This window comes from Enterobacter sp. BNK-22, from assembly GCF_048684805.1.
In the GTDB taxonomy this organism is placed as follows: domain Bacteria; phylum Pseudomonadota; class Gammaproteobacteria; order Enterobacterales; family Enterobacteriaceae; genus Enterobacter; species Enterobacter quasiroggenkampii.
This window is the reverse complement of record NZ_JBLQTT010000001.1, coordinates 4117384-4173493: the sequence shown is the minus strand read 5'-3', so window position 1 is coordinate 4173493 and position 56110 is coordinate 4117384. Positions and strand designations below refer to the sequence as shown.

The 56110-nt window shown below is 56.1% G+C and carries 53 protein-coding genes, 1 other RNA gene and 4 pseudogenes (2 of these 58 running past the window's edge); 28 read left to right on the top strand and 30 right to left on the bottom strand.

Annotated features, from left to right (window positions below; all coding sequences use genetic code 11):
• From ACMGGE_RS19760 to ACMGGE_RS19735, 6 genes are all read left to right on the top strand, one after another.
• Positions 1-182, top strand: the 3' portion of a protein-coding gene (locus tag ACMGGE_RS19760) for a DUF883 family protein (protein ID WP_008503141.1). It extends 124 nt beyond the left edge of the window; the window shows 182 of its 306 coding nt (coding positions 125-306); the start codon falls outside the window, past its left edge; it ends in the stop codon at positions 180-182.
• 1 nt (position 183) lies between these two features.
• Entirely contained in the window at positions 184-582 is a 399-nt protein-coding gene (locus tag ACMGGE_RS19755; RefSeq protein WP_014885329.1) for a phage holin family protein, read from the top strand.
• Positions 579-875, top strand: coding sequence for a YqjK-like family protein (locus tag ACMGGE_RS19750; protein WP_008503139.1), 297 nt, complete (start codon positions 579-581; stop codon positions 873-875). The genes ACMGGE_RS19755 and ACMGGE_RS19750 overlap by 4 nt, the downstream gene beginning before the upstream one ends.
• Before the next feature lie 252 nt (positions 876-1127).
• Positions 1128-1520, top strand: a complete 393-nt coding sequence (locus tag ACMGGE_RS19745) for a DoxX family protein (protein ID WP_023309292.1) — start codon at positions 1128-1130, stop codon at positions 1518-1520.
• Between the two features lie 71 nt (positions 1521-1591).
• Positions 1592-2578, top strand: a complete 987-nt coding sequence (locus ACMGGE_RS19740) for a glutathione S-transferase family protein (RefSeq protein ID WP_045910067.1) — start codon at positions 1592-1594, stop codon at positions 2576-2578.
• Positions 2579-2684: 106 nt separating this feature from the next.
• Positions 2685-3050, top strand: coding sequence for a DUF805 domain-containing protein (locus ACMGGE_RS19735; protein ID WP_023615581.1), 366 nt, complete (start codon positions 2685-2687; stop codon positions 3048-3050).
• 39 nt (positions 3051-3089) lie between these two features.
• Here ACMGGE_RS19735 and yhaJ read toward each other — a convergent pair whose 3' ends face one another.
• Positions 3090-3992 (bottom strand): DNA-binding transcriptional regulator YhaJ, encoded by a 903-nt coding sequence (yhaJ, locus tag ACMGGE_RS19730; protein ID WP_008503135.1) that lies wholly within the window; start codon positions 3990-3992, stop codon positions 3090-3092.
• Positions 3993-4096: 104 nt separating this feature from the next.
• On the opposite strand from yhaJ, the gene ACMGGE_RS19725 reads away from it, so the two are divergent.
• Positions 4097-4798 carry a pirin family protein gene (locus ACMGGE_RS19725; protein WP_023309295.1) on the top strand — a complete coding sequence of 234 codons (702 nt, stop codon included), beginning with the start codon at positions 4097-4099 and terminating at the stop codon, positions 4796-4798.
• 80 nt (positions 4799-4878) lie between these two features.
• Here ACMGGE_RS19725 and ACMGGE_RS19720 read toward each other — a convergent pair whose 3' ends face one another.
• The 13 genes and pseudogenes from ACMGGE_RS19720 to garL form a co-directional block, all read right to left on the bottom strand.
• Complete coding sequence (locus ACMGGE_RS19720; RefSeq protein ID WP_420294068.1) at positions 4879-6183, bottom strand: serine dehydratase subunit alpha family protein; 1305 nt, start codon at positions 6181-6183, stop codon at positions 4879-4881.
• A gap of 20 nt (positions 6184-6203) precedes the next feature.
• Positions 6204-7534: pseudogene (locus ACMGGE_RS19715) on the bottom strand (hypothetical protein).
• 261 nt (positions 7535-7795) lie between these two features.
• Entirely contained in the window at positions 7796-8206 is a 411-nt protein-coding gene (locus ACMGGE_RS19710) for a Spy/CpxP family protein refolding chaperone (RefSeq protein WP_023615576.1), read from the bottom strand.
• 151 nt (positions 8207-8357) lie between these two features.
• Positions 8358-10651: pseudogene (pflB, locus tag ACMGGE_RS19705) on the bottom strand (formate C-acetyltransferase).
• A gap of 15 nt (positions 10652-10666) precedes the next feature.
• A complete protein-coding gene (tdcD, locus tag ACMGGE_RS19700; RefSeq protein ID WP_420294196.1) occupies positions 10667-11875 on the bottom strand; it encodes a propionate kinase in 1209 nt (402 codons plus the stop codon).
• Positions 11876-11905: 30 nt separating this feature from the next.
• Positions 11906-13237: a threonine/serine transporter TdcC gene (gene tdcC / locus ACMGGE_RS19695; protein ID WP_420294067.1), complete on the bottom strand. Its 1332-nt coding sequence runs from the start codon at positions 13235-13237 to the stop codon at positions 11906-11908.
• Positions 13238-13246: 9 nt separating this feature from the next.
• The gene (gene tdcB / locus ACMGGE_RS19690; protein WP_420294066.1) at positions 13247-14236 is read right to left on the bottom strand and encodes a bifunctional threonine ammonia-lyase/L-serine ammonia-lyase TdcB; all 990 of its coding nucleotides are present in this window, start codon (positions 14234-14236) and stop codon (positions 13247-13249) included.
• Between the two features lie 193 nt (positions 14237-14429).
• Positions 14430-15256: pseudogene (gene tdcA, locus ACMGGE_RS19685) on the bottom strand (transcriptional regulator TdcA); the annotation flags it as partial.
• A gap of 755 nt (positions 15257-16011) precedes the next feature.
• Positions 16012-16869: a colanic acid biosynthesis glycosyltransferase WcaA gene (gene wcaA / locus ACMGGE_RS19680; RefSeq protein ID WP_223540597.1), complete on the bottom strand. Its 858-nt coding sequence runs from the start codon at positions 16867-16869 to the stop codon at positions 16012-16014.
• Positions 16870-16923: 54 nt separating this feature from the next.
• Positions 16924-17175, bottom strand: a pseudogene (locus ACMGGE_RS19675) (pentapeptide repeat-containing protein); the annotation flags it as partial.
• A 424-nt stretch (positions 17176-17599) separates the two neighbouring features.
• An RNA gene (gene rnpB / locus ACMGGE_RS19670) (RNase P RNA component class A) lies at positions 17600-17976 on the bottom strand.
• Between the two features lie 59 nt (positions 17977-18035).
• Positions 18036-18926: a 2-hydroxy-3-oxopropionate reductase gene (gene garR, locus ACMGGE_RS19665; protein ID WP_045415285.1), complete on the bottom strand. Its 891-nt coding sequence runs from the start codon at positions 18924-18926 to the stop codon at positions 18036-18038.
• A 21-nt stretch (positions 18927-18947) separates the two neighbouring features.
• The gene (gene garL / locus ACMGGE_RS19660) at positions 18948-19718 is read right to left on the bottom strand and encodes a 2-dehydro-3-deoxyglucarate aldolase (RefSeq protein WP_048992584.1); all 771 of its coding nucleotides are present in this window, start codon (positions 19716-19718) and stop codon (positions 18948-18950) included.
• Positions 19719-20092: 374 nt separating this feature from the next.
• Here garL and garD point away from each other — a divergent pair, with 374 nt between their 5' ends.
• Positions 20093-21664: a galactarate dehydratase gene (garD, locus tag ACMGGE_RS19655; RefSeq protein WP_420294065.1), complete on the top strand. Its 1572-nt coding sequence runs from the start codon at positions 20093-20095 to the stop codon at positions 21662-21664.
• 45 nt (positions 21665-21709) lie between these two features.
• Here garD and ACMGGE_RS19650 read toward each other — a convergent pair whose 3' ends face one another.
• Positions 21710-22513 carry a DeoR family transcriptional regulator gene (locus ACMGGE_RS19650; protein WP_045415290.1) on the bottom strand — a complete coding sequence of 268 codons (804 nt, stop codon included), beginning with the start codon at positions 22511-22513 and terminating at the stop codon, positions 21710-21712.
• A 239-nt stretch (positions 22514-22752) separates the two neighbouring features.
• On the opposite strand from ACMGGE_RS19650, the gene kbaZ reads away from it, so the two are divergent.
• The 11 genes from kbaZ (at position 22753) to ACMGGE_RS19595 (ending at position 34846) form a co-directional block, all read left to right on the top strand.
• Entirely contained in the window at positions 22753-24060 is a 1308-nt protein-coding gene (gene kbaZ, locus ACMGGE_RS19645) for a tagatose-bisphosphate aldolase subunit KbaZ (protein WP_420294064.1), read from the top strand.
• Positions 24061-24078: 18 nt separating this feature from the next.
• Positions 24079-24552 carry a PTS N-acetylgalactosamine transporter subunit IIB gene (agaV, locus tag ACMGGE_RS19640; RefSeq protein ID WP_028014524.1) on the top strand — a complete coding sequence of 158 codons (474 nt, stop codon included), beginning with the start codon at positions 24079-24081 and terminating at the stop codon, positions 24550-24552.
• A 10-nt stretch (positions 24553-24562) separates the two neighbouring features.
• Complete coding sequence (gene agaW / locus ACMGGE_RS19635; RefSeq protein WP_024906387.1) at positions 24563-25342, top strand: PTS N-acetylgalactosamine transporter subunit IIC; 780 nt, start codon at positions 24563-24565, stop codon at positions 25340-25342.
• On the top strand, positions 25332-26210 hold the full coding sequence (agaE, locus tag ACMGGE_RS19630) for a PTS N-acetylgalactosamine transporter subunit IID (protein ID WP_029739649.1): 879 nt from the start codon (positions 25332-25334) through the stop codon (positions 26208-26210). Before agaW ends, agaE begins: the two co-directional genes overlap by 11 nt.
• 16 nt (positions 26211-26226) lie before the next feature.
• A complete protein-coding gene (agaF, locus tag ACMGGE_RS19625) occupies positions 26227-26661 on the top strand; it encodes a PTS galactosamine/N-acetylgalactosamine transporter subunit IIA (protein WP_045355421.1) in 435 nt (144 codons plus the stop codon).
• Positions 26658-27791, top strand: a complete 1134-nt coding sequence (gene nagA, locus ACMGGE_RS19620) for an N-acetylglucosamine-6-phosphate deacetylase (RefSeq protein ID WP_407820746.1) — start codon at positions 26658-26660, stop codon at positions 27789-27791. The genes agaF and nagA overlap by 4 nt, the downstream gene beginning before the upstream one ends.
• Positions 27792-28037: 246 nt before the next feature.
• Complete coding sequence (locus tag ACMGGE_RS19615; RefSeq protein ID WP_111967412.1) at positions 28038-29183, top strand: SIS domain-containing protein; 1146 nt, start codon at positions 28038-28040, stop codon at positions 29181-29183.
• Positions 29184-29195: 12 nt separating this feature from the next.
• Complete coding sequence (gene kbaY / locus ACMGGE_RS19610) at positions 29196-30068, top strand: tagatose-bisphosphate aldolase subunit KbaY (RefSeq protein WP_048225073.1); 873 nt, start codon at positions 29196-29198, stop codon at positions 30066-30068.
• Between the two features lie 115 nt (positions 30069-30183).
• Positions 30184-31755 carry a maltose/glucose-specific PTS transporter subunit IIBC gene (gene malX, locus ACMGGE_RS19605; RefSeq protein WP_045415298.1) on the top strand — a complete coding sequence of 524 codons (1572 nt, stop codon included), beginning with the start codon at positions 30184-30186 and terminating at the stop codon, positions 31753-31755.
• Positions 31756-31767: 12 nt separating this feature from the next.
• Positions 31768-32940: a MalY/PatB family protein gene (locus tag ACMGGE_RS19600; RefSeq protein ID WP_048225074.1), complete on the top strand. Its 1173-nt coding sequence runs from the start codon at positions 31768-31770 to the stop codon at positions 32938-32940.
• A 16-nt stretch (positions 32941-32956) separates the two neighbouring features.
• Positions 32957-34846 (top strand): enterotoxin, encoded by a 1890-nt coding sequence (locus ACMGGE_RS19595; RefSeq protein WP_420294063.1) that lies wholly within the window; start codon positions 32957-32959, stop codon positions 34844-34846.
• Positions 34847-34915: 69 nt separating this feature from the next.
• Here the strand turns inward: ACMGGE_RS19595 and rsmI are convergent, their stop codons facing one another.
• Entirely contained in the window at positions 34916-35779 is an 864-nt protein-coding gene (gene rsmI, locus ACMGGE_RS19590) for a 16S rRNA (cytidine(1402)-2'-O)-methyltransferase (RefSeq protein WP_217480351.1), read from the bottom strand.
• A gap of 62 nt (positions 35780-35841) precedes the next feature.
• On the opposite strand from rsmI, the gene ACMGGE_RS19585 reads away from it, so the two are divergent.
• The 4 genes from ACMGGE_RS19585 to dolP are packed head-to-tail and all read left to right on the top strand — an operon-like array spanning position 35842 to position 39566.
• Positions 35842-38016, top strand: coding sequence for a penicillin-binding protein activator (locus ACMGGE_RS19585; protein WP_420294062.1), 2175 nt, complete (start codon positions 35842-35844; stop codon positions 38014-38016).
• Entirely contained in the window at positions 37974-38369 is a 396-nt protein-coding gene (locus ACMGGE_RS19580; protein ID WP_045910089.1) for a YraN family protein, read from the top strand. The genes ACMGGE_RS19585 and ACMGGE_RS19580 overlap by 43 nt, the downstream gene beginning before the upstream one ends.
• Before the next feature lie 21 nt (positions 38370-38390).
• A complete protein-coding gene (gene diaA, locus ACMGGE_RS19575; protein WP_003861754.1) occupies positions 38391-38981 on the top strand; it encodes a DnaA initiator-associating protein DiaA in 591 nt (196 codons plus the stop codon).
• Positions 38982-38990: 9 nt separating this feature from the next.
• Complete coding sequence (gene dolP / locus ACMGGE_RS19570; protein ID WP_024906379.1) at positions 38991-39566, top strand: division/outer membrane stress-associated lipid-binding lipoprotein; 576 nt, start codon at positions 38991-38993, stop codon at positions 39564-39566.
• A 65-nt stretch (positions 39567-39631) separates the two neighbouring features.
• Here the strand turns inward: dolP and ACMGGE_RS19565 are convergent, their stop codons facing one another.
• Complete coding sequence (locus tag ACMGGE_RS19565; RefSeq protein WP_420294061.1) at positions 39632-40669, bottom strand: permease; 1038 nt, start codon at positions 40667-40669, stop codon at positions 39632-39634.
• Positions 40670-40708: 39 nt separating this feature from the next.
• Positions 40709-41353, bottom strand: a complete 645-nt coding sequence (locus tag ACMGGE_RS19560) for an NAD(P)H-binding protein (RefSeq protein WP_045910091.1) — start codon at positions 41351-41353, stop codon at positions 40709-40711.
• Between the two features lie 128 nt (positions 41354-41481).
• On the opposite strand from ACMGGE_RS19560, the gene ACMGGE_RS19555 reads away from it, so the two are divergent.
• On the top strand, positions 41482-42000 hold the full coding sequence (locus ACMGGE_RS19555; protein WP_023333577.1) for a type 1 glutamine amidotransferase domain-containing protein: 519 nt from the start codon (positions 41482-41484) through the stop codon (positions 41998-42000).
• Here the strand turns inward: ACMGGE_RS19555 and ACMGGE_RS19550 are convergent.
• On the bottom strand, positions 41980-42414 hold the full coding sequence (locus ACMGGE_RS19550; protein WP_008501485.1) for a YhbP family protein: 435 nt from the start codon (positions 42412-42414) through the stop codon (positions 41980-41982). The two genes, ACMGGE_RS19555 and ACMGGE_RS19550, sit on opposite strands and share 21 nt — an antisense overlap.
• A gap of 14 nt (positions 42415-42428) precedes the next feature.
• Between ACMGGE_RS19550 and ACMGGE_RS19545 the strand changes: the two genes are divergently transcribed.
• Positions 42429-42758 carry a GIY-YIG nuclease family protein gene (locus ACMGGE_RS19545; protein WP_008501484.1) on the top strand — a complete coding sequence of 110 codons (330 nt, stop codon included), beginning with the start codon at positions 42429-42431 and terminating at the stop codon, positions 42756-42758.
• Here the strand turns inward: ACMGGE_RS19545 and ACMGGE_RS19540 are convergent.
• Together ACMGGE_RS19540 and ubiT are read right to left on the bottom strand one after the other, a co-directional pair.
• Entirely contained in the window at positions 42745-43248 is a 504-nt protein-coding gene (locus ACMGGE_RS19540) for a GNAT family N-acetyltransferase (RefSeq protein ID WP_045910092.1), read from the bottom strand. The two genes, ACMGGE_RS19545 and ACMGGE_RS19540, sit on opposite strands and share 14 nt — an antisense overlap.
• Entirely contained in the window at positions 43242-43766 is a 525-nt protein-coding gene (gene ubiT / locus ACMGGE_RS19535; RefSeq protein WP_045910093.1) for a ubiquinone anaerobic biosynthesis accessory factor UbiT, read from the bottom strand. Before ubiT ends, ACMGGE_RS19540 begins: the two co-directional genes overlap by 7 nt.
• Before the next feature lie 211 nt (positions 43767-43977).
• On the opposite strand from ubiT, the gene ubiU reads away from it, so the two are divergent.
• The 3 genes from ubiU to ACMGGE_RS19520 all read left to right on the top strand — a co-directional run bounded on the left by ubiU (position 43978) and on the right by ACMGGE_RS19520 (position 46945).
• Positions 43978-44973 carry a ubiquinone anaerobic biosynthesis protein UbiU gene (ubiU, locus tag ACMGGE_RS19530; RefSeq protein ID WP_021242249.1) on the top strand — a complete coding sequence of 332 codons (996 nt, stop codon included), beginning with the start codon at positions 43978-43980 and terminating at the stop codon, positions 44971-44973.
• 7 nt (positions 44974-44980) lie between these two features.
• A complete protein-coding gene (locus ACMGGE_RS19525) occupies positions 44981-45859 on the top strand; it encodes a U32 family peptidase (protein ID WP_420294060.1) in 879 nt (292 codons plus the stop codon).
• 78 nt (positions 45860-45937) lie between these two features.
• Complete coding sequence (locus tag ACMGGE_RS19520) at positions 45938-46945, top strand: luciferase-like monooxygenase (RefSeq protein ID WP_420294059.1); 1008 nt, start codon at positions 45938-45940, stop codon at positions 46943-46945.
• 84 nt (positions 46946-47029) lie between these two features.
• Here the strand turns inward: ACMGGE_RS19520 and mtr are convergent, their stop codons facing one another.
• The 9 genes from mtr to infB all read right to left on the bottom strand — a co-directional run.
• Positions 47030-48274 carry a tryptophan permease gene (gene mtr, locus ACMGGE_RS19515; protein WP_008501478.1) on the bottom strand — a complete coding sequence of 415 codons (1245 nt, stop codon included), beginning with the start codon at positions 48272-48274 and terminating at the stop codon, positions 47030-47032.
• A 142-nt stretch (positions 48275-48416) separates the two neighbouring features.
• Entirely contained in the window at positions 48417-50312 is a 1896-nt protein-coding gene (locus ACMGGE_RS19510) for a DEAD/DEAH family ATP-dependent RNA helicase (RefSeq protein ID WP_048028855.1), read from the bottom strand.
• A complete protein-coding gene (yrbN, locus tag ACMGGE_RS19505; RefSeq protein ID WP_100122156.1) occupies positions 50305-50385 on the bottom strand; it encodes a protein YrbN in 81 nt (26 codons plus the stop codon). The genes ACMGGE_RS19510 and yrbN overlap by 8 nt, the downstream gene beginning before the upstream one ends.
• 107 nt (positions 50386-50492) lie before the next feature.
• Complete coding sequence (nlpI, locus tag ACMGGE_RS19500) at positions 50493-51377, bottom strand: lipoprotein NlpI (RefSeq protein ID WP_008501476.1); 885 nt, start codon at positions 51375-51377, stop codon at positions 50493-50495.
• 108 nt (positions 51378-51485) lie between these two features.
• Positions 51486-53624 carry a polyribonucleotide nucleotidyltransferase gene (gene pnp / locus ACMGGE_RS19495; RefSeq protein ID WP_045910096.1) on the bottom strand — a complete coding sequence of 713 codons (2139 nt, stop codon included), beginning with the start codon at positions 53622-53624 and terminating at the stop codon, positions 51486-51488.
• 242 nt (positions 53625-53866) lie between these two features.
• On the bottom strand, positions 53867-54136 hold the full coding sequence (gene rpsO / locus ACMGGE_RS19490) for a 30S ribosomal protein S15 (RefSeq protein ID WP_003861789.1): 270 nt from the start codon (positions 54134-54136) through the stop codon (positions 53867-53869).
• A 154-nt stretch (positions 54137-54290) separates the two neighbouring features.
• A complete protein-coding gene (gene truB / locus ACMGGE_RS19485; protein WP_069719909.1) occupies positions 54291-55241 on the bottom strand; it encodes a tRNA pseudouridine(55) synthase TruB in 951 nt (316 codons plus the stop codon).
• Positions 55241-55645 (bottom strand): 30S ribosome-binding factor RbfA, encoded by a 405-nt coding sequence (gene rbfA / locus ACMGGE_RS19480; protein ID WP_003024988.1) that lies wholly within the window; start codon positions 55643-55645, stop codon positions 55241-55243. Before rbfA ends, truB begins: the two co-directional genes overlap by 1 nt.
• Before the next feature lie 89 nt (positions 55646-55734).
• A protein-coding gene (infB, locus tag ACMGGE_RS19475) for a translation initiation factor IF-2 (RefSeq protein ID WP_045910098.1) crosses the window boundary here: on the bottom strand, positions 55735-56110 show its end. Its footprint extends 2312 nt past the window's final position; 376 of the gene's 2688 nt are visible here — the last part of the coding sequence; its start codon lies off the right edge, out of view — the gene reads right to left on this strand; its stop codon occupies positions 55735-55737.

Below are 56110 nucleotides of genomic sequence, written 5' to 3'. Positions count from 1 at the left end.
AAGCGGAGCAGGCGCTCAAGGAGAGCCGCTATCGCCTGGGTGAAACCGGTGATGCACTGGCAAAACAGACCCGCGAAGCGGCCGCGCGTGCGGACGAATACGTGCGTGATAATCCATGGACGGGCGTAGGGATTGGTGCCGCAGTCGGTGTGGTACTGGGTGTCCTGCTGACGCGTCGTTGATATGGAAGATCCTCGTCACGCACAAGGGCCTGCTAACAACGTCCTCGGCATCGGCCAGCGTATTTTAACGACGCTGGTCGGGATTGCCGAAACGCGCGTCCGGCTGGCAGTGGTCGAGCTGGAAGAGGAGAAAGCCAACCTCTTCCAGATGCTGCTGATGCTCGGACTCACCATGCTCTTCGCCGCGTTTGGTCTGATGAGCCTGATGGTGTTAATCATCTGGGCCATTGACCCGCAGTATCGTCTTAACGCGATGATTGCCACCACCGTCGTTCTGCTGGTCGCCGCGTTGATAGGCGGTATCTGGACGCTGCGTAAAGCGCGTAAATCCACGTTCCTGCGTCATACGCGTCAGGAGCTGGCTAACGATCGCGCCCTGCTGGAGGATGACAAGCCGTGAGCGGTAAAGCCGAACGTCAAAAGCGAAAAGCGTACCTGCTAAGCCAGATCCAGCAGCAACGGCTGGATCTGTCGGCGAGCCGCCGCGACTGGATTGACGCGACGCGACGGTTTGACCGGGGCTGGAACACCTTCCTGAGCCTGCGTTCATGGGCGCTGGTCGGCAGCAGCGTGATGGCTATCTGGACGGTTCGTCATCCAAATATGCTGATCCGCTGGGCGCGCCGTGGATTTGGTGCCTGGAGCGCCTGGCGTCTGGTGAAAGCCACGATTCGTCAGCAGCAGTTGCGGTAGCCTTCTCGCCGGGTGGCGGCTACGCCTTACCCGGCCTACTTGCACGCGTAGGCCGGGTAAGCGCAGCGCCTCCCGGCAAAATCCTCTCCCCTCCCTTACTCAATATCTTTGAAGAAGATTGACAGTTTTCCTTGCTAACAATCGCCCACCGTCACGTTTATGATGCTCTCCATCGACAGCAACGACGCGGTATCTACCCGGAATTGCAGACAAATAACGTTCAGCCGCTGATGTGGTTTCCTGGAGAGTAAAATGAAAAAATTAGAAGATGTTGGTGTACTGGTAGCGCGTATTCTGATGCCAATTCTGTTCATCGTGGCAGGTTGGGGAAAAATCACCGGTTATGCAGGCACCCAGCAATATATGGAAGCCATGGGCGTTCCGGGGTTCCTGTTGCCACTGACCATTCTTCTTGAGTTCGGCGGCGGCCTGGCAGTCCTGTTCGGCTTCCTGACCCGCACCACCGCGCTGTTTACTGCAGGCTTCACCGTGCTGACGGCGTTCATCTTCCACAGCAACTTTGCGGAAGGCGTGAACTCTCTGATGTTCATGAAAAACCTGACCATCGCGGGTGGCTTCCTTCTGCTGGCCGTTACTGGCCCGGGCGCATACAGCATCGACCGCGTTCTGAATAAGAAATGGTAAGCACGCTATACTGAATAAACACAAAGCGAGGAGACATCTCCTCGCTTTTGCTATCTGACGGAGGAGAAAAAATGGGACAACTCGTAGACGGCGTCTGGCAGGATGTCTGGTATGACACCAAATCCACCGGAGGCCGCTTTAAGCGCTCTGTTTCGGCCTTCCGTAACTGGCTGACCGCCGACGGTGCGCCGGGCCCTAGCGGCGAAGGCGGCTTCGCGGCTGAGAAAGATCGTTATCATCTTTATGTTTCCCTCGCCTGCCCGTGGGCCCACCGCACGCTGATCGTGCGCAAGCTGAAAGGTCTCGAATCCTTCATTCCGGTTTCCGTCGTCAACCCGCTGATGCTGGAAAACGGCTGGACGTTTGACAGTGATTTCCCTGCGGCAACCGGCGACGAACTCTATCACCACGATTTCCTGTACCAGCTCTATCTGCGCGCCGATCCGCATTACACCGGTCGCGTGACCGTGCCGGTGCTGTGGGACAAGAAAAACCAGACGATTGTCAGCAATGAGTCTGCGGAAATCATCCGCATGTTCAATACCGCATTTGATGCCCACGGCGCCCGCGCCGGGGATTACTACCCGGTTGAACTGCGCGATAAGATTGACGAGCTGAACAGCTGGATTTACGACAACGTCAACAACGGTGTTTATAAGGCCGGTTTTGCCACCAGCCAGGAAGCGTATGACGAAGCGGTCGGGAAGGTGTTTGAATCACTGGAACGCCTGGAACAGATCCTGGGCCAGCATCGCTACCTGACGGGCGATCGCCTGACGGAAGCGGACATTCGCCTGTGGACCACGCTGGTTCGCTTTGATCCGGTCTATGTCACCCATTTTAAGTGCGATAAACACCGCATCAGCGACTACCTGAACCTGTATGGTTTCCTGCGCGACATCTACCAGATGCCGGGCATCGCGGAGACGGTCGACTTCGACCATATTCGCACCCACTATTTCCGCAGCCACAAGACCATCAACCCGACGGGTATTATCTCCATCGGCCCTTGGCAGGACCTGGATGAACCGCACGGGCGCGACGTGCGTTTTGGATAAAAAGTAAGGGCATCACCAGATGCCCTTTTTTAATTCACAATCTCCATCTATCCTTACTTTGATTGCTTAGAAAACAAGTGATTGACCGATTATTGAGGCAAGGAAAATGGACTGGTATTTAAAAGTACTGCGCAACTACATTGGATTTGGTGGCCGCGCCCGCCGCAAAGAGTACTGGATGTTCGTTCTGGTGAACTTCGTCCTGATTATGGTGCTGGGCATCGTGGATAAAATTCTCGGCTGGGAGCGGGCTGGCGGTGAAGGCGTACTGACCACCATCTATGGCCTGTTAGTCCTGCTGCCATCATGGGCGGTACTGTTCCGTCGGCTGCACGATACCGATCGTTCGGCGTGGTGGTTACTGCTGCTGCTGATTCCGATCGTGGGCTGGATCGTGATTTTGATCTTCAACTGTCAGAGTGGGACGCCGGGCGAAAACCGCTTTGGTCCGGATCCTAAGATCGGCGCATAAAAAAAGCCCGGTGGCGCTTCGCTTACCGGGCCTACACGCTTATTTGTTGTGGTGCGCAAACAGCTTTGGAATTTCACGCAGGCACCACGATTTGGCTTCGCCCATGCTGTCGCGACGCCACGCCATAATGATATCCACTTCGCTGGTGTACTCCGGGCTCACGACCCGCAGCCGCCCTTCCGCAATATCTTTTTCCACAAACGGGTACGGCATCGTCGCCACGCCCAGACCGGCCAGCAGCGCCTGCCGTTTGTCTTCCAGCGAGGTCACCGTCAGACGAGGTTGTTTATCCAGCAGCTGCACCGTCAGCACCGGACGCTCGCGCGCGGTATCCGCGACCGCCACGCCGCGATACTTCACGCGTGTGACTTCAGAGAGCGGCTCCGGCTCCTGGTGAATCGGGTGGTTGGGGGCGGCAACGTAGACGTTCATGACGCTGTAGAGCTTGCGCGAGTTGATTTCTGACGATGAGCGGAAGTGCATGTCCGGCGCAATAACGATATCTGCCCTGCCCGTCTCCAGACGTTCCCACGCCCCTGCCAGCACCTCGGTGATGATGGACAACTGCGTATTGGCCTTCGCCGCCAGGCGATCCACCAGCGGGAACAGCGCTTCGGTCGGGACCAGCGCTTCGGTAACTAACGTCAGATGCGTTTCCCAGCCGCGCGCGAGCGCTTCGGCGTCTGTCGTCAGCTTATCCGCCGCTTCCAGCAGCACGCGGCCGCGCTCCAGCAGCATTCGGCCCACGTTGGTGAATTTTGTTCGATGACCGGAGCGGTCAAACAGCACCACGTCCAGCTCTTCTTCCAGCTTCTGCATGGTGTAGCTCAGCGCAGACGGAACGCGCCCCAGTTCATCGGCCGCCGCCGCAAAACTGCCGCGCCGGTCAATCGCGTCCATGACGCGAAGCGCCTCAAGCGTCAATGCTCTCTCTTTAGCCATCTCGTTCTCATTCAGGAAATTTGAACATACCAGGCAGAATATCTGGCTAACAATGAAGCGTCCATACCTTTACCATTGTTTTAGTGTAAAGAGAGGTCAAGTTTATGATTACGACAAGAACAGCTAAACAGTGCGGACAAGCCGATTTCGGTTGGCTGCAGGCCCGCTACACCTTTTCCTTTGGACACTACTTTGACCCTAAACTCCTCGGTTACGCTTCACTGCGCGTGTTGAACCAGGAAGTGCTCGCCCCGGGTGCCTCCTTCCAGCCGCGTACGTACCCGAAAGTCGATATCCTGAACCTGATCCTGGAAGGCGAGGCAGAATACCGCGATAGCGAGGGCAATCATGTCCAGGCAAAGGCTGGCGAAGCGTTGTTAATTTCCACGCAGCCGGGCATCAGCTACAGCGAGCATAACCTCAGCAAAGACAAAACGCTGACGCGCATGCAGCTGTGGCTCGACGCCTGCCCTGAGCGTGAAAATCCGCTGGTACAGAAGTTAGATTTAACGGGCGATAAGCAGCAGTTGATTGCATCGCCGGATGGCAGCAAAGGGAGCCTGCAGCTGCGTCAGCAGGTGTGGCTGCATCATATCGAGCTGAAAAAAGGTGAACAGGCAAGCTTCCAGCTTCATGGTCCGCGCGCCTATCTGCAGTCCATTCACGGTACGGTGCATGCGGTGACGCACACGGAAGAGAAAGAAGCCCTCACCTGCGGCGACGGGGCGTTTATTCGTGATGAAGCGAATATCACCCTGGTGGCGGATACGCCACTGCGCGCGCTGCTGATTGATTTGCCGGTTTAAGATAAACACGCTCCCTCGCTCGATCGGTTCCCTCTCCCTGTGGGAGAGGGTTAGGGTGAGGGGTAACGGGTTGGATTAAATCACGACACCTTACTCGCCATTATCTCAATAATCTGCCGGTCCGTTGCCTGCATCGAGCGGCACGCCAGCGCGCACAGGTTGGCGATCGACTGCTCCACATCGTGCGCGACAATCCCCTCGTTGCCCGTCACGCCCGACTCATCCAGCGCCATCATCACCGCTTTCCAGGCGCTACTGACGCTGGTAGAGACCTTCATGGCGCAGCTGTTTGACGCGCCGTCGCAAATCATCCCGCTGACGTCGCCGATCATACTGCCGATCGCCATCGCGATGGTCTGGTAACAGCCACCCATCAGCCACGCCATTCCCGCCGCAGCGCCCATCGCCGCCGTTGTCGCCGCACACAGTGCGGAGAGGCGTGGAAGCTGATAATGGATATAGATCGCCGACAGATGCGACAGCATCAGCGCCCGCGCCAGCCGTTCGTCACCGGCCTGAAGATGCTCAGCCACAACAACGACGGGCATGGTGGCGGTGATCCCCTGATTACCGGAGCCCGAATTGCTCATCGCTGGCAGCGTCGCGCCCCCCATCCGGGCATCCGAGGCGGCACTGGTGCGAATAACAATGTCTGAACCCAGATCCTGCGCCAGCCATCCGCGCGAGCGCTGCTTATCAAGCGTTGCGCCAATATGCAGCCCCCACTTCCCACTGAGCCCTTCCCGGGAGAGCGCATCGTTCAGTTGTCCTGCTTCCAGAATGAAGCGAATGGCTTCAAACGGCACCTGCTCGACAAATTCCAGGATCTGCGACAGCGTAGCGTGCGACAGTACCGCCAGCGGATCGCCATCTGTCTCGGCTACTGGCTTATCCAGCGTAAAGCGCGTTTCCCCCTGGCAAACCACTTCCACCACCCGGGTATGCCCGCCCGCGATGGTCACCATCGCCGAGATATCCCCGGCATAAACGCAGGCGCGGGAATAGAGGATCTCATCACACGGCTGCTGCAGTTTTACCTGCACGTGCCCTGCCTCAAGCAGGGCTTTGGCGCGGACCAGTGCATCGGCTGTGGCATCTTTCAACACCTCCAGTCCGGCGTGCGCATTACCGCCAATCGCGCCCAGCGCCGCCGCAATCGGTAACCCGACCATGCCGGTACCCGGCACCGTCACGCCCAGTCCGTTTTTCATTAGGTTCGGCGAGACCCACGCCTCAATCCGTGTGACCTCCCCCGGCAGAAGGTCTGCGGCAATCGCACAGGCCAGTGCCAGAGAGACGGGTTCGGTACACCCAAGGGCAGGCTTCACTTCTTCCTGCACCGCGCGAATAAATTGATTCCATAAAGGATGAGTTTGCTCAGACATCGTTACGACCTTAATTACCCTCAGGAGAATGCGAGGAAAGGGGAAACACAAAGCAGCAGTCCGGTGATGATGATTATCACCAGCGATACGCCTTTATATTTATGCAGCGCCGGTACCTTGTAGACCAGCCATGCCGGGATCAGGCAGCCCACCATGCCGAAGATGGGGCTGCAAATGGAGGTGAAGCTCAACACCGGCGCGTTCAGGACTATCGCGCTCCAGGCCAGCAGAATGGCGAACAGCATAATCCCGCGCTGGACGGCGTTTTCATTGATTCTTTCTGCCGGCATTTTGCGGCGCAGGATGTTCATGACGATACCCTGCGTAGCCTCGCGGAAGCCGAGGTAAACGCCGAAGAACGCAGTCATCACGGCGAAGATATTGAGGATCACGCTGACGATTTTGACCCAGCCCGCGCCGTCGCCGCTGATGAACTGCGCCGCAATCGCCAGGGCAGAGATATTCTGCTCGTAGGCTTTGACCGCCTCATCGTGCCCCATCGCCAGGGTGAAGGAGACGGCGTAGAAGAAGACCGTCACAAACAGGATGCCAAAAGCAATGTTCATCGCCCGCAGTGCCTTATGACGCGCCACCTCCACCGATTTTTCACGTGAACGGTACGAGATCACCATCGGGCTCAGGGTCTGAATAAAGAGAATGGAGGTTAAGGTAAAGGGCAGCGTAATGATGGCGTTTTTAATCAGCAGCCCCAGCGGCGGCAGCATGCCCACGTTGGCTAAATGCCAGAGGCCAATCATTGACAGCCCCAGCGCCGCAACGACAAACAGCTTGGTAAGCACCATCAGGCTGGACACTTTAAACAGCAGCTTCTCACCGCGTGAAGAAATCGCGACCAGAATGCAAATCAAAAATAAACCGTAGAACGGATTTTCCGAGAGCAAACCGTCGGTCACGCCGAAGGTATGCAAATACGAGGCGCTGTCGTTGGTAATGGCCGTGGAATAGACAAACATCCAGATCACCAGCATGACGAAATAGAGCGCACCTAATAAAATCCCCCAGTTTTACCCAAATACCCGCTAATTACGCTCGGGTAGTCTTTGCATTCCGGGGATTCCGCCAGCGTGTTAATAAACAACCGCTGGAATAAATACATGGCGGGATAACCAACAATGGAGGAGAGCAAAAATACCCACAGCCCCATTAATCCGACCTGCACGGGGAGAAAAACAATCCCCGCGCCGATAGCCATCCCAATACTCATGATGACCCAACCCGTGTCGGTGCTATCGAATTTAATCGCCTCTCGCCACTCGCTTTCACTCATTCCCGCCCGCCTTGCCGCGGGGGAATCATTCACAATGACACTGCTGTTTGTTGCCGTATCCATGGGGCACTCGCTTATTTTGTAGGGTAAACAGTTGTTTTTATAGGGTTCCGATCGCCAGCGATTGCGATTCAGATGGCAGCAGGTGCTTGTTATTGGTGTGAGAAAATCTTAACCGGAGCGAGGGAGAAAAAAGTCACAACTTTTATGAGGATTTTCGAGTGATAGAGGAAAATTTGCTTTTTTACTGGTTTGATAGACGGTATTTTTCTAAAAGTGACGCCGATCAAGAAATAAAAACCCGCGCGGTGCGCGGGCAGGAAATCAGTTAGCCAGCGCGTTAGCCATATCCGTTCTAATCTGTTTGCGCTGTTCCGGTGTTAACACCTGGCTGACGTCGAAGTAATATTTCACGCGGTAATAGCGGGTCTGCTCTTCAATTTTGCTGAATGCACTAAGCTGGCTTTTCACCGTGCTTTCGTCCCATTTACCCGCCTGGAACATGTCGATCAGCGCGCCGTCCTTCACGCCCGTCATTGGGATCTTGCTGACATTTTGTTCCAGCTGCTTATGAAGATCTTCAATCTTCTTAACCTGCTCATTGCTGAGCTTCAGGTGCTGAACCAGCGGGTCCTGCGATGGAGACGGAGCAGCCTCAACGTTAGCGGCCTGTGCCGTAAAACTGCACACGGCCAGCGCGGCGGCGGCCAACGCAATACGGGTCATTTTCATCATCTTACTGTCCTTACATTCTGTTATAGGGGAAAGCAGGCGTATTGTTTTTCAAGAGCGGATGAATATGTGTGAGTAATTATATAAACAATTTTGTATGTTTAGCGGGCAAAAAAATGCCCCCCGCAGTGAGGGGCATGAGAAGGGGTTTACGTCAGATTGCCTGTGTAAACGTTCGCGAAATCACATCCTGTTGCTGCTCGCGCGTCAGCGCATTAAACCGCACCGCATAGCCCGAAACGCGGATCGTCAGGTTCGGGTAGTTCTGGGATGCGCAATGGCATCGAGGAGCATCTCCCGGTTCATCACGTTAACGTTCAGGTGCTGCCCGCCCTCAATAGATGCTTCGTGATGGAAGTACCCGTCCAGCAGCCCTACCAGGTTGGTTTTGCGCACCAGCTCGTCTTTGCCCAGCGCCTGCGGCACGATGGAGAAGGTGTAAGAGATCCCGTCTTTGGCATAGGTGAACGGCAGCTTGGCGACCGACGTTAACGAAGCCACCGCCCCTTTTCTGTCGCGGCCGTGCATTGGGTTCGCGCCTGGGGCAAACGGCGTGCCGCCGCGTCGTCCGTCCGGTGTGTTCCCGGTCTTCTGCCCGTAAACCACGTTGGAAGTGATGGTCAGGATCGACTGAGTCGGTACCGCATTGCGGTAGGTTGGCAGCGCCTGAATTTTCTTCATAAAGCGCTCCACCAGATCGCAGGCGATGCTGTCCACGCGATCGTCGTTGTTGCCGTACTGCGGATAGTCCCCTTCTATCACGAAATCAACCGCCAGACCGGTATGGTCGCGCACTGGTTTCACCGTGGCGTATTTAATGGCGGACAGGGAGTCCGCCGCTACCGACAACCCGGCAATGCCGCAGGCCATGGTACGGTAAACGTCCCGGTCGTGTAGCGCCATCAGAGAGGCTTCGTAGCTGTACTTATCATGCATGTAGTGAATGAGATTCAGCGCGCTGATGTACTGCACCGCCAGCCAGTCCATAAAGTGATCGAGGCTCGCCATCACGGTGTCGTAATCCAGCACGTCGTCCAGCAGCGGCTCGGTTTTCGGGCCGACCTGGATCTTCAGCTTCTCGTCCACCCCACCGTTGATCGCGTACAGCAGCGTTTTGGCGAGGTTGGCGCGCGCGCCAAAGAACTGCATCTGCTTGCCGATCACCATCGGGCTGACGCAGCAGGCAATCGCGTAGTCATCACTGTTGAAGTCGGCACGCATCAGGTCGTCATTTTCATACTGCAGCGACGAAGTAACGATCGACACCTGCGCGGCGTATTTCTTGAACGCGATCGGCAGCTGTTCTGACCAGAGGATCGTCAGGTTCGGCTCCGGCGCGGGTCCCATGGTGTGCAGCGTGTGCAGATAGCGGAAGCTGTTTTTGGTCACCAGCGTGCGGCCGTCCAGCCCCATGCCGCCGATCACTTCCGTGGCCCAGATCGGATCGCCGGAGAAGAGCGTGTCGAATTCCGGCGTGCGCAGGAAACGCACCATGCGGATCTTCATGATGAAGTGGTCGATCAGCTCCTGCGCATGCACCTCATTCAGGCGTCCCGCCTGCATGTCGCGTTCGATGTAGATATCGAGGAACGAGGCCGTGCGCCCCAGCGACATGGCTCCGCCGTTCTGGGATTTCACCGCCGCCAGGTAGGCAAAATAGAGCCACTGCACCGCTTCCTGGGCGTTCATCGCCGGGCGTGAGATATCAAAGCCATAGTTCGCCGCCATCTGCTGGATCTGCAGCAGCGCGCGCTTGTGCTCTGCAAGCTCTTCGCGCAGGCGGATCGTCGCCTCCAGATCTTCGCCGCGCTCCAGCCTGCCCTGCAGATCGGCGAACTGAAGTTCACGCTCGCGTACCAGATAAGCGATCCCGTACAGCGCCACGCGGCGATAGTCGCCGATGATGCGCCCGCGCCCGTAGCCGTCCGGCAAACCGGTCAGCACGCCGGATTTACGGCAGCGCATCATCTCCGGTGAATAGACGTCAAACACCCCCTGGTTGTGGGTTTTGCGCAGCTCGGTAAAGAGATATTCAAACTGCGGATCCATCTCCCGCCCGTAAGCCTCAAACGAGCTGCGGATCATGTTGATCCCGCCGTACGGATGCAGGGCGCGCTTGAGCGGCTTGTCGGTTTGCAGGCCGACGATCGTCTCCAGATCCTGGTCAATATAGCCCGGCCCGTGGGCCGTAATGGTGGTGGCAATGTTGGTGTCAAAATCCACCGGGGCGTGGGTGGCATTCTCCTGACGAATGCCGACCATCACCTTCTGCCACAGCGCCGTCGTTGCTGGCGTCGCCTGCGCGAGGAAAGCTTCATCGCCTTCATAAGGGGTGTAGTTATGCTGAATAAAATCGCGCACGTTGACGGCGTTTTTCCATTCTTCACCGCGAAACCCGGCCCATGCGTCGCTGTAGGGGGCGACGCCCGTATCGATTGTTACGTTCATGTGTTTCTCGCTTTATCAGGCGTAAGCCGCAGCCGGGGTAACCTTCCCAAGACGGAGGGCGTCCAGCGCGATCATTTTTTCTTCGTTGGTAGGGATCACCGCGCAGGCCACGCGGGACGAATCGGTGCTGATGACGCGCTCACCCGCGCTGCCCGGCAGGGAGTTTTTGGCGTCGTCGAGGATGACGCCAAACACCTTCAGGCGTTCAGCCACCAGGGCGCGAATCAGCGTTGAGTTTTCGCCGATGCCGCCGGTAAAGACCACCGCATCCAGGCGGTGCAGCGACGCCGCGTGCCCGGCAATGTGTCGCGCAATGCGGTGAACGAAGGTCTGGATCGCAAGCACAGCCCGCTCGTTGCCTTCATGCCAGGCTTTCTCCAGCGCCCGCAGGTCTGAAGAGATGCCGGAGATCCCCAGCAACCCGGACTCTTTGTTGACCACGCGCTCCAGATCCTCAAACGACTGACCGGTCTGCTGAGCAATCCACGCCATCGCGCCAAAATCCACGTCGCCGCAGCGCGTACCCATCATCAATCCTTCCAGGGGGGTCATCCCCATGGATGTATCCACGCTTTGGCCGTTGCGCACCGCGCAGATGGACGCCCCGTTGCCGAGATGGGCGATCACCAGGCCGCTGTCATCGGGGGACAGCCCGAGAAGCGTATGTGCCTGCGCGGCCACATAGCGGTGAGAGGTGCCGTGGAAACCGTAGCGGCGCACGCCCAGCGCTTCAAAATAGCGGTACGGCAAACCGTACAGATACGCCTGCGGCGGCAGCGTCTGGTGGAAGCTGGTATCAAATACCGCGACCTGCTGCACGCCCGGGAACAGACGCTCTGCGGCTTCCACGCCGCTCAGGTTGGCGTAGTTATGCAGCGGCGCCAGCGGAGAGACCTGGCGGATCTGCTCAATCACCTCTTCCGTAATCAGGGTCGACTCGCTGAAGAGGTCGCCGCCGTGCGCAATGCGGTGGCCAATTAAGGCCACGCTGCTCATCAGGTCACGCTTCTCCAGCTCCAGGGCGATGGCAGCCAGCGCCCCTTCGTAGTCCTGGTGAGCCAGTCTGGCTGGCTCACCCCCGTTCACGGAAATAAAGGCCTTTTCAGTGTTGATGCCGTCAGCAATGCCCGTCATCAGGGCGTCGCAACTGCTGGCGTCGAGCACCGAAAACTTAACAGAGGACGAACCGCAGTTAATTACCAGTACAACCGGAAACTCAATCATCATGTGACTCCGCTCTTCCTGAGCAATGGTTTAGAACAGTTTGTAAACGATATTCAGAATGGTCAGCAGGCCCACAACCGTGACGAAGATGTTCTCGGGTTTGCCCTTATATTTCGCCATGGCTGGCGCTTTGCGGATGGCGTACATCGGCAGCAGGCACAGCAGAGAGGCGATAATTGGCGCGCCCATGGCTTCGATAAGGTCGAGAATATTCGGGTTGGCGTACGCCACAATCCAGGTGGAGCCCATGATGAAAACCATGCTGATGGTGTTCAGTTTGCCGACAGAGACCTTCTTCTTATCGCCTTTGTAGCCGAACTTGAGGATCAGGCCATTCAGCCCTTCCAGCGTGCCCAGGTAGTGGCCAAAGAAGGATTTGAAGATAGCGACCAGGGCAATAATGGAAGCGCCGTATTCCAGTACCGTCGCAAACGTCGATTTGGTGCCGGACATGGAGGCAAAGTGGTTCGCCAGGTAAGAGAGCACCGGGATGTTCTGCGCTTTGGCATCCGCCATGTTCTGCGGAGAGAGCGTAAACAGGCAGCTAAAGGCGAAGAACATCACCACGGCGACCATCAGCATGCTGGCGCGACCGATGATTTTGGAACATTTCTGCTCGGTGAATTCTTTACCGAACTCCGGCTCGTACTCTTCGCGCTTGGAAACCACAAACGAGGAGACGATAGGCGAGAAGTTAAAGGAGAAGACCATGATGGAGATCCCCAGCCACACCGTGACCAGGATGCCGTCATGGCCGGTGAAGGCGATATCGCTCAGGTTGACCTGGTCGATCACTGCGGAGTTCCAGTAAGGGATCAGCGACAGCGAAATCAGTACCAGACTGGCAATAAACGGGAATACCAGGTAGCTCATCACCTTCACCATCAGGTCCTTACCGAACCAGATAACAAAAGCCATCAGCAGCAGCAGGAACAGCGCCACCACGCCGCGGTTCAGCGCAGGCAGCTGGAGCTGGTTTTCCCAGAAGGTCATGAAGGTGTTAGTAATGGTGACGCCGTAAATCCACAGCAGCGGGCAAATGGCAAAGAAGTAGAGGAACGTGATCACCACCCCGCCGGTTTTACCGAAATGCTCTTCCACCGTTTCGGTGATGTTGCCGGAGACGTTGCTGCCGGACAGGCAGAGGCGCGCCAGCGCGCGGTGGCAGTAAAACGCAATCGGGAACGCGAGAACCAGCATCAGCAGGATAGGGATTAATCCGCCAAAGCCTGCGCGAATGGGGAAGAACAGCACGCCTGCGCCAATGGCGGTACCAAACAGGCCAAGCGTCCAGGTGGTATCAGACTTACGCCAGGAGGACGTTTTTGTCTGGCCAACGATAATGCTTTCTGTGTTGCTCATAGGTCACCTTTATGCGTCAACGAAGCCGGTAATTTGGGAAACACGGGAGAGATCGATATTGCCGCCGGAAATAATGCAGACGGTTTTTCGGCCCTGAATATAGTGGTCCAGTTTGCCGCTTAATAACGCCGCGCAGGCCAGTGCGCCAGCGCCTTCCGTCACTACTTTATTTCGCTGAATAAGGGCAATCATGCTGTTGCGAATATCGTCTTCGCTCACCAGCACAATGTCATCGACCAGTTCACGAACGATTTCGAAGGTTAATTTGCCGGGGCGAGAGACGTCGCAGCCGTCGGCTAACGTGCCGGTGATGCGATGGTTGGTTATTTCTCCTGCCTGCCAGGAGGCTGCCATTCCGTGCACGTTATCAGACTGTACGCCGATAATATTAATGGTCGGGTTGATGGATTTAATCGCCGTTGCAATACCGGCAATTAAACCGCCGCCGCCAATGGGGACAATGACGTTATCCACGTCGTATAAATCTTCGAGAATTTCCAGGCCGATGGTACCCTGACCGGCAATCACTTTGGCGTCATCGTAAGGCGGGATAAAAATGCGCCCTTCCATCTCGACGATTTCGCTGACTTTGGCGATGGTGTCGTTAAAGTTCTCACCGTGCAGCACCACTTCCGCCGAGTAGTCGCGCGTCGCGGCCACCTTGGATTTTGGTGCGCCCATTGGCATCACCACTTTGCCATCGATGCCGAGCATGGCGCAGGAAAGGGAAACCCCCTGCGCGTGGTTTCCCGCTGAGCAGGCGACCACGCCTTTGCGTTTTTCAGCATCGGTCAGCGAGCTTAATTTATTAAACGCGCCGCGAATTTTGAACGAGCCGGTACGCTGCATGTTCTCAAACTTCAGGAATATTTCGCCCTTACAACGTTCGCTGAGATAATTCGAGCGTGGCATACCGGTTTTATATATCTTGCCTGCCAGGCGTTTTCTGGCATCCTGAATATCTTCAATGGTTACCGGGAGATCGTAAGTAATATGCATAATATCCTCGTTATAATAATTCATTCTTTTCAGGCAAAGTCAGGGTGTCAGAGCGTTAATGCGTTAAGCTCTGGGTATTTTTAAAATAGAAACTTATTATTTATCGTCGTCTTTCGACATTCATCGACGAATATTGTTTTGCCAGCTCAACTAATACGGACGCCGATTTTTTAATTCTGTAATTTTTAGACCACACGGCGGCATAACGCGCCACGGGTAATTCATCTTCCACAGGCAGCACAATAAATTGATCCGAACCGAATGGGGCGATCATGTCGCGGGGAATCACCGTCAGATAATCGGCATTCAGGACAAGGTTATAAATGGTGACGACCGAATCGGTCTGGACAATGTTTTCGATGCTGATGTGGTTGTCTTGCAGAGTAGTCAGGATTCTTTGTAGTAGCCCATATCGGTTTGCGGCATCACCCACTGCTCGTGCGTGAGCGATGCCAGTGTCGTCGGGCCGGTGCACGTTCGCGTTTTGCTGGCGACCAGCACAAACTCGGACTCAAACAGCGGTTCGACGTGGAGATCCTGCAGCAGCATTTCGTCGCTCAGCGTGCCGATGGCAAAATCCAGACGGCCGTCGCGAATGGCCGGGAGGAAAGAGGAGAGCTGGGCTTCATACATTGAGACGCGCGCTTTCGGGAACACTTCCTTAAATTTTTTGATCATCCCGGACAGGAAGGTAAAGCCGATCAGTGACGGGTAGCCAAAGGAGACATCCATAACGGTGCTGAAGCTCAGGCTGTTGATTTCGCTCACCATGTTTTTCATTTCGCGGGTGATCGACTCTGAGTACGAGAGCAGAACCTGGCCCGCGGCGGTCAGTTTCACGCCGGTGTTTTTGCGCACCATCACTTCCACGCCGAAGTAGGACTCAATATCGCTGATAATTTTGCTGACGGCGGGTTGCGTCAGGCCCAGCTGCCTTGCTGCAGAACCTATGGAGCCACTTTTAATGACTTCCTGAAATACCACGAGGTGCTGTGTTTTCGGTAGAATAATAGTGTTCATAATATTCTGCGCTTATTTCCCTATGACGGGGTGAATTCTACTCAATAATGTTTAAAGGGGTATGTGCTGTTACTCACAATTTGCTTTCCAGCCCTTTTAACCTACCTCTCAACAACCCATTAAAAACCTTAAAAATCAACAAAATAGAAACATAAAAATACGCTACAACGCTGATATTGATCAACAAAAATAGCGGTAATAAATTTATTTTATGGCGATAACCCGGATAAATTTCACCGTTCTTAAAAAATCAATAAAGACGATATTTCAGGCAATTAAAGGCCAATAAATAACCGTTATTTGTTTGAAACATTCTTTCAATTTATCAATTTTTTACGGCGTGAATTTTCAGACTTCAGAAAAAGAGTGGAATACGTCACATATTCATGGGAGAAATGTATTTGATTTCAATATGTGCATATCAAACGAGAAAAGATTTGCGATCATTAAGCTAACAATCATAACAAATTATCAATACTACAGATCGTCGGTTTTTTGGATTTAAATTTTGTGATGTTGATCGTATGCAGATGCCGGGTTGGAATTGATAAGGGAAAAACAGTGAAATGTGCTTAATGTCGCAAATATGAGAATTGATGTCGTTTGTGTGGTTGCTGGGTGGCGCTGCGCTTACCCGTTCGTCGTGGTTGTCTGCCGGGGTGATTCCCGGCGACTTACCCAGCCCATCGTCGCTAAGATTTCCGTATCCATCTACTCATTCTGAACACCACCACGACTCTTGTCGTTTGTAGGCCTTAGAACTTTTTGTTCCGGAAGCGGGTATACATCATCAGATAGCGTTTCAGATTGCGTAGCGTCATCAATTTCATCAGGGTTTGCGGGCGCATTTTTTTGTTGCGAATGTAGTAAAGAGTGAAGAGCTGATATTTTTTACTCGGTACGTCTAATTTGGCTTTGTGTTTCCGGTAAAAACGTAGATAACCTGAAAATTTTCGTCCTGAGCAGGTGATGCGGACGTCGCCGTGATTGACATAAAGCACCTGGGTGATGTCATCCAGTTTGAAAGGTTCACCGAAGGTTTCTGCAAGCCGATAAAACGCATCATAATCCTGAGCCGCAGGCAAGGCGTCGTCGAACAGGATCTGTTGCATTCTACTGGTTAAGGTCAGCATTTGGTTGCCTATAATATTCCTTTTATCAAACAGGCTTTTTTTATAAGCCGGTTTCGGATATACCTGCAACTCATCAGGGTGATGATATCCGGTACCGTCACAGAGATAATCATTTGCGTATAAAAAACTGTGCAACTGAAGTTGATGTTGACAGGTAAGAAAGGAGGACAGGCGTGTCGGCAGCCATTCATCATCATCGTCCAGACCCGTAATAAGATCACCCCGGGCCATCCGTATAGCCTGATTTCGAACTGCACAAGCGCCAGAGTTAAATTCATTGCGAATATAGGTAATGCGCGGGTCATTCAGTTCAGTGATATACGTCAAGAGCTGGTCAAATGACGATGAGAAATCATCAATGATAATGAGTTCCCAGTGCACATAGTCTTGATTCAGCACCGATTGTATGGCTCTGATCGCCAATGTCTGGCGGTTCCAGGTTGGCATATAGATGGAGATGAGTGGTCGGGATAGTGGCATGTCACTTTCAATTTTCTCATGTTCCGTCAATGGCCCGGTGCGATCGTTGAAGCAGGCATTATGGATATCGCTTCCAGTAAAATCCACGCAAGTACAATCAGCATGACTAAAAATAGTACCTTCCGTTTTACAGTAGCTAAGATTAGCGCCTGCAAGATTAGCACAGGAGAAATCGGCTCCACGAAGATCACAAAACGAAATATCGCATCCCGATAAATCAATATTGCATAAATAGAGCCCCCTGAGATCCATAAACCGCAGGTCTGCACCTGCCAAATCAGGCTGGTATCGGCGATTTTTCAGCATATTTCTATGATATTTAATCAGTTTTTTTAGTTTGTTTTTTTGGTTCATGCTCAACTGAATACCGATGGGTAAATTAGGCGTTGAGTTAAGCGCTCTTATCATCCTGTAGCAATAGCCCCTCTTCATTTTCAGAAATTAATTAGGGGTAAACTGTATTTATTAACGATTCATTTATTTTTCTCATACATTTTAGTGAGCCAGGGTGGTCTGTAGATCAAATATTGACAGGGAATAAACATGAATCGCAATCCAGAGACATACGAAAAAACCACCTGAAGGTAGTCAGAAATGAAGGCTGTCGCGGTTGCCAGGTTTCTGGATAGTCGGGATGGAACAGCCGTTGGTGTGCCTCGTTTGTATCACAGTCTGTGTCACAGTTTTGCCTTAGAAAGCCTGAGACACACCAACGAATTGTTTTAGAAGAAGTTGAAGCTGACCGATAAGCCGGGTTCTGTCGTGGACAGTCATTCATCTAGGCCAGCAATCGCTCACTGGCTCAAGCAGCCTACCCGGGTTCAGTACGGGCCGTACCATGTGAACCCCTATTTGGCCTTGCTCCGGGTGGAGTTTACCGTGCCACGGACTGTTACCAGCCGCGCGGTGCGCTCTTACCGCACCCTTTCACCCTTACCTGATCCCACTTGCGCGGGCCATCGGCGGTTTGCTCTCTGTTGCACTGGTCGTGGGTTTCCCCCCCAGGCGTTACCTGGCACCCTGCCCTATGGAGCCCGGACTTTCCTCCCCTCCGCCCGTCTCCCCCGAAAGGGACGACGACGAAGCGGCGACTGTCTGGTCAGCTTCGGCGCGCAGTATAGAGGGTTTGCGCGCCGCTGTCACCCTCAGGTATAGGTAAGGCGTGATTAACGCGCTACTTCCACCTTCGCCAGTTTTTCGTAGTAGCATGCAATTGCGCTGTGATCGGCCGTGCCCAGGCCATCGGCACGCAGCGCCTGCATCATCTCCATGACCGCTGCGGTCAGCGGCAGCTGTGCGCCCACGCCGTGGGAGGTATCCAGCGCGTTGGCCAGATCTTTGATATGCAGGTCGATGCGGAAACCGGGTTTGAAATTGCGATCCATGACCATGGGCGCTTTGGCATCCAGCACGGTACTGCCCGCCAGACCACCGCGAATGGCCTGATAGACCAGGTCCGGATTGACGCCCGCTTTGGTTGCCAGCGTCAGCGCTTCAGACATGGCGGCAATGTTGAGCGCCACAATCACCTGGTTTGCCAGCTTGGTCACGTTACCCGCCCCAATCTCTCCGGTGTGCACCACGGAGCCCGCCATGGCTTTCATCAGGTCGTAAAATCTATCGAAAATAGCTTTATCGCCGCCGACCATCACTGACAGCGTGCCGTCGATCGCTTTCGGCTCACCGCCGCTGACCGGCGCATCCAGCATATCGACGCCCTTTGCTTTTAGCGCCTCGCTGATTTCACGGCTTGCAAGCGGTGCGATAGAGCTCATATCGATCAGCACCAGGCCAGGCTTCGCGCCGTCGATAATGCCATTTTCACCCAGCGCGACTTCTTTGACGTGCGGGGAGTTTGGCAGCATGGTGATGATGACATCGCACTGCTCGGCAATGGCTTTCGCGGTGGTGGCCGTTTCTGCTCCCGCCGCCATCACCTCAGCCACGGCCTGTGGATTATGATCGGATACCACCAGTGAGTAACCCGCTTTGATGAGGTTCTTACTCATTGGTTTACCCATGATCCCCAGGCCAATAAAGCCCACTTTCAGCGTCATAATCTGTTTCCTCAATGATGGTTATTTTTTAAAAGCGTCCGCTAATTTCTGCGTAGCCGAGCGGAAAACGCCGAGGTCGCTGCCGACGGCAACGAACGTGGCTCCCCACTCCAGATAGCGGCGTGCGTCAGCCTCAACCGGCGCCAGAATGCCGCACGGTTTACCGTGTGCTTTGGCGCGGGCAAAGATGTGCTGGATCGCGCGCTGCACGTCAGGGTGGCTGGCGTTGCCCAGATGGCCAAAGGCGGCAGCCAGATCGCTTGGACCGACGAAGATCCCGTCCACGCCGTTTGTGGCGGCAATCGCGTCGACGTTATCAACGCCCTGCTGGCTCTCGATCTGAACCAGAATGGTGATGTTGCTGTTGGACTGCGCGAAATAGTCCGGGACGGTGCCAAACATATTGGCGCGGTGTGAAACGGAGACGCCGCGGATCCCTTCGGGAGGGTAGCGCGTAGACGCAACGGCCAGTGCCGCTTGTTCTTCCGTCTCCACAAACGGGATCAGGAAGTTGTAGAAGCCGATATCCAGCAGACGCTTGATAATCACCGGTTCGTTGGTGGGGACACGCACCACCGGAGCACTGTGGCTGCCTTTAAGCGCCATCAGCTGCGGAATAAAGGTGCTGATATCGTTCGGCGCATGCTCGCCGTCCAGCACCAGCCAGTCGAAACCGGCCAGGCCCAGCACTTCGGTGCTGATGGGATTTGCCAGCGCGGACCAGCAGCCAATCTGAATCTGGTGCGCCGCGAGAGCCGCTTTAAATTTATTCGGGAAGATCGCGTTATTCATCGTATTTACCTTTTTAATTCAGCAGCCTTTTTCAGCATCATTTTATTTATTCAGACACCGCGCCAGCATGATATTTATTATTCTGCCGTATTCTGGCGTGATAAAAACGTCATTCAGTATAAGACGCTATCCGCGACCGCACATTGTTTTAATGCTCAGGTATTACGGTATATTTTGATAAAAATTTTTGCATATGCACAAAGCACTGGGCGCTAATGCACAGAATCAAGGATTACGGGTTCTGAAGCGATCGGGATCACATTTTGCTATTCATTCTGCTGACATGCTTTATTTCTGAAAGCTGCGTATTTATTTCTACCATTAGAAAAATGGCTGAATTTATTATCAGAGTTTTTGCTGGAGAATACTGAACAATGGCCGACATTGAAATTCGACAGGCACAGCCGACGGCGTTTTATATAAAAGTGCACGACGCCGATAACGTGGCGATTATCGTCAACGACAATGGCTTAAAAGCGGGAACCCGCTTTCCGGACGGGCTGGAACTGATTGAGCATGTTCCGCAGGGACATAAAGTCGCCCTGGTGGATATCCCTGTTAACAGCGAAATCGTGCGTTACGGTGAAGTCATCGGCTATGCCGTTCGTTCGATACCGCAGGGAAGCTGGGTGGAGGAGTCGCTGGTGGCGCTGCCAGAAGCGCCGCCGCTGAATACGCTTCCGCTGGCAACCCGCGTGCCGGAACCGCTTCCCCCACTGAAAGGCTATACCTTTGAAGGCTATCGCAATGCGGACGGCAGCGTCGGCACCAAAAATCTGCTCGGCATTACCACCAGCGTGCACTGCGTGGCGGGCGTAGTGGATTACGTGGTGAAAATCATCGAACGCGATCTGCTGCCAAAATACCCGAACGTCGACGGCGTGGTGGGCCTGAACCACCTCTACGGCTGCGGCGTGGCGATTAATGCGCCCGCTGCCGTGGTGCCTATCCGGACCATTCACAATATCGCCCTGAACCCGAACTTTGGCGGCGAGGTGATGGTCATTGGCCTCGGCTGTGAAAAATTGCAGCCAGAACGTTTACTTCAGGGGACCGAGGATGTCAAAGCCATCCCGGCAGACGAGGCCAGCATCGTGCGCCTGCAGGACGAACGCCACGTCGGTTTCCGCTCAATGGTCGACGATATTTTGCAGGTAGCAGAACGCCATCTGGACAAGCTCAACCGCCGCCAGCGCGAAACGTGCCCGGCCTCGGAGCTGGTTGTGGGCACCCAGTGCGGCGGCAGCGATGCTTTCTCCGGCGTGACGGCCAACCCGGCGGTGGGCTTTGCATCCGATCTGCTTGTTCGCTGCGGCGCCACGGTAATGTTCTCCGAGGTGACCGAAGTGCGAGACGCCATCCATCTGCTGACGCCGCGCGCGGTTAATGAAGAGGTCGGCAAGCGCCTGCTTGAGGAGATGGCCTGGTACGATAACTATCTCGATATGGGCAAAACCGACCGCAGCGCCAATCCCTCCCCCGGGAATAAGAAAGGCGGCCTGGCAAACGTGGTGGAAAAAGCTCTCGGCTCGATTGCCAAATCCGGGCAGAGCGCCATTGCAGAGGTGCTCTCTCCGGGACAGCGCCCGACGAAACGCGGCCTGATCTACGCGGCAACGCCGGCCAGCGATTTTGTGTGCGGCACGCAGCAGGTGGCATCCGGCATTACGGTGCAGGTCTTTACCACCGGGCGCGGCACGCCATACGGCCTGATGGCGGTGCCGGTGATTAAAATGGCGACCCGCACCGCGCTGGCGAACCGCTGGTATGACTTAATGGATATCAACGCGGGAACCATCGCCACCGGAGAAGAGAGCATTGAAGACGTGGGCTGGAAGCTGTTCCACTTCATTCTGGATGTCGCCAGCGGGCGGAAGAAAACCTTTTCGGATCAATGGGGATTACACAACCAGCTGGCGGTGTTTAACCCGGCACCGGTGACGTGACTTCCTCTCACTCTGCCCTCCCCCCAGGGGGAGGATAAAAAAAATTTAAACCAACACCACCTCAATCCCGCTTTTCCGTAATCCTTCAAGACTTTCCGCCGGAATACCTTCATCGACAATAATCATATCAATCCGTTGCGTATCAATGATTTTATGCAGGCTTGAGCGATTAAATTTGCTGGAGTCAGTGACAACGATAATACGCTCCGCCACCTCGCACATTTTGCGATTCAGACGGGCTTCATCTTCGTTATGCGTACTCACGCCACGATCGAGATCAATGGCATCGACGCCCAGGAACAGCAGGTCAAAATGGTAATTCTGTAGCGACTGCTCGGCCTGGTCACCGTAGAAGGATTGCGACTGACGACGCAAATGTCCGCCGGTCATCAGCAACTCCACCCCATCAGCTTCCAGCAGCGCGTTCGCCACGTTCATGCCGTTAGTCATCGCAATCACATCCGTGTGCTGACGCAGCATGCGGGCGATTTCAAACGTCGTGGTACCCGAATCCAGAATGATGCGGTGCCCGGGTTTGACCAGCGCGGCAGCGGCCTGGGCGATGCTGCGCTTCACCGCCGTATTTAGCGAGCTTTTATCTTCCACGGAAGGCTCAGCGCCCGGCACATTACCTTCACAAATCAGTGCCCCGCCGTAGGCGCGAACGGCAATACCCTGCTTCTCAAGAAAGGCGAGGTCATTGCGGATCGTCACCGTCGAAACGCCGTACAGATGAGACAGATCGTTAACCTGCACGCTTCCCTGCGCCCGCAACCGCTGAATGATCTGCTCTCGCCTTTCACTGGTGCCGGTGATGCGCTTTTCTGCGGATGAATCGGTGCTGCTCATACGAGCTCCTTAATCAATATTCTTTCGTTTCATTTCGTTTTGCCTATTAAGGCCTTTCCTTTACGGGAATGCAAGCCCTGTATGGTGACGATACGCAAGCTGGCATCGCGCTGAAACCTTTCATTATGTTTCTTTTGTGAAACAGATCGGAAAACTATTATCTTTCGTTTTATTTTTATATCACCATGATGCAGGATTAAATGAAACAAAACGAAAGATAAATATCATTACCATCCGAAATGGAGAGGAAAGTGAAACATCTGACAGAAATGGTGGAACACCATAAACGGGGGAATTCAAACGGGATTTACGCCGTCTGCTCCGCGCATCCGCTGGTACTGGAAGCTGCCATTCGTTACGCGCATTCGCATCAGTCGCCGCTGCTGATCGAGGCCACCTCCAACCAGGTGGATCAATTTGGCGGCTATACCGGCATGACGCCCGCTGATTTTCACGGGTTTGTCTGCAAGCTTGCCGAGTCGCTCGGTTTCCCGACGTCACAGCTGATCCTCGGCGGCGATCATTTAGGCCCCAACCGCTGGCAAAATCTCCCTGCGGAACAGGCGATGGCCAACGCCGACGATCTGATCAAAAGCTATGTTTCTGCCGGATTCAAAAAGATCCACCTCGACTGCAGCATGTCCTGTGAGGACGATCCGGTTCCCCTGACCGATGCGATCGTCGCCGGACGCGCCGCACGCCTGGCGAAGATTGCCGAAGCGACCTGTCGCGAGCAGTTTGGTGTAGCCGATCTGGTCTACGTTATCGGCACGGAAGTACCGGTTCCCGGTGGCGCGCACGAGACGCTCACCGAACTTGAAGTCACCACGCCGGACGCAGCCCGCGCCACGCTTGAAGCGCACCGTCATGCATTCGAAAAGGAAGGCTTAACCGACATCTGGCCGCGCATTATTGGTCTGGTCGTCCAGCCCGGCGTGGAGTTCGACCATGCGCACGTCTGCGACTATCAGCCGCAGAAAGCCGTCGCCCTGAGCAAAATGGTTGAAGCCTACGACACGCTGGTGTTTGAAGCGCACTCCACCGACTACCAGACGCCGCAGGCGCTGCGAAAGCTGGTCACCGATCACTTTGCGATTCTGAAGGTTGGCCCTGCCCTGACCTTCGCCCTGCGCGAAGCGCTCTTCGCGCTGGCCGCCATCGAAGAGGAACTGCTGCCAGCGAAAGCCATTTCTGGCCTGCGTCACGTGCTGGAAAACGTCATGCTCGATCGCCCGGAATACTGGCAAAGCCATTACCACGGTGACGGCAACGCGCGTCGCCTGGCCCGCGGCTACAGCTACTCTGACCGCGTGCGCTATTACTGGCCGGACAGCCAGATTGACGACGCTTTTGAACGGCTGGTGCGCAACCTGGCAGACGAGCCCATTCCGCTGCCGCTGATCAGCCAGTACCTGCCGCTGCAGTACGGCAAAGTTCGCGAGGGCGCTCTCAAGTCAACGCCACGGGAACTCATCATCGACCACATTCAGGACATACTCCAGCAGTACCACGCTGCCTGCGAAGGCGTAACAACGCAAAACGCATAATAAAAAGAGGAAAGCGCTATGCCAAACATTGTCTTATGCCGCATTGATGAACGCCTGATCCACGGTCAGGTAGGCGTGCAGTGGGTGGGGTTTGCGGGGGCAAACCTGGTACTCGTCGCCAACGATGAGGTGGCTGACGATCCGGTTCAACAGAACCTGATGGAGATGGTGCTCGCGGAAGGGATCGCCGTGCGCTTCTGGTCACTGCAAAAAGTGATCGACAACATTCACCGCGCCGCTGACCGCCAGAAAATCCTGTTGGTCTGCAAATCACCCGCTGATTTTCTGAAGCTGGTTGAGGGCGGCGTGCCCATCACCCGTATCAACGTAGGAAACATGCACTACGCCAGTGGCAAACAACAAATTGCCAAAACGGTCTCTGTCGACGCGAACGATATCGCCGCGTTCAACGGCCTGAAAGCGGCCGGGGTGGAATGCTTCGTTCAGGGCGTTCCAACAGAAACTGCTTTGGATCTCTTTAAACTGCTCTGAGGGATTCATAATGGAAATCAGTCTGTTGCAGGCGCTGGGGTTGGGAATACTCGCCTTTATCGCCGGTCTGGATATGTTTAACGGGTTAACACACATGCACCGCCCGGTGGTGCTCGGGCCGCTGGTCGGTCTGATTCTGGGCGACCTGCATACCGGTATTTTGACCGGCGGCACGTTAGAGCTGGTCTGGATGGGGCTGGCGCCGCTCGCAGGTGCCCAGCCGCCGAACGTCATTATCGGCACCATTGTGGGTACCGCATTTGCCATCAGCACCGGGGTGAAGCCAGAAGTTGCCGTGGGCGTCGCCGTGCCGTTTGCCGTCGCGGTACAGATGGGAATTACGTTCCTCTTCTCGGTGATGTCCGGCGTGATGTCACGCTGCGATCGCATGGCGGCCAATGCAGATACTCACGGTATTGAACGGGTGAACTATCTTGCGCTGCTGGCGCTCGGCATCTTCTATTTTCTGTGCGCCTTCCTGCCGATCTACTTCGGTGCGGAACATGCGAAAACCGCCATTGATGTTTTGCCGGCACGGTTGATTGACGGCCTCGGCGTTGCGGGCGGCATCATGCCTGCCATCGGCTTCGCCGTACTGCTGAAGATCATGATGAAAAACGTCTACATCCCTTACTTCATTATCGGTTTTGTCGCCGCCGCCTGGCTCAAGCTTCCGGTGCTGGCGATTGCGGCTGCCGCGCTGGCCATGGCGCTGATCGACCTGATGCGTAAATCACCTGAACCGACGGCTCCAGCGGCCCAGAAAGAGGAATTCGAAGATGGCATCTAATCAAACAACGTTACCGGGCGTGTCTGAATCCGAAGAGACGCTGCTGACCGGCGTCAACGAAAACGTCTACGAAGACCAGAACATCGGTGCCGAACTGACGAAAAAAGATATTAACCGCGTGGCCTGGCGTTCAATGCTGCTGCAGGCCTCGTTTAACTATGAACGTATGCAGGCCTCCGGTTGGCTGTACGGGCTGCTGCCCGCGCTGAAAAAGATCCACACCAACAAGCGAGACCTGGCGCGGGCGATGAAAGGCCATATGGGCTTCTTTAACACCCACCCGTTCCTGGTGACCTTTGTTATCGGCATCATTCTGGCGATGGAACGCTCCAAGCAGGATGTGAACAGCATCCAGAGCACCAAAATTGCCGTCGGCGCCCCGCTCGGCGGTATCGGCGACGCCATGTTCTGGCTAACCCTGCTGCCCATCTGCGGCGGTATCGGCGCCAGCCTGGCGCTGCAAGGGTCGATTCTGGGGGCCGTGGTCTTTATCGTGCTGTTTAACGTGGTGCACCTCGGCCTGCGTTTTGGTCTGGCGCACTACGCATACCGGATGGGCGTTGCGGCCATTCCGCTGATCAAAGCCAACACCAAAAAGGTCGGTCACGCGGCGTCTATCGTCGGGATGACGGTAATTGGCGCGCTGGTGGCAACCTATGTCCGACTCAATACGACGCTTGAAATCAAGGCGGGTGATGCCGTTGTCAAACTGCAGGCCGACGTTATCGACAAGCTGATGCCCGCGTTCCTGCCGCTGGTCTACACCCTGACCATGTTCTGGCTGGTGCGCCGCGGCTGGAGCCCGCTGCGGCTGATCGGTATCACCGTGCTGCTGGGCGTAGTCGGTAAGTTCTGTCACTTCCTGTAAAAGCAAAGAGGTTGCGATGTTAGGCATTATTTTGACGGGTCACGGCGGTTTTGCCAGCGGGCTTGAGCAGGCGATGAAGCAGATCCTCGGCGAACAGCCGCAGTTTATCGCCATCGATTTTCCTGAAACGTCCACCACCGCGCGGCTGACCGCTCAGCTTGAGCAGGCAGTGAGTGAACTCGATGCAGAGCACGATATTGTGTTTCTCACCGATTTGCTCGGCGGCACGCCGTTTCGCGTGGCATCGACGCTCGCCATGCAACGGCCGGGCAGCGAAGTGATCACCGGGACCAACCTGCAGCTGCTGCTGGAGATGGTGCTGGAGCGCGACGGATTAAGCAGCGAAGCGTTTCGTCTGCAGGCGCTGGAGTGCGGGCACCGCGGCCTGACGAGCCTCGTAGACGAACTGGGACGTTGTCGCGAGGAAGCCCCTGCCGAGGAAGGGATATGAGGCAGCTGCTGCGCGCGAGGCGGGTGCTTACCGAACAGGGCTGGCTGGATGATCACCAGCTACGCATTGAAAACGGCGTGATTACGGCTATTGAGCCTGTCCCGGCGGGCGTGACGTCGCGCGATGCGGAACTGCTCTGCCCGGCGTACATCGATACGCACGTCCACGGCGGCGCGGGCGTGGACGTAATGGATGATGCGCCTGACGTGCTGAATATTCTCGCGATGCATAAAGCGCGCGAAGGCGTGGGCGCCTTTTTACCCACCACCGTTACCGCGCCGCTGGAGGCTATCCACGGCGCGCTCGCGCGAATCGCCCGTCGCTGTCAGTCGGGCGGCCCCGGCGCGCAGATCCTGGGCAGCTACCTGGAAGGACCGTACTTTACGCCGCAGAACAAAGGGGCGCATCCGCCGGACCTGTTCCGGGAACTGGATATCGCCGAGCTGGACAGCCTGATTGACGTTTCACTGAGCACGTTACGGGTGGTGGCGCTGGCGCCGGAAAAACCTGGCGCGTTGCTGGCGATTCGCCATCTCAAACAGCGCGGAATACGCGTGATGCTGGGCCACAGCGCCGCTACGTTCGAGCAAACCCTCGCCGCGTTTGACGCGGGTGCCGATGGGCTGGTGCACTGCTATAACGGCATGACGGGACTGCACCACAGGGAACCCGGCATGGTCGGCGCAGGGCTGACGGACAAACGGGCGTGGCTGGAGCTGATTGCCGACGGCCACCATGTCCATCCGGGAGCCATGCGGTTATGCCGTTGCTGCGCAAAAGAACGCCTGGTGCTGATCACCGATGCTATGCAGGCAGCCGGTATGCCGGATGGTCGGTATACGCTCTGTGGTGAAACGGTCACGATGCAAAACGGCGTGGTTCGAACCGGCTCCGGCGGGCTGGCCGGGAGCACGCTCTCGCTGGATGCCGCTGTACGCAATATGGTGGAACATACAGGTATCACTGCCGAAGACGCCATTCATATGGCCTCGCTGCATCCCGCCCGCCTGCTGGGCATGGATAGTCAACTCGGTTCGTTAGCGCCGGGTAAACGCGCGAATCTCAACGCGCTGAACGGGGGTTTACACCTCCAGCAGATCTGGATTCAGGGCCAGGCTCTCCCCCTTTAGCCCTTTCATTGTGTCTCCTTTTGGCTTTACGGCCTGAAACCGTAAGGCCTTTCTTTTCCTTTCCTTTAATCTGCCTCTTCCTTTCATGATCACACTTTTCGTTTTATTTCTTTTCTTTCATTGAAGTTTCGATTTCTTTTCTATAGATTTTATTTAACTGCTAAAGTGAACAAGTGAAACGAAACGAAAGATAGCGACACGATTGCCAGCGTCTGATGTGGAATTCACACGACTAAGGATTGAGTTATGCCACAAACTACCACCGCCGCAACCGGCACCTGGACCGAGGAAGAGATCCGCCAGCAGCCTGCCAGCTGGATCCGCTCGCTCAACAATATCGATAGCCTGCGCTCTTCGATCGACAGCTTCCTGACGCCGCTGCTGCGCAAGCACGATCTGCGGATCGTCCTGACCGGCGCGGGCACGTCCGCGTTTATCGGCGATATCATTGCGCCATGGCTTGCGAGCCACACCGGGAAAACTATCTCCGCCGTCCCGACTACTGACCTGGTCACAAACCCGATGGATTACTTCAGCCCTGCGCATCCGCTGCTGCTGGTTTCGTTTGCCCGATCCGGCAACAGTCCGGAAAGCGTCGCAGCCGTTGAGCTGGCCAATCAGTTCGTACCGGAGTGCTATCACCTGTCGATCACCTGTAACGAGGCCGGAAGCCTGTACCAGACCGCCGTCGACAGCGATAACGCCTATGCCCTGCTGATGCCTGCCGAAACGCACGATCGCGGGTTCGCGATGACCAGCAGTATCACCACCATGATGGCGAGCTGTCTGGCCGTATTCGCCCCGGAGACGATCAACAGTCACACCTTCCGCGACGTGGCCGATCGCTGTCAGGCGATCCTCACCTCGCTCGGCGATTTCAGCCATGGCGTCTTTGGCAGCGAACCGTGGAAACGGATCGTGTATCTGGGAAGCGGCGGTCTGCAGGGCGCGGCGCGCGAATCGGCGCTGAAGGTGCTGGAGCTGACGGCGGGCAAGCTGGCGGCATTCTACGACTCCCCCACCGGTTTCCGTCACGGGCCGAAGTCGCTGGTGGATGACGAAACGCTGGTGGTGGTGTTCATCTCCAGCCATCCGTATACGCGCCAGTACGATCTGGATCTGCTGGCCGAGCTGCGCCGCGATCGCCAGGCCCTGCGCGTCGTCGCCATCGCCGCTGAAAACGATCCGGCCATTGAAGCGGGGCCGCATATTCTCCTGCCGCCTTCCCGTCCGTTTAGCGATATGGAACAGGCGTTCTGCTTCCTGATGTATGCGCAGGTCTTTGCCCTTACCCAGTCGCTCAGCGTAGGCAATACGCCCGATACGCCATCCGCCAGCGGGACGGTCAACCGCGTGGTGCAGGGCGTTGTTATTCATCCGTGGCAGGCTTAAGAGGATCTGATTATGAGTATTATCTCGACGAAATATCTTCTCCAGGACGCGCAGACAAAAGGCTATGCCGTTCCGGCGTTCAACATCCACAACGCGGAGACGATCCAGGCTATCCTCGAAGTGTGCAGCGAAATGCGATCGCCAGTGATCCTCGCGGGCACGCCGGGCACCTTTAAGCATATTGCGCTGGAAGAGATTTACGCCCTGTGCAGCGCCTACTCCCTCACCTACGACATGCCGCTGGCGCTGCACCTCGATCATCACGAATCGCTGGATGATATTCGCCGCAAGGTCAACGCGGGCGTGCGCAGCGCGATGATCGACGGCAGCCACTATCCGTTTGAACAGAACGTGAAGCTGGTGAAGTCGGTGGTCGATTTCTGCCACCTCAACGACTGCAGCGTCGAAGCCGAACTGGGCCGCCTGGGCGGCGTGGAAGATGACATGAGCGTGGACGCCGAAAGCGCGTTTCTCACCGATCCGCAGGAGGCGAAACGCTTTGTCGAACTGACCGGCGTCGACAGCCTTGCCGTCGCCATCGGCACCGCACACGGCCTGTATACCAAGCGCCCAAAAATCGACTTCCAGCGGCTGGCCGAGATCCGTGAAGTGGTCACCGTGCCGCTGGTGCTGCACGGCGCGAGCGATGTGCCGGATGAGGATGTGCGTCGCACCATCGAACTGGGCGTGTGCAAAGTTAACGTGGCAACCGAGCTGAAAATCGCCTTCTCTGACGCGGTGAAAGCCTGGTTTGCCGACAACCCGCAGGGCAACGATCCGCGCTTCTATATGCGGGTCGGCATGGACGCCATGAAAGAGGTGGTCAGAAGCAAAATCACCGTTTGCGGCTCCGCAAACCGGCTGCTGCTTCCAGCGGAAGCCTGATCCCATCGCGCATTACGTCAGTACCTAAAAATAACTATAAGCCTCGCAAATATGAAGGCGCGTCCTTAAGCCGGACAGCGCCTTCCATTATCCTAAAAATCCGAGGAGTCCCTACATGACACAGGAAAAGTCGTTTAAATCGAAAGCGTGGGAATTTTTCCAAAGCCTTGGAAAGACCTTTATGTTCCCGGTCTCCCTGCTGGCCTTTATGGGGTTGCTGCTGGGGATCGGTAGCTCCGTCACCAGCCCTTCCACCATTAAAAGCTTTCCCTTTCTGGGCGGCGAGTTAACGCAGCTGACCTTTGGCTTTATCGCCATGGTGGGCGGCTTCGCCTTTACCTATCTGCCGCTGATGTTCGCCATGGCGATCCCGATGGGCCTCGCGAAACGCAACAAGGCCGTGGGCGCTTTTGCCGGGTTCGTTGGCTACATGCTGATGAACATGAGTATCAACTACTACCTGACCGCCACCCACCAGCTTGCCGATGCCGCGACCATGAGACAGGTGGGACAATCGATCGTGCTGGGGATCCAGACCCTGGAGATGGGCGTGCTGGGCGGCATCGTGGTGGGGGTGATTACCTATTTCCTGCACGAGCGTTTTCAGGACACGGTCCTCCACGACGCCTTTGCCTTCTTTAGCGGCATCCGTTTTGTACCGATTATCACCGCCCTTACCCTTTCACTGGTCGGGCTGTTCATTCCCCTGCTGTGGGAATACGTGGCGCTGGGGATTGCCGGGATTGGCCATATTATCCAGAGCACCAGCGTTTTCGGACCCTTCCTTTACGGCGTGGGCGTGCTGCTGCTTAAACCCTTCGGCCTGCACCACATTCTGCTGGCGATGGTGCGCTTCACGCCAGCAGGCGGGATTGAGATGGTCAACGGCCATGAGGTGGCCGGCGCGCTGAATATCTTCTACGCCGAGCTGAAAGCCGGACTGCCGTTTAGCCCGCACGTTACCGCGTTTCTGTCACAAGGGTTTATGCCGACCTTTATCTTTGGCTTACCTGCCGTGGCCTACGCCATCTACCGCACCGCGCGTCCGGAAAACCGCCCGGTGATTAAGGGGCTGCTGCTTTCCGGCGTGCTGGTGTCCGTCGTTACCGGTATTTCAGAGCCGATTGAATTCCTGTTCCTGTTTATCGCCCCTGCGCTTTACGCCTTCCATATCGTGATGTCGGGCCTGGCGCTGATGGTGATGGCCCTGCTGGGGGTGACCATCGGCAACACCGATGGTGGGATTCTGGATCTGCTGATCTTTGGCGTGATGCAGGGGATGTCGACCAAATGGTATCTGCTGTTCCCGGTTGGTATCGCCTGGTTTGCTATCTACTTCGTCGTCTTCCGCTGGTACATCCTCAAACACGATATCAAGACGCCTGGACGTGAAGTGGATGTACAGGCTGCACAGCAGGCTGTCGAAGCCAACACCCGCGCGCGTGGAAAATCGAAATACGATCATGGGCTTATCCTGCAGGCGCTCGGTGGCAAAGAGAACATCGAGTCGCTCGACAACTGCATCACCCGCTTGCGTCTGGTGGTGAAAGAGATGGGCCTTATCGATCAGCAGGCGCTGAAAGCAGCGGGCGCCCTGTCGGTGGTGGTGCTGGATGCTCACAGCGTACAGGTGATCATCGGCCCACAGGTTCAGAGCGTCAAAACCGGCATAGAAGCCTTAATTTAACGGGGGGTCGTTGTGTTTGATTTCGACAAAATCATCGAGCGTAAAAGCGATAAGTGCCGTAAATGGGACCATGCGTTTGTCTGCTCACGCTTTGGTGATGTTCCGGAGGGGTTTATTCCGCTGTGGATCGCAGATATGGATTTCACCTCACCGCCCGCCGTTATTGAAGGCTTCCAGCGCATCGTGGAGCACGGCACCTTTGGCTATACGTGGTGTTTCGACGAATTCTACGACGCGACGATCGCCTTTCAGCGCACGCGTCATCAGGTTGAGGTAGACAGGTCGTGGATCACGCTGACCTACGGCACTGTGTCCACCCTGCACTACACGGTTCAGGCGTTCTGCACGGCTGGCGACAGCGTGATGATGAACACCCCGGTCTACGACCCGTTTGCAATGGCGGCACAGCGCCAGGGCGTTAAGATCCTCGCTAACCCGCTTCGCGTGGAGGAAAACCGCTATCAGCTGGATTTTCATCTGATTGAAGATCAGCTCAAAACCCACCGTCCAAAACTGTGGTTCTTCTGCTCGCCGCATAACCCCTCGGGCCGAATCTGGCGCGCAGATGAGATACGGCAGGTGTCCGATCTCTGTAAACGCTACGGCACGATTCTGGTGGTCGATGAGGTTCACGCCGAGCACATTCTGGACGGTACATTCGTCAGCTGTCTGACTTCGGGCTGTGCCGCGCAGGACAACCTGATCGTGCTGACGTCGCCCAATAAAGCCTTCAACCTGGGCGGGCTGAAAACGTCTTATTCGATGATCCCGGACGATTCGCTGCGCCAGCGCTTCCGCCAGCAGCTTGAGAAGAACTCGATTACTTCCCCCAATATGTTCGGCGTATGGGGGATTATCCTCGCCTACCAGCACGGTCTGCCGTGGCTCAACGCGCTGAACGGGTATCTGCAAGGCAACGCGCGCTACCTTGCAGACGCGATTCAGACCCACTTCCCGGCTTGGAAGATGATGAACCCGGAATCGTCGTATCTGGCCTGGATAGACGTGAGCGCCGACGAGCGCAGCGCCACCCAGTTAACCCAACATTTTGCCCGGCAGGCAGGCGTGGTCATTGAAGACGGCAGCCACTACGTGCAAAACGGCGAAAACTACCTGCGGATCAACTTCGGCACCCAGCGCTACTGGCTGGAGCAGTCCATTACCCGAATGCTGAAGCATTACTGATAAGGATCTAAACCCGATGAAAAAAGTGCTCACTCTTTCGCTGCTGGCTCTCTCTGTTTCTCATGGCGCGGCGGCCGCCAACTACGCGCTCAATAACGACAATATTGCCCTTTCGTTTGATGATGCAAACGCAACGGTAGTAGTGAAGGACAGCAAGGCTAACCATCCGCTCACGCCCCAGGAGCTGTTCTTTCTGACGCTGCCGGATGAGACAAAAATCCACGCCGCTGATTTCTCCATCAAGCATGTCGAAAAGCGGGACAACGCGATTGTCATCGACTTTACGCGCCCGGATTTTAACGTAACGGTGAAGCTGAATCTGGTGAAGGATAAATATGCCAGTATCGATTACACCCTCGCGGCTGTTGGTCAGCCGCGAGACGTGGCGAAAATCACCTTCTTCCCGACGAAAAAGCAGTCACAGGCACCGTATGTTGACGGGGCCATTAACAGTTCGCCGATCGTGGCTGATTCGTTCTTTATTCTGCCGGATAAACCGATCGTGAATACTTACGCCTATGAAGCGACGACCAACCTCAACGTCGAGCTGAAAACCCCCATTCAGCCTGAAACGCCGGTCAGCTACACGATGTATTTCGGCACCTTCCCGGAAACCAGCCAACTGCGCCGCAGCGTGAACCAGTTTATCGATGCCGTACGCCCCCGTCCGTATAAGCCTTACCTGCACTACAACAGTTGGATGGATATCGGCTTCTTTACACCTTACTCCGAGCAGGATGTGCTGGGGCGGATGGACGAGTGGAATAAGGAATTTATCACCGGACGCGGCGTGGCGCTGGACGCGTTCCTGCTGGACGACGGCTGGGATGACCTTACCGGGCGCTGGCTGTTTGGCCCGGCATTCAGCAACGGTTTTGGCAAGGTACGGGAAAAAGCCGACAACCTGCACAGCTCGGTCGGGCTGTGGCTCTCACCGTGGGGAGGCTACAACAAGCCCCGCGACATTCGCGTCTCGCATGCAAAAGAGAATGGATTCGAAACCGTCGACGGGAAGCTGGCGCTGTCAGGGCCGAACTACTTTAAGAACTTCAATGAGCAGATCGTTAAGCTGATCAAAAACGAACACATTTCCTCGTTCAAACTTGATGGGATGGGAAACGCCAATTCGCATATTAAGGGCAGTCCGTTCGCCTCGGATTTTGACGCCTCTATCGCCCTGCTGCATAACATGCGCAGCGCTAACCCAAACCTGTTTATCAACCTGACCACCGGGACCAACGCCAGCCCGTCCTGGCTGTTCTACGCTGATTCGATCTGGCGCCAGGGGGACGACATCAACCTGTACGGCCCCGGCACGCCGGTGCAGCAGTGGATGACCTACCGCGATGCGGAAACGTACCGCTCGATTGTGCGCAAGGGCCCGCTGTTCCCGCTGAACTCCTTGATGTACCACGGGATCGTCAGCGCGGAGAATGCCTACTACGGTCTGGAGAAGGTACAAACGGACAGCGATTTTGCCGACCAGGTCTGGAGCTACTTCGCGACCGGTACGCAGTTGCAGGAGCTGTATATCACCCCGTCAATGCTGAATAAGGCGAAGTGGGACACCCTGGCGCAGGCCGCGAAATGGTCCCGGGAAAACGCCAGCGTGCTGGTGGACACCCACTGGATAGGAGGCGACCCAACGGCGCTGCAGGTTTACGGCTGGGCATCATGGAGCAAGGACAAAGCGATTCTCGGCTTGCGTAACCCGTCGGATAAGCCACAAAGCTACTACCTGGATTTGACGAGAGATTTCGAAGTCCCGACAGGAAACGCGGCGCGGTTTAGTCTGAAGGCGGTGTATGGCCGTAATTCAACCGTACCGGAGGCGTACAAAAACGCCGTGGTGATTACGCTGCAACCGCTGGAAACGCTGGTGTTTGAGGCGATACCTGCTAGCTAAAAGACGCTTAAAGATCTGTAGGCCGGGTAAGGCGTAGCCGCCACCCGGCAAAAACGGGCAGGAGATGCCTTACTCCCCCTGCTGCTCCAGCGCATACTTATACAGCGCATTTTTCTTCACGCCGTGAATTTCTGCCGCCAGCGCAGCGGCTTTCTTCAGCGGCAGTTCCGCCTGCAGCAGCGCCAGCGTACGCAGCGCATCGGCTGGAAGCGCGTCTTCTTCCGCCTTGTGCCCTTCGACGATCAGCACCATTTCACCCTTGCGGCGGTTTTCGTCTTCCTTCACCCACGCCAGCAGTTCACCTACCGGCGCTCCGTGGATGGTTTCCCAGGTTTTGGTCAGCTCGCGCGCCAGCACCACGTAGCGGCTTTCCCCCCAGACGGTCACCATATCTTCCAGGCTCTCCAGCAGGCGGTGCGTGGATTCGTAGAAAATCAGGGTACGCGGTTCCGCCTCCAGGTCTTTTAAGACGTCGCGGCGGCCTTTGGATTTAGCGGGCAAGAAGCCTTCATAGCAGAAACGGTCAGACGGCAGACCTGCGGCGCTTAACGCAGCAATCGCGGCGCACGGTCCCGGCAGGGGTACCACGCGAATACCGGCTTCGCGACAGGTACGCACCAGGTGATAGCCCGGATCGTTGATCAGCGGCGTACCGGCATCGGAGACCAGGGCAATGTTTTGCCCCTCTTTCAGTTTGGCCACCAGCGTTTCGGCTTTTTGTTGCTCATTGTGATCGTGCAGAGCAAACAAACGGGCGTTAATCGCGAAATGTTGCAGCAGTAAGCCGGTATGGCGGGTGTCTTCAGCAGCAATTAAATCAACAGCTTGCAGTACGGTCAGCGCACGTTGGGTAATATCAGACAAATTCCCGATAGGAGTAGGTACAATATAAAGCTGGCCTTGAGAATTATCTGCCGTTTCGTGTTGTTTCATTGTTTCGTCCGTATTGCCGATTTAATATTGAGCATTGCGTAAAAAAAATCACTGGATACAGTATGGTACCGTTAACGTTTCTTCGAAAAAAAGCCACGCGCAGCGTGCCGCTTCTGCTGGCAGCCCTGATCTTTGCAGGCTGTGGCACCCAGGCACCTGACCAGAGCACCGCCCATCTCCAGGGTTCTGCTCAGGCTGATTCTGGCTTTTATCTGCAAAAAATGTCGCAGAGTTCAAATGATACCAAGACCAACTGGCAATTACTCGCCATTCGTGCACTGCTGAAAGAGGGTAAAACCCAGCGGGCAGCCGAACTGTTTAACCAGTTGCCAAAAGATCTTAACGACGCCCAGCGTCGTGAGCAGAGCTTGCTCTCTGCCGAGCTGAAAGTTGCGCTGAAAGATTACGCCGCCGCGAAGAAGATCCTCGGTGATATCGACGTGAGCGCGCTGGATAAAAACCAGCAGGCGCGCTTCTGGCAGGCGGGCATTACCGCTGAGCAGGGACGCCCTTCCCTGACCTTGCTCCGTGCGCTCGTCGCGCAAGAGCCGCTGCTTGGCGGTGCTGATAAGCAGAAAAATATTGATGCCACCTGGCAAGCGCTGGCGTCGATGACGCAGGAACAGGCGCAGGCGCTGGTCATCAACGCGGATGAAAACGTCCTGCAGGGCTGGCTGGATCTGCAGCAGATGTGGTTTAACAACCGCAGCGATCCTAAGATGTTAAAAGCCGGCATTACGGACTGGCAGACGCGCTACCCGCAAAACCCGGGCGCGAAAATGCTGCCAACCCAGCTGGTGAACGTGCAGAACTTTAAGCCTGCCTCGACCAGCAAAATCGCCCTCCTTCTGCCACTCAACGGCCAGGCGGCGGTGTTTGGACGCACCATTCAGCAGGGCTTTGAAGCGGCGAAAAACGGCACGACGTCGGTCACCGGCAGCGCCGTTCCCGCACAGGCGGCCCAGGCGGCTAACGTGAATGATGTTGTCAGCCCATCCGCCGCAGAGACCAGCGATCTGACCACGGCGCAAGCGCCAGCGCAGGGCACGATGCAAAACCCGGTGACGGCCCCGACGACACCGCCAGCGACAGCGGCACCGTCTACTACAGCACCTGCGACCCAGGCTCCGGCCGAGACGCAAGCGCCGCCAGCATCTGTTCCAGCTCCTGCCACAACAGCAGAACAGCCTCAACCGCAGCCTGCACAGCCGACTGCTCAACCTGCCGCGCAGCCGCAGTCCGTGGCAACCACCAGCGCCAACCCGAGCGCTGAATTGAAAATCTACGATACCAGTTCGCAGCCGCTGGACCAGGTTCTGGCGCAGGTTCAACAGGATGGCGCGAGCATCGTTGTCGGTCCGCTGCTGAAAAACAACGTGGAAGAGCTGATGAAGAGCAATACCACGCTGAACGTGCTGGCGCTCAACCAGCCAGAGCAGGTTCAGAACCGGGCCAATATCTGCTACTTCGCGCTCTCTCCGGAAGATGAAGCCCGCGATGCGGCGCGTCATATTCACGAGCAGGGTAAGCAGGCGCCGCTGTTGCTCATACCACGCAGCGCACTGGGCGATCGCGTGGCCAATGCCTTTGCCGATGAGTGGCAGAAGCTGGGCGGCGGCGTGGTACTGCAGCAGAAATTCGGTTCCGTCTCTGAACTGCGCGCAGGCGTCAACGGCGGGGCGGGTATCGCGCTTAACGGTAGCCCGGTCGCCGCGAGCCTGCCACAGCAGCAGGGCGTGACGATTGGCGGCCTGACGATCCCTGCACCGCCAACCGACGCGCAGATTAGCGGTGGCGGTAAAGTGGATGCGGCCTATATCGTTGCCACACCGCAGGAGATCGCCTTTATCAAACCGATGATTGCAATGCGTAACGGCAGCCAGAGCGGCGCAACGCTCTACGCCAGCTCCCGCAGCGCACAGGGCACCGCAGGCCCGGATTTCCGTCTGGAAATGGACGGTCTGCAGTACAGCGAAATCCCGATGCTGGCCGGCAGCAATCCATCCCTGATGCAGCAGGCGCTGAGCGCGGTGCGTAACGATTACTCTCTGGCGCGTCTGTATGCGATGGGGGTTGATGCGTGGGCGCTGGCGAACCACTTTACCCAGATGCGTCAGGTGCCGGGCTTCGAGCTTAACGGCAACACCGGCGATCTGACCGCCACTCAGGATTGTGTGATTAACAGGAAGTTATCATGGCTCAAATACCAGCAGGGGCAGATCGTCCCGGCCAGTTAAGCCGCAAACAGACCGGCGATGCGTGGGAGTTAAAGGCGCGTCGCTGGCTTGAAGGCAAAGGACTGCATTTCATCGCCGCCAACGTCCGCGGGCGTGGCGGCGAAATCGACCTGATCATGAAAGACGGTCAGGTCATCGTGTTTGTAGAAGTGCGCTTTCGACAGTCCTCCCGTTTTGGCGGTGCTGCCGCCAGCGTGACGCTCGCCAAACAACATAAATTATTACAGACTGCCCACTTGTGGCTTGCCCGCCATAATGGGAGTTTTGATACTGTGGATTGCCGGTTCGATGTGATAGCCTTCACCGGAAATGAGATCGAATGGCTTAAAAACGCTTTTGGCGAAGACGCATAATTAAGATTTAAAAGGGATAACGTGCTCGAAAGAATTAAAGTGTGCTTCACAGAAAGCATCCAGACTCAGATTGCCGCGGCGGAAGCCCTTCCGGATGCTATCTCGCGTGCCGCAATGACGCTGGTGCAATCCCTGCTAAACGGCAACAAAATCCTCTGTTGTGGCAACGGCACGTCAGCCGCCAACGCACAGCATTTTGCTGCCAGCATGATCAATCGTTTTGAAACAGAACGCCCGAGTTTACCTGCCATTGCACTTAATACCGATAATGTGGTCTTAACGGCGATTGCTAACGATCGTCTGCATGACGAAATTTACGCAAAGCAGGTGCGAGCTCTGGGTCATGCCGGAGATGTGCTGCTGGCCATCTCCACGCGCGGCAATAGCCGGGATATCGTCAAAGCCGTTGAAGCCGCCGTCACCCGCGACATGACCATCGTGGCCTTAACCGGCTATGACGGGGGTGAGCTGGCGGGTCTGCTTGGGCCGCAGGATGTGGAAATCCGCATTCCGTCTCACCGGAGCGCGCGTATTCAGGAAATGCATATGCTCACGGTGAACTGCTTATGTGACTTGATCGATAACACGCTTTTCCCTCACCAGGATGATTAAGGAGTTCTTATGAAGGCTTTATCGACCCTCGCAGTCCTTATGTCTGCATTACTGCTTCAGGGATGTATCGCTGCGGCCGTTGTGGGTACCGCCGCAGTAGGCACCAAAGCGGCAACCGATCCGCGCTCTGTGGGGACACAGGTGGATGACGGTACGCTGGAGCTGCGCGTCAACAGTGCGCTGTCGAAAGACGAACAGATCAAAAAAGAGGCGCGTATCAACGTGACGGCTTACCAGGGCAAAGTGCTGCTGGCAGGCCAGGCGCCGAATATGGAACTCGCCTCGCGTGCGAAACAGATTGCGATGGGCGTTGAAGGGACCACAGAGGTGTTTAACGAAGTGCGTCAAGGCAAGCCAATTGGCCTGGGTGATGCTTCTTCCGATACCTGGATCACCACCAAAGTGCGTTCTCAGCTGCTGGGTTCGGACCAGGTGAAATCCTCCAACGTGAAGGTGACGACGGAAAACGGTGAAGTGTTCCTGCTGGGTCTGGTGACCGACCGTGAAGGGAAAGCGGCGGCCGATATTGCCAGCCGGGTGAGCGGCGTGAAGCACGTCACCACCGCGTTTACTTACATTAAATAAAAAAATCCCCTCAAGTGAGGGGATTTTTTTGTAGGCCCGGTAAGCGTAGCGCCACCGGGCGTTTTTCACAGAAGCGCAATACTCCCCACCATCATCCCACTCAACGCCACCAGCCCCGCGGTCAGCCACAGCGCTTTCGCCGGGAATGACTTACGCAGCATAATCAATGACGGCAGGCTGATGGCAGGCAGAGTGATGAGCAACGCCAGCGCCGGTGCGGTGCCCATGCCGGCCAACATCATGGTCTGAACAATGGGAATTTCTGCGGCGGTAGGGATCACAAACAGACAACCTGCAACGGCCATCGCAATGACCCACAACAGCGTGTTGTCGATAGCGCCATCCGCATGCGGGAAGAGCCAGACGCGCGCCGCCCCGAGAACCAGCACCGCCAGGATATAGACCGGGATGGTGCTCCAGAAAAGCTGCCATAGCGCCCTGCCCCAGCGGGCAAAGAACCCGCCCTGCGGCTCGCTGACGTCCAGCTCAACAGACGCGGACTCTGGCATCTTATCCTTCACCAGATTTTGCACCAGCGTCGCCACCACCAGCACGGTCAGCAGTCCGGCCACCAGACGAATGAACGCGAAATGCCAGCCCAGGACAAAGCCCATAAACACCAGCGTTGCCGGGTTGAGCAGCGGGTTGCCCATCCAGAATGCCAGTGCGCCACCCATTGATACGCGCTGGCGGCGCATCCCTGCCGCTACGGGTGCAGCACAGCAGGAGCACATCATGCCCGGCAGGGAGAAGATCGTTCCCAGCAACGTCCCCTGAAAGCGCGGCTGCCCGAGGGTTTTCACCAGCCAGTTGCGCGGGATCAGCACCTGAATCAGAGAGCCCAGGATCACGCCCAGGACGGCAGCCTTCCAGACGGCAAGGAAGTAGACCATGGCATAGTCCCACGCCGCCTGAAGCGGATTGGCATCAGCCTGAGCGAGAATAGATTTACCGATGCTGTGCGTTTCGGCGGCGGTGAAGGCTTTGCCGTAGTACGGCTGCCATTTCACGTACCAGAGGCCAATAATGACCACGAGAAAGAAGAGTGCGGGCTTCCACCATTGAACAGGTGTTGCCGCCTGAGATGAAGACTGACCAGTCATAGCATTCCCCGGAGAGTATGAGTAATTAGCCGGGGGAGTTTACGCCTCGCCCTGCGCGATTTCACGCAGTTTTGCCGAAGGGATAATGTTTACGCCCGCTTTTGACGGGGCCAGTCCCTCTTTTAACATCGCCCGCGCGACATCCCGCGCCTCGATGGCTTTCCAGTTGCCGGGAAGGATCCGAAACAGCGGGGCCAGGATCGACTCGTTAAAGCGACGCTCGTCGCGGTGGCCGATCAGCATCGAGGGGCGCACAATCGTCAGCTGCTCCCATTTCTGCGCAATCAGTGCATCCTCCATCTTGCCCTTCACCTTGTTGTAGAAGAAAGGCGATCCGGCACTGGCGCCCAGCGCGCTGACCACCAGAAAATGTCTGGCCCCCAGCTTTTTCGCCGTAAGCGCGGTGTCCACCACCAGCGTATAGTCGGCGTGGATAAATGCCTCTTTGCTCCCCGCCTCCCGCCGCGTGGTGCCCAGACAGCAAAACGCGATATCAATGGGATCCTGCACCTGCGCCAGCGCATCCGTCAGCTGAGGATCGTGCGGATTAAAGACGCCGGAGATGTCCGCCAGCGGTCGACGCGTCGGGGCGGCGATGTAGTTCACGCGGCGATCCTGAATCAGCAGCCGCAGCAGATGATCGCCCACTAGCCCGGTAGCCCCGGTAATCAGTACCTGACTCATCGTATCCCCTTTACAGAATTGTCCGTTTGCGAACTCAGCGTCGTCGACCACACTTAGAAGTCTGTTACAGGTAAGTATTTACCACAAGCGGAGAAAAATCAGTCTGAAGCCAAAACAACGGAGGAAGCATGGGCAAGAAAATCGCAGTCTTGATTACCGACGAGTTTGAAGATTCAGAATTCACCTCTCCTGCAGAGGCGTTCCGCAAGGCGGGACATGAGGTCATCACCATCGAGAAAGAAGCGGGCAAAACGGTGACAGGTCATAAGGGCGAGGCGACCGTAACCATTGATGAGACCATCGATAACGTTAGCCCCTCCGATTTTGACGCACTGCTGTTACCCGGCGGCCATTCACCGGATTCCCTGCGCGGAGACGAGCGCTTCGTGACCTTCACCCGGGACTTTGTCTCTACCGGCAAACCGGTCTTTGCCATCTGTCACGGCCCGCAGCTGCTCATCAGCGCGGAGGTTGTCCGCGGGCGTAAGCTCACGGCGGTGAAACCGATCGTTATCGATCTGAAAAATGCGGGCGCCGAATTTTACGATCAGGAGGTGGTCAACGACAAAGACCAGCTGATCACCAGCCGGACCCCGGACGATCTCCCGGCGTTTAACCGCGAAGCGCTACGCCTGCTCGGCGCGTAGCCAGTGCAGCTTCTTGCCAAAGCCCAGGGTGTTGTCGGTAAATTTCAGCTCATCGAGGCGGATTTCCCACACCGGGGCTTTTAGCGCAGCGGCAACCGGAAAGCGGCGCGTGTAGTGCTTACGACGCGCGTCGCTCTCTTCTCCGTCCAGACGACGGATTTCCCCTTTAAACTGTACTCCACGGATCAGCGCGACCGTTTTCGGCTGTCCATTCACCGTGCCCGCGACCTTCGCCTGCTGGCCGGTCATCTGCGCATGACGCGTTTTGTCTTCACTCATGACATAAAACGCGACGCGCTCCGGATCGTAGTAGTAAAACGCGTTTGCGCACCACATCTCACCCTCGCTGTAGACGCACCAGGTGACGACGTGCTGCTTCGCCAGCCAGCGGTTGATGGCTGCCAGTGTTTCCATTTTCGTTCTCTCTCATGCTATGGTGCGTTCACCTTAACATACTGAATCTGTTTACCGTGTGCTGGTTTCTCTATCTTGTCCGAACCGCTGATAACGCACTCTACACCGGGATCACCACCGATGTGGCGCGGCGTTTTTTACAACATCAAACGGGGAAAGGGGCAAAAGCGCTGCGGGGGAAAGGGGAATTACAGCTCGCCTTTTCGGCGCCCGTCGGTGACCGATCGCTGGCGCTCAGGCTGGAATACCGCATCAAACAGCTGACGAAGCGCCAGAAAGAGCGCCTCGTGACCGGAGACGGCTCCTTTGAGGCGCTACGCGAGAGCCTGATTAAAAGCGATTGAAATGGTCGTGGTACTCGACCAGGCCATTGACGCCGTTGAGCGCGTCGTCCGCCAGACGGTGCACCTGGAACGCGGATTCCGTACCCGGCCAGCGGCAGCGCAGATCGTAATGCGCGGCCTGCTCGAAGCCTAAACGGCCATAGAACGCGGGATCGCCCAGCGCAACAACGGCCGCATAACCGAACTCATTGAGCGAATCCAGCCCTTCATAGACCAGCTGACGCGCCAACCCCTGCCCGCGATAGTTTTCATCCACCGCCAGCGGTGCCATACCGACCCACTGCAGCTCTTCGCCCTGAACGGTGACCGGACTGAAGGCAACATAGCCCACCACCTGACCTTCGTCATCGGTGGCGACCAGCCCCAGCGTAATCAGACCGTCTTCGCGGAGATCGTGGACCAGCTGGGCTTCGGCATCGCTCGCGAAAGCACGGCGCAGCAGCGCATCGATCCCCGGCGCATCAATCCCTATTTCGACTCGAATCAGCATGGCTCACCTACTGAAGTGTGTTTACTGTCCGGCGGGGCTTTCAGCCCGGCCTCAACGAAATCTGCCATTTGCATCAACATCACGCGCAGCGCTTTCGGCATCTGCTCCAGCTCAATGGCATCCATTAAATTCTTCACGTACAGGCCCAACTCCGTGTCACCTTCAATCACCAGACGACGCTGGAAGAAGAGTGTATCCGGATCCTGTTTACGCGCGGCGATCATCAGCAGATCGCTGGCGTTGGCGCTAAAGCTCACGTCCGCCTCGGCGGTTTCGCGGACGATCAGCTGGTCATTCTCAACGGAGGTAAACCAGCGCAGCCCGATGTCACGCACCTCAATGCTCAACCAGCGGCCTTCCAGGAATTCCAGCTCGCCATCCTGCAGCGCCTGGCGGAACTGCCAGCTCAGGACCTGCTCCAGCACCTGACGTTTAAGCGCGAACGGCGCCAGCTTGACCGGCACGCTCAGCATTGATGGGCCAAATTGTACGAGACGTGAACGCAGTTTATCCAGCACGAGCTTTACTCCCTGATATCTATAGTCCTGCTATTTTGCCATATCCGACGCACAACATAGCGGCGTAAATCAACAAACCGTCGTCCGGACAACCTCATTATTGGTGCCATCAATACGCCATTAGCTGCCTTAAATCAAAAATTGTCGCGTATGGGTTAATTAAAATCCCAGCTCGTTAACATTTTTGCGATCGACAACATCAGGATAAATTATGGAGCTGCTCTGCCCTGCCGGAAACCTTCCGGCGCTTAAGGCGGCCATCGAAAATGGGGCCGATGCGGTCTATATCGGGCTAAAAGATGACACCAATGCCCGCCATTTTGCTGGCCTCAACTTTACGGAGAAAAAGCTTCAGGAAGCCGTTAACTTCGTTCACCAGCACCGCCGCAAGCTGCATATCGCCATCAATACCTTTGCTCATCCTGACGGGTACGCCCGCTGGCAGCGCGCGGTGGATATGGCGGCACAGTTGGGTGCCGATGCGCTGATTCTGGCCGACCTCGCCATGCTTGAGTATGCGGCAGAACGCTATCCCCATATTGAGCGCCACGTCTCTGTTCAGGCATCTGCCACCAACGAAGAGGCCGTGCGTTTTTATCACCGAAACTTTGACGTGGCCCGCGTGGTGCTGCCGCGCGTGCTCTCTATCCATCAGGTTAAGCAACTCGCACGCGTCACGCCAGTGCCGCTGGAAGTTTTTGCCTTTGGCAGTCTGTGCATTATGGCCGAAGGCCGTTGCTATCTTTCCTCGTATCTGACCGGCGAGTCGCCAAATACCGTCGGGGCCTGCTCCCCTGCCCGCTTTGTCCGCTGGCAGCAAACGCCGCAGGGGCTGGAATCCCGCCTGAATGAGGTGCTGATCGACCGCTATCAGGACGGTGAAAACGCCGGTTATCCCACCCTGTGTAAAGGCCGCTATCTGGTCGACGGCGAGCGTTACCACGCCCTGGAAGAACCCACCAGCCTCAACACGCTGGAGCTGCTGCCGGAACTGCTGGCGGCCAATATTGCCTCGGTGAAAATCGAAGGTCGTCAGCGTAGCCCGGCCTACGTGAGCCAGGTGGCGAAAGTGTGGCGTCAGGCCATCGACCGCTGCATGGCGGACCCGCAGAACTACGCTCCGCAGCAGGCCTGGATGGAGACGCTCGGATCGATGTCCGAAGGCACGCAAACCACGCTGGGCGCGTATCACCGTAAATGGCAGTGAGAAAATTATGAAATATTCATTAGGGCCGGTGCTCTACTACTGGCCAAAAGAGACGCTGGAAGATTTTTACCAACAGGCCGCCACCAGCAGCGCCGATGTGATTTACCTCGGCGAGGCGGTGTGCAGCAAGCGCCGCGCCACCAAAGTGGGCGACTGGCTGGAGATGGCGAAAAGCCTGGCCGGCAGCGGCAAGCAGGTCGTGCTCTCCACCCTCGCGCTGGTGCAGGCCTCTTCTGAACTGGGCGAGCTGAAACGCTACGTAGAGAACGGCGAGTTCCTGCTGGAAGCGAGCGATCTCGGCGTGGTGAACATGTGCGCCGAACGCAGTCTGCCGTTTGTCGCGGGCCATGCCCTGAACTGCTACAACGCCGTGACCCTGCGCCTGCTGCTCAAACAGGGCATGACGCGCTGGTGCATGCCGGTGGAACTCTCCCGCGACTGGCTGGCAAACCTGCTCACGCAGTGCGAAGATCTGGGCATTCGCAACAAGTTTGAAGTGGAAGTGCTGAGCTACGGGCATCTGCCGCTGGCCTATTCCGCCCGCTGCTTTACCGCGCGCTCGGAAGACCGTCCGAAAGACGAGTGCGAAACCTGCTGCATTAAGTACCCAAACGGGCGCAGCATGCTGTCGCAGGAGAACCAGCAGGTGTTTGTTCTCAACGGTATTCAGACCATGAGCGGCTATGTCTATAACCTCGGCAACGAGCTGGCGTCGATGGACGGGCTGGTAGATATGGTGCGCCTGTCGCCGCTCGATACCGGCGTGTTCGCGATGCTGGACGCCTTCCGCGCTAACGAAAACGGTGCCGCTCCGCTGCCGCTGACGGCGAACAGCGACTGTAACGGCTACTGGAAGCGTCTGGCCGGGCTGGAACTTCAGGCCTAAAAAAGGCTCACTTTGTTAACAACGGTTATCATTTTTTAATGCAGTATTAAAGATTCACCGTCGACAAAGTGAGCTGTTATGACTGACAAAACCTTTCCGTTTTCGGTGCTGGATCTGGCGCCGATCCCACAAGGCTCCTCGGCGAGAGAAGCCTTTTCGCACTCTCTGGATCTGGCTCAGCTGGCCGAAAAGCGTGGCTATCACCGCTACTGGCTGGCCGAACACCACAACATGGTGGGCATTGCCAGCGCCGCCACCTCGGTACTGATTGGTTATCTGGCGGCAAATACCACCACGCTGCACCTGGGCTCCGGCGGCGTGATGCTGCCGAACCACGCCCCGCTGGTGATCGCCGAGCAGTTCGGCACGCTGAATACCCTCTATCCGGGCCGTATCGATTTGGGGCTTGGCCGTGCGCCGGGCAGCGACCAGCCGACCATGCGCGCCCTGCGTCGCCATATGAGCGGCGATATCGACAACTTCCCGCGCGACGTGGCCGAACTGGTGGACTGGTTCGACGCGCGTGACCCGAACCCGCACGTGCGCCCGGTACCGGGTTACGGCGAGAAGATCCCGGTATGGCTGTTGGGCTCAAGCCTCTACAGCGCGCAGCTCGCCGCACAGCTGGGGCTGCCGTTTGCGTTTGCCTCCCATTTCGCGCCGGATATGTTGCATCAGGCGCTGCATCTTTACCGTACGCACTTCAAACCGTCCGAGCGTCTGGAGAAACCGTACGCGATGGTGTGTATCAACATCATTGCTGCCGACAGCAATCGCGACGCGGAATTCCTGTTCACCTCCATGCAGCAGGCGTTTGTGAAGCTGCGTCGCGGGGAGACGGGCCAGCTTCCGCCACCGGTGGAGAATATGCATCAGCTGTGGTCAGCTTCAGAGCAGTATGGCGTTCAACAGGCGCTGAGCATGTCGCTAGTTGGCGATAAAGCGAAAGTGCGTCACGGGCTGGAGGCGGTGCTGCGTGAAACGCAGGCGGATGAAATTATGGTTAACGGCCAGATTTTCGATCACCAGGCGCGTTTGCACTCGTTTGATTTGGCCATGCAGGTGAAGGAGGAGTTGGTGGGGTAGTTTTTTGCCGGATGGCGGCTACGCCTTATCCGGCCTACGCGATCCCTGTAGGCCCGGTAAGCGTAGCGCCACCGGGCTTTGCATTTACTGATAGACAGGCAACAGATTAAAACTCGACAGCACGTGTACCAGGGCATTGCCCGCGCCGAACACCAGGATCAGCGCAATCATCGGCTTACCGCCCCAGACGCGGAATTTCGGGCTACCGAAGCGTTTACGTGATTTACGCGCCAGCAGCGCCGGCACAATCGCCGCCCAGATGGTTGCCGCCAGTCCGGCGTAGCCGATGGCGTACAGGAAGCCATTCGGCCACAGCAGGCCGCCCACAATCGGCGGCAGGAAGGTCAGCAGTGCGGTTTTGAAGCGCCCCATCGCAGAATCATCAAAGCCGAACAGATCCGCCAGGTAGTCAAACAGGCCCAGCGTCACGCCGAGGAAAGAGCTCGCCACCGCAAAGTTAGAGAAGATAACCAGCAGCAGATCCAGGCTGCGGCTGTTCAGCACGCCGCTCAGCGCCTGCACCAGCACGTCAATGTTACCGCCCTTCTGCGCAATACCGATAAATTCCGGGCGCGGGATGTTGCCCATCGTTCCGAGCAGCCAGATGACATACAGCGCCAGCGCCAGCAGCGTGCCGTAGACCAGACACTTCACAATGGTGCGCGGATCTTTGCCGTAGTACTTCATCAGGCTCGGCACGTTACCGTGGTAGCCGAACGACGCCAGACAGAACGGCAGCGTCATCAGCAGGTACGGCGTATAGGAGGTATTCACTTCGGCAACGTTAAACAGCGTGGCGGGCGTCACGTGCCCCAGCAGGCTGCCGAAGGTCAGGAAGAAGGTGATGACCTTCGCGCCCAGTACGATTGCCGTCATCCGGCTTACCGCTTTGGTACTCATCCAGACGATAAACGCCACGCCCAGCGCAAAGCACAGCCCGGCCAGACGCGCCGGAACGTTCAGCGACATCTCAGAGAAGGTGTGATGCAGAATCGAACCGCTCGCCGAAATATATGCGTAGGTCAGGATATAGAGCACAAACGCGATGGACAGACCGTTCACCAGGTTCCAGCCTTTGCCCAGCAGGTCTTTGGTAATGGTGTCAAAGCTCGCGCCAATGCGGTAGTTCAGGTTGGCTTCGAGGATCATCAGCCCGGAATGAAGCATACAGAACCAGGTAAAGACCAGCGCGGCCAGCGACCAGAAGAACCACGCACCGGACATGACCACGGGCAGGGAGAACATCCCGGCACCTATAATGGTTCCGCCGATGATCACAACGCCGCCAAGCAGCGAAGGTGACGTTTGGGTGGTGGTTAGTGTCGCCATACAGCCTTTTCTCCAGTCAATCATGCGGTTCTGCATTTTAATGTGACGCACTGTACCAGTACAAGAGTACAAAGGGAATAAAAAAAGCCCCGATAGCATGTATCGGGGCTGTATATTTTACTTTACGTCAGAAGCGTAAGGCTTACGCGTCACCAAAACGACGACGGCTGGTGCCTTCTTCACGACGTGGACCACGGCTTTCGCGGCGCTCGCCGGAGAAACGACGACCTTCACCACCGCGACCTTCGCTGCGACCGCCTTCACGACGCTCGCCGCCGAAACCGCGACCACCGCCACGACGTTCGCCGCCACGGTCAGGACGTGGCTGTGCATCGCCCAGCAGCTGCATGTTCATCGGCTTGTTCAGGATGCGGGTACGCGTAAAGTGCTGCAGTACTTCACCCGGCATGCCTTTTGGCAGCTCGATGGTAGAGTGGGATGCGAACAGCTTGATGTTACCGATGTAACGGCTGCTGATGTCACCTTCGTTAGCGATCGCGCCAACGATGTGACGAACTTCAACGCCATCATCACGGCCCACTTCAATGCGGTACAGTTCCATGTCACCTGCGTCGCGACGTTCACGACGTGGACGGTCTTCACCACCACGCTCTGGACGGTCACCACGTGGGCCACGATCGTTACGGTCGCCACGACGTTCGAAGCGATCGTCACGGTCACGGAATTCACGTTTAGGACGCATCGGCGCATCTGGTGGCACGATCAGGCTACGTTCGCCCTGAGCCATTTTCAGCAGTGCTGCAGCCAGGGTTTCCATATCCAGCTCTTCGCCTTCAGCAACAGGCTGAATCTGCGACAGCAGCGCGCGGTACTGATCCAGATCGCTGCTTTCCAGCTGCTGCTGTACTTTGGCGGCGAATTTTTCCAGACGGCGTTTGCCCAGCAGCTCTGCGTTTGGCAGGTCCGCTTCTGGAATGGTCAGCTTCATGGTACGTTCGATGTTGCGCAGCAGACGACGCTCGCGGTTCTCAACGAACAGCAGCGCACGGCCAGCACGACCCGCACGACCGGTACGGCCGATACGGTGAACGTAAGACTCGGAATCCATCGGGATGTCGTAGTTAACAACCAGGCTAATACGCTCAACGTCCAGACCACGTGCTGCCACGTCGGTTGCAATCAGGATATCCAGACGACCGTCTTTCAGACGCTCCAGAGTCTGCTCACGCAGGGCCTGGTTCATGTCACCGTTCAGCGCTGCGCTGTTGTAGCCGCTACGCTCCAGGGCTTCAGCCACTTCCAGGGTCGCGTTTTTGGTACGAACGAAGATAATCGCCGCATCAAAATCTTCCGCTTCCAGGAAACGTACCAGCGCTTCGTTTTTACGCATGCCGTACACAGACCAGTAGCTCTGGCTGATGTCCGGGCGAGTGGTTACGCTGGACTGAATACGCACTTCCTGCGGCTCTTTCATGAAGCGGCGGGTAATGCGACGGATAGCTTCCGGCATGGTTGCAGAGAACAGCGCGGTCTGATGACCGTCCGGGATCTGCGCCATAATGGTTTCAACGTCTTCGATGAAGCCCATACGCAGCATTTCATCTGCTTCATCCAGTACCAGACCGCTCAGTTTAGAGAGGTCCAGGGTACCGCGCTTCAGGTGATCCAGCAGACGGCCCGGCGTACCGACAACAATCTGTGGGCCCTGGCGCAGGGCGCGTAACTGCACGTCATAACGCTGGCCGCCGTACAGGGCAACCACGTTTACGCCGCGCATATGTTTAGAGAATTCCGTCATGGCTTCTGCAACCTGAACAGCCAGTTCACGGGTTGGAGCCAGAACGAGGATCTGCGGTGCACGCAGGTCCGGATCAATGTTGTTCAGCAGCGGCAGCGAGAACGCTGCAGTTTTACCGCTACCAGTCTGGGCCATGCCCAGCACGTCACGACCAGAAAGCAGGTGTGGGATACACTCAGCCTGGATCGGAGATGGTTTTTCGTAACCCAGATCGTTAAGGGCTTCAAGGATAGGAGCCTTCAGGCCCAGATCTGCAAAAGTGGTTTCGAATTCAGCCATGTAGTACGAGTGCCTCAATGTCAATGGCGGCCAGTCTACTTAGCTCATCGTGAAAATGATTAGCAATTTTCATTGAAAAGTGTGAACCGGCTCAAAGTAGGTGTATTGACGAACAACAACGCCCTCACCAGTTAAGGTGATGGCAATCAAAAGATTACGGGCTGATGTTTATGTCGTCAGCTATTGCTGGTCCGATTCTGCCAGGTCGTCTTGCTCCTGGCCCAAGAGCGATAATTCCAACAATGCATAACGGTGCTCAACGAAGTTGTGTACGTTGTTAGCAACCGCTAATTTGAACAGTGCCGTAGCGCTGTCCTTATCCCCCAGACTTAGGTAGTACTTACCTAAATAGAAGTTGGTTTCACTGAGATGCTCAGCGAGCGAGGTGTTATCCGTTGCGTCCGCCTTGAGGCGTTCCATCAGCGTTGCTTCGCTAATGTTGCCCAGGTAGAACTCGACAATGTTCCATCCCCACTGTTCCTTGTCCGATTTATCGAAGCGCTGTTTCAGTGCCTCTTTTGCCTGCTTCTCATCAAGCTTCCGCTCAACGATGTAAAGCCACAGGCTACGGAAAGGATCATTAGGATCGTCTTGATAAAACGCCAGCAGATCATCTTGCGCTAACTTGTCACGACCGCCGTAATACAATGCGATACCGCGATTCAAGTGCGCGTAGTTGTAAGTTGGATCAAGCTCAAGTACAGAATCAAACGCTTCATAGGCAGCATCAAAATTGCCTGCCTGCGTTAAATAAATGCCTAAGTAATTGAATACTTCAGGCATATCAGGTCGGATAGCCAGCGCTTGTGAAAAATCATTTCGCGCCAATGCCCTCAGACCGAGACTATCATACAACACTCCGCGCTCATATAAAAGCTGTGCGCGTTCGTCATCGGTTAAAGCCCGACTGGCAAGTATTTGTTCCATGCGTGCCAGGATCACTTCCTGCTGCAAAGTCGGTTGCAATGGCACTGCGAGGACTTCGCTCTTACGCCAGGCAGAGTTGCTGCATCCTGCCAGCGTTAAAGCTGTCGCAACGAAACACCAGCGCAAAAAAGGCTTCATTTCCCACTCCCGAAGACAACTATTGGATGAACGTCCTGTCCCCCGGCGGCTTAACAAGGCGTCCTGCCTGATAATAGGCCCTCCGCAAAGCGGAGGGCAAATGGCAACTTACTCGCCTTGCTGTTCTGCGGCCTGTGCTTCTGGCGCAGCAGCTGGCTGAGACTGCTCGGTTGCTTCTTTAATGCTCAGACGGATACGGCCCTGGCGATCAACTTCCAGAACTTTAACCGGTACTTCCTGACCCATCTGCAGGTAATCGGTCACTTTCTCAACGCGCTTGTCAGCGATCTGAGAGATGTGAACCAGACCTTCTTTACCGCCACCGATGGCAACGAACGCGCCAAAGTCAACGATACGGGTCACTTTACCTGCATAGACGCGGCCCACTTCGATTTCTGCAGTGATTTCTTCGATGCGACGGATCGCGAATTTCGCTTTCTCGCCGTCGGTTGCTGCGATCTTCACAGTACCGTCATCTTCGATTTCGATGGTGGTGCCAGTCTCTTCGGTCAGCGCACGGATTACGGAACCGCCCTTACCGATAACATCTTTGATCTTATCTGGATTGATCTTGATGGTGTGAATACGCGGTGCGAATTCAGAGATATCACCGCGTGGCGCGTTGATAGCCTGTTCCATCACGCCCAGGATGTGCAGACGCGCACCTTTAGCCTGGTTCAGAGCAACCTGCATGATCTCTTTGGTGATACCTTCAATTTTGATATCCATCTGCAGCGCAGAGATACCGTCGCGGGAACCCGCCACTTTGAAGTCCATATCGCCCAGGTGGTCTTCGTCGCCCAGAATGTCAGACAGAACAACATAGTTGTCGCCTTCTTTCACCAGGCCCATTGCGATACCCGCAACGGCGGCTTTGATTGGCACGCCTGCATCCATCAGCGCCAGAGAGGCACCACACACGGAAGCCATAGAAGAAGAACCGTTGGATTCGGTGATTTCAGACACCACACGTACGGTGTACGGGAATTTGTCTGCTTCTGGCATGACTGCCAGCACGCCGCGCTTCGCCAGACGACCGTGACCAATTTCACGACGCTTCGGCGAGCCAACCATACCGGTTTCGCCTACGGAGTACGGAGGGAAGTTGTAGTGGAACAGGAAGCTGTCAGTACGCTCGCCCATCAGTTCGTCGATGATCTGTGCGTCACGTGCCGTACCCAGGGTCGCGGTAACCAGCGCCTGCGTTTCGCCACGGGTGAACAGCGCGGAACCGTGAGTACGTGGCAGCACGCCAGTACGCACATCCAGACCACGGATCATGTCTTTTTCACGGCCATCGATACGCGGCTCGCCTGCCAGAACGCGGCTACGAACAACGTTTTTCTCGATAGCATGCAGAATTTCGCTCAGCTCGTTAGCATCCAGCGTTTCGTCTTCAGCAACCAGCGTTGCGATAGTTTCAGACTTGATCACGTCAACCTGAGCGTAACGCTCCTGTTTGTCAGTGATGCGGTACGCATCGCTCAGACGAGATTCTGCCAGAGCTGCAACGCGTGCATTCAGCGCGTCGTTTGCTGCTTCTGGCTGCCAGTCCCAACGTGGCTTACCGGCTTCTTTCACCAGATCGTTGATGTTCTGGATAACAACCTGCTGCTGGTCATGGCCGAAGACCACAGCGCCCAGCATCTGGTCTTCGCTCAGCAGTTCTGCTTCGGATTCAACCATCAGCACAGCGGCTTCGGTACCCGCAACCACCAGGTCCAGCTTACTTTCTTTCAGCTCTTCCTGAGTTGGGTTCAGCACGTACTGGTCATTGATGTAACCGACGCGCGCGGCACCGATTGGGCCATTGAATGGAATACCAGACAGTGACAGGGCAGCGGACGCACCGATCATCGCCACGATGTCCGGGTTAACCTGTGGGTTAACGGAAACAACGGTCGCGATAACCTGTACTTCGTTAACGAAGCCTTCCGGGAACAGCGGACGAACCGGGCGGTCAATCAGACGCGCGATCAGGGTTTCGCCTTCGCTTGGACGGCCTTCACGACGGAAGAAGCCACCCGGGATTTTACCGGCAGCGTAGGTACGCTCCTGGTAGTTAACGGTCAGCGGGAAGAAGTCCTGACCTGGTTTAGCTTTTTTCTGGCCCACAACGGTAACGAATACCGCGGTGTCATCCATGCTTACCATAACGGCAGCAGTAGCCTGACGTGCCATCATGCCGGTTTCCAGCGTGACGGTATGTTGACCATACTGGAATTTACGAACGATCGGATTCAGCAAAGTTCTGTCCTTTCTTAAATGTTTGACAGCACACCACCGGTGTGCTGTCGATTTGACCCGACCTTCTTCGCATCCTCGCGACTAATGACAACCAACACCCCCCTGGGTGAAGCCTCTCATTAGCCGCGCGAACCTCTGCAATGAAGATCATTTATAGCAACAATACAATAGTTTCCAGTGAATTGCTGCCGTCTGCTTGAAAAAAGGGGCCATCAGGCCCCCTTTTCTGAAACTCGCAAGAATTAGCGACGCAGACCCAGACGCTCGATCAGCGCGGTGTAGCGTGCAACATCTTTACGTTTCAGGTAGTCGAGCAGTTTACGACGCTGAGAAACCATACGCAGCAGACCACGACGGCTGTGGTGATCTTTTTTGTGCTCTGCAAAGTGACCCTGCAGGTGGTTAATCTGTGCAGTCAGCAGTGCAACCTGAACTTCGGTAGAACCGCTGTCGTTAGTACCACGACCAAACTCAGAAACGATTTTAGCTTTAGCTTCAACGCTTAGAGACATTTTCAAACTCCAAAGTATAAAGAATGTAAGGATGCCGATCTCTAATTCAGCAATCCCATGTACGCCCCGCAGATTGTTAAACAATTTACCAGGCGTTAAGCGGCGATATTCTACTCGTCTCCCCTGCTTATCGCAAGGTGAGCCGTTATCACCGTCACGCGTCGACCGGATATTCGACGACCAGACGACGCGGCGCAACGCGCCCTTCGCCATCCATTTCGCCCATCCCGATGAATTTCCCTTCGTCACCTTCGGTCACGCGTACCAAGCCTTCCAGCGGTGCCTCCGCCGTACGAACCGGGTTGCCGTTCTTAAAGTAAACGGACGATGTTAAAGGAAGATTAACAACCGGGAAGTCCGCAGCCGGACTGTCCATCGGCATCAGCAGCGGATCCAGCAAATCTGCCGGCGCGATCCCCTGCGCTTCAGCCTGTTCAACCAGCTCGCGCAAATGTTCCAGGGTCACCATCCGCTCCACCGGGTACTTGCTCACCGCCAGACGACGCAGGTAAATCACATGCGCGCCGCAGCCCAGTTTTTCACCGAGGTCGTCGATGATGGTGCGAATATAGGTCCCTTTCGAACAGTGCACTTCCAGCTCCAGCTCATCGCCTTCGTGGCGAATAAAGAGCAGCTCATACACGGTAATCGGACGGGCTTCACGCGGGACCTCAATGCCCTGGCGCGCATATTCGTAGAGTTTTTTCCCCTGATACTTCAGCGCCGAATACATCGACGGTACCTGCATCGTATCCCCACGGAAGCTCTCCAGCGCCGCATCAAGCTGCTCCGCGCTGAACGTCACCGGACGCTCCTCCACGACCTGACCATCCGCGTCGGAGGTATCCGTGCGCTGGCCCAGCTTAGCGATAACGCGGTAACGCTTATCGGAGTCGAGCAGGTACTGGGAAAATTTTGTCGCCTCTCCCAGACAGACCGGCAGCATGCCGGTTGCCAGCGGGTCGAGCGCGCCGGTGTGGCCCGCACGGTTGGCGTTATAAATACGCTTAACTTTCTGCAGCACGTCGTTGCTGGAAGCGCCCTGGGGTTTATCCAGCAGCAGCACACCATGCACGTCGCGACCACGACGACGAGGACGACTCATCAGTCCTCCTTGCTGTCGTCCGCCGGGTTAACACGACGCTCATCGTCATGTTTAACCACGCTGGTCACCAGGTTGGACATACGCATACCTTCGACCAGCGAGTTGTCGTAGAAGAAGGTCAGTTCAGGCACGATACGCAGGCGCATCGCCTTACCGAGCAGAGAGCGGATGAAACCAGACGCTTCCTGCAGCGCTTTGATGCCGTTTTTCACTGCGGCTTCGTCCTGATCGTTCAGGAAGGTGACGAACACTTTGGCATAGGCCAGGTCACGGGACATTTCCACACCGGAAACGGTGGTCATCATGCCGACGCGTGGGTCTTTAATTTCACGTTGCAGAATGAGTGCGATCTCTTTCTGCATTTCCTGCGCTACGCGCTGAGGGCGACCAAATTCTTTCGCCATAATAAATTCTCCAGACAAAAAAGGGGCTAAAGCCCCTTTTTGAAATTATTGCCGGGTGGCGCGAGGCGATCCCGGCTTACAATCGGTAATTAAGCGATGGTACGCTGAATTTCGATGATCTCGAACACTTCGATCATATCGCCAACGCGAACGTCGTTGTAGTTCTTCACGCCGATACCACATTCCATGCCGTTACGGACTTCGTTAACGTCATCTTTGAAGCGGCGCAGGGATTCCAGCTCGCCTTCGTAGATAACCACGTTGTCACGCAGTACGCGGATTGGGTTGTGACGCTTGATGTTACCTTCGGTAACCATACAGCCCGCGATCGCACCGAATTTCGGTGATTTGAACACGTCACGTACTTCAGCCAGACCGATGATCTGCTGTTTCAGCTCAGGAGACAGCATGCCGCTCATCGCTGCTTTCACTTCGTCGATCAGGTTATAGATGACGGAGTAGTAG

Excerpts from the sequence above, each read along its gene's own strand:
- agaE (WP_029739649.1), top strand. The coding sequence starts at position 25,332 with ATGGCATCTAATCAAACAACGTTACCGGGCGTGTCTGAATCCGAAGAG.
- ACMGGE_RS19755 (WP_014885329.1), top strand. The coding sequence starts at position 184 with ATGGAAGATCCTCGTCACGCACAAGGGCCTGCTAACAACGTCCTCGGC.
- agaV (WP_028014524.1), top strand. The coding sequence starts at position 24,079 with ATGCCAAACATTGTCTTATGCCGCATTGATGAACGCCTGATCCACGGT.
- rbfA (WP_003024988.1), bottom strand. The coding sequence starts at position 55,645 with ATGGCGAAAGAATTTGGTCGCCCTCAGCGCGTAGCGCAGGAAATGCAG.
- ACMGGE_RS19550 (WP_008501485.1), bottom strand. The coding sequence starts at position 42,414 with ATGGAAACACTGGCAGCCATCAACCGCTGGCTGGCGAAGCAGCACGTC.
- yrbN (WP_100122156.1), bottom strand. The coding sequence starts at position 50,385 with ATGAAAATTGCTAATCATTTTCACGATGAGCTAAGTAGACTGGCCGCC.
- kbaZ (WP_420294064.1), top strand. The coding sequence starts at position 22,753 with ATGGAGAGGAAAGTGAAACATCTGACAGAAATGGTGGAACACCATAAA.
- ACMGGE_RS19545 (WP_008501484.1), top strand. The coding sequence starts at position 42,429 with ATGCTATGGTGCGTTCACCTTAACATACTGAATCTGTTTACCGTGTGC.
- ACMGGE_RS19540 (WP_045910092.1), bottom strand. The coding sequence starts at position 43,248 with ATGCTGATTCGAGTCGAAATAGGGATTGATGCGCCGGGGATCGATGCG.
- tdcD (WP_420294196.1), bottom strand. The coding sequence starts at position 11,875 with ATGATTGAGTTTCCGGTTGTACTGGTAATTAACTGCGGTTCGTCCTCT.
- ACMGGE_RS19525 (WP_420294060.1), top strand. The coding sequence starts at position 44,981 with ATGAAATATTCATTAGGGCCGGTGCTCTACTACTGGCCAAAAGAGACG.
- ACMGGE_RS19725 (WP_023309295.1), top strand. The coding sequence starts at position 4,097 with ATGATTACGACAAGAACAGCTAAACAGTGCGGACAAGCCGATTTCGGT.
- dolP (WP_024906379.1), top strand. The coding sequence starts at position 38,991 with ATGAAGGCTTTATCGACCCTCGCAGTCCTTATGTCTGCATTACTGCTT.
- kbaY (WP_048225073.1), top strand. The coding sequence starts at position 29,196 with ATGAGTATTATCTCGACGAAATATCTTCTCCAGGACGCGCAGACAAAA.
- mtr (WP_008501478.1), bottom strand. The coding sequence starts at position 48,274 with ATGGCGACACTAACCACCACCCAAACGTCACCTTCGCTGCTTGGCGGC.
- truB (WP_069719909.1), bottom strand. The coding sequence starts at position 55,241 with ATGAGTCGTCCTCGTCGTCGTGGTCGCGACGTGCATGGTGTGCTGCTG.
- wcaA (WP_223540597.1), bottom strand. The coding sequence starts at position 16,869 with ATGCCACTATCCCGACCACTCATCTCCATCTATATGCCAACCTGGAAC.
- tdcC (WP_420294067.1), bottom strand. The coding sequence starts at position 13,237 with ATGAGCAACACAGAAAGCATTATCGTTGGCCAGACAAAAACGTCCTCC.
- ACMGGE_RS19740 (WP_045910067.1), top strand. The coding sequence starts at position 1,592 with ATGGGACAACTCGTAGACGGCGTCTGGCAGGATGTCTGGTATGACACC.
- agaF (WP_045355421.1), top strand. The coding sequence starts at position 26,227 with ATGTTAGGCATTATTTTGACGGGTCACGGCGGTTTTGCCAGCGGGCTT.
- yhaJ (WP_008503135.1), bottom strand. The coding sequence starts at position 3,992 with ATGGCTAAAGAGAGAGCATTGACGCTTGAGGCGCTTCGCGTCATGGAC.
- ACMGGE_RS19555 (WP_023333577.1), top strand. The coding sequence starts at position 41,482 with ATGGGCAAGAAAATCGCAGTCTTGATTACCGACGAGTTTGAAGATTCA.
- ACMGGE_RS19735 (WP_023615581.1), top strand. The coding sequence starts at position 2,685 with ATGGACTGGTATTTAAAAGTACTGCGCAACTACATTGGATTTGGTGGC.
- nagA (WP_407820746.1), top strand. The coding sequence starts at position 26,658 with ATGAGGCAGCTGCTGCGCGCGAGGCGGGTGCTTACCGAACAGGGCTGG.
- tdcB (WP_420294066.1), bottom strand. The coding sequence starts at position 14,236 with ATGCATATTACTTACGATCTCCCGGTAACCATTGAAGATATTCAGGAT.
- ACMGGE_RS19520 (WP_420294059.1), top strand. The coding sequence starts at position 45,938 with ATGACTGACAAAACCTTTCCGTTTTCGGTGCTGGATCTGGCGCCGATC.
- ACMGGE_RS19720 (WP_420294068.1), bottom strand. The coding sequence starts at position 6,183 with ATGTCTGAGCAAACTCATCCTTTATGGAATCAATTTATTCGCGCGGTG.
- ACMGGE_RS19580 (WP_045910089.1), top strand. The coding sequence starts at position 37,974 with ATGGCTCAAATACCAGCAGGGGCAGATCGTCCCGGCCAGTTAAGCCGC.
- malX (WP_045415298.1), top strand. The coding sequence starts at position 30,184 with ATGACACAGGAAAAGTCGTTTAAATCGAAAGCGTGGGAATTTTTCCAA.
- ACMGGE_RS19710 (WP_023615576.1), bottom strand. The coding sequence starts at position 8,206 with ATGATGAAAATGACCCGTATTGCGTTGGCCGCCGCCGCGCTGGCCGTG.
- rpsO (WP_003861789.1), bottom strand. The coding sequence starts at position 54,136 with ATGTCTCTAAGCGTTGAAGCTAAAGCTAAAATCGTTTCTGAGTTTGGT.
- ACMGGE_RS19585 (WP_420294062.1), top strand. The coding sequence starts at position 35,842 with ATGGTACCGTTAACGTTTCTTCGAAAAAAAGCCACGCGCAGCGTGCCG.
- rsmI (WP_217480351.1), bottom strand. The coding sequence starts at position 35,779 with ATGAAACAACACGAAACGGCAGATAATTCTCAAGGCCAGCTTTATATT.
- ACMGGE_RS19650 (WP_045415290.1), bottom strand. The coding sequence starts at position 22,513 with ATGAGCAGCACCGATTCATCCGCAGAAAAGCGCATCACCGGCACCAGT.
- garL (WP_048992584.1), bottom strand. The coding sequence starts at position 19,718 with ATGAATAACGCGATCTTCCCGAATAAATTTAAAGCGGCTCTCGCGGCG.
- ACMGGE_RS19565 (WP_420294061.1), bottom strand. The coding sequence starts at position 40,669 with ATGACTGGTCAGTCTTCATCTCAGGCGGCAACACCTGTTCAATGGTGG.
- ACMGGE_RS19560 (WP_045910091.1), bottom strand. The coding sequence starts at position 41,353 with ATGAGTCAGGTACTGATTACCGGGGCTACCGGGCTAGTGGGCGATCAT.
- ACMGGE_RS19595 (WP_420294063.1), top strand. The coding sequence starts at position 32,957 with ATGAAAAAAGTGCTCACTCTTTCGCTGCTGGCTCTCTCTGTTTCTCAT.
- garD (WP_420294065.1), top strand. The coding sequence starts at position 20,093 with ATGGCCGACATTGAAATTCGACAGGCACAGCCGACGGCGTTTTATATA.
- nlpI (WP_008501476.1), bottom strand. The coding sequence starts at position 51,377 with ATGAAGCCTTTTTTGCGCTGGTGTTTCGTTGCGACAGCTTTAACGCTG.
- ACMGGE_RS19745 (WP_023309292.1), top strand. The coding sequence starts at position 1,128 with ATGAAAAAATTAGAAGATGTTGGTGTACTGGTAGCGCGTATTCTGATG.
- agaW (WP_024906387.1), top strand. The coding sequence starts at position 24,563 with ATGGAAATCAGTCTGTTGCAGGCGCTGGGGTTGGGAATACTCGCCTTT.
- garR (WP_045415285.1), bottom strand. The coding sequence starts at position 18,926 with ATGACGCTGAAAGTGGGCTTTATTGGCCTGGGGATCATGGGTAAACCA.
- ACMGGE_RS19615 (WP_111967412.1), top strand. The coding sequence starts at position 28,038 with ATGCCACAAACTACCACCGCCGCAACCGGCACCTGGACCGAGGAAGAG.
- ACMGGE_RS19510 (WP_048028855.1), bottom strand. The coding sequence starts at position 50,312 with ATGGCTGAATTCGAAACCACTTTTGCAGATCTGGGCCTGAAGGCTCCT.
- ubiU (WP_021242249.1), top strand. The coding sequence starts at position 43,978 with ATGGAGCTGCTCTGCCCTGCCGGAAACCTTCCGGCGCTTAAGGCGGCC.